At 52.6% G+C, this 57,671-nt stretch carries 48 protein-coding genes and 1 tRNA gene (1 of these 49 running past the window's edge); 24 read left to right on the plus strand and 25 right to left on the minus strand.

Annotated features, from left to right (window positions below; genetic code table 11):
• The first annotated feature begins 249 nt into the window (after positions 1-249).
• A tRNA-Phe gene (locus tag ACQY8X_RS05615) sits at positions 250-325 on the plus strand.
• Positions 326-518: 193 nt separating this feature from the next.
• On the opposite strand, the gene ACQY8X_RS05620 is transcribed toward ACQY8X_RS05615, so the two are convergent.
• The 3 genes from ACQY8X_RS05620 to ACQY8X_RS05630 all read right to left on the minus strand — a co-directional run bounded on the left by ACQY8X_RS05620 (position 519) and on the right by ACQY8X_RS05630 (position 6,409).
• Positions 519-2,339: an amidohydrolase gene (locus ACQY8X_RS05620; protein ID WP_428034169.1), complete on the minus strand. Its 1,821-nt coding sequence runs from the start codon at positions 2,337-2,339 to the stop codon at positions 519-521.
• A gap of 323 nt (positions 2,340-2,662) precedes the next feature.
• On the minus strand, positions 2,663-3,844 hold the full coding sequence (locus ACQY8X_RS05625; RefSeq protein ID WP_428034170.1) for an iron-containing alcohol dehydrogenase: 1,182 nt from the start codon (positions 3,842-3,844) through the stop codon (positions 2,663-2,665).
• A gap of 51 nt (positions 3,845-3,895) precedes the next feature.
• On the minus strand, positions 3,896-6,409 hold the full coding sequence (locus ACQY8X_RS05630; protein ID WP_428034171.1) for a CoA transferase: 2,514 nt from the start codon (positions 6,407-6,409) through the stop codon (positions 3,896-3,898).
• A 523-nt stretch (positions 6,410-6,932) separates the two neighbouring features.
• Between ACQY8X_RS05630 and ACQY8X_RS05635 the strand changes: the two genes are divergently transcribed.
• The 5 genes from ACQY8X_RS05635 (at position 6,933) to gcvA (ending at position 12,872) form a co-directional block, all read left to right on the plus strand.
• Complete coding sequence (locus ACQY8X_RS05635) at positions 6,933-7,382, plus strand: universal stress protein (RefSeq protein ID WP_428034172.1); 450 nt, start codon at positions 6,933-6,935, stop codon at positions 7,380-7,382.
• Positions 7,379-9,007, plus strand: coding sequence for a BCCT family transporter (locus ACQY8X_RS05640; protein WP_428034173.1), 1,629 nt, complete (start codon positions 7,379-7,381; stop codon positions 9,005-9,007). Before ACQY8X_RS05635 ends, ACQY8X_RS05640 begins: the two co-directional genes overlap by 4 nt.
• 102 nt (positions 9,008-9,109) lie before the next feature.
• A complete protein-coding gene (locus tag ACQY8X_RS05645) occupies positions 9,110-10,267 on the plus strand; it encodes an iron-containing alcohol dehydrogenase (protein ID WP_428034174.1) in 1,158 nt (385 codons plus the stop codon).
• A 77-nt stretch (positions 10,268-10,344) separates the two neighbouring features.
• Positions 10,345-11,841 carry a CoA-acylating methylmalonate-semialdehyde dehydrogenase gene (locus ACQY8X_RS05650; protein ID WP_428034175.1) on the plus strand — a complete coding sequence of 499 codons (1,497 nt, stop codon included), beginning with the start codon at positions 10,345-10,347 and terminating at the stop codon, positions 11,839-11,841.
• 110 nt (positions 11,842-11,951) lie between these two features.
• Entirely contained in the window at positions 11,952-12,872 is a 921-nt protein-coding gene (gcvA, locus tag ACQY8X_RS05655; protein WP_428034176.1) for a transcriptional regulator GcvA, read from the plus strand.
• 122 nt (positions 12,873-12,994) lie between these two features.
• Here the strand turns inward: gcvA and ACQY8X_RS05660 are convergent, their stop codons facing one another.
• Positions 12,995-13,825, minus strand: a complete 831-nt coding sequence (locus ACQY8X_RS05660) for a phytanoyl-CoA dioxygenase family protein (RefSeq protein WP_428034177.1) — start codon at positions 13,823-13,825, stop codon at positions 12,995-12,997.
• Positions 13,826-13,908: 83 nt separating this feature from the next.
• Between ACQY8X_RS05660 and ACQY8X_RS05665 the strand changes: the two genes are divergently transcribed.
• Positions 13,909-14,820, plus strand: coding sequence for a LysR family transcriptional regulator (locus tag ACQY8X_RS05665; RefSeq protein ID WP_428034178.1), 912 nt, complete (start codon positions 13,909-13,911; stop codon positions 14,818-14,820).
• 191 nt (positions 14,821-15,011) lie between these two features.
• Here ACQY8X_RS05665 and ACQY8X_RS05670 read toward each other — a convergent pair whose 3' ends face one another.
• From ACQY8X_RS05670 to ACQY8X_RS05715, 10 genes are all read right to left on the minus strand, one after another.
• Positions 15,012-15,701, minus strand: a complete 690-nt coding sequence (locus tag ACQY8X_RS05670; RefSeq protein WP_428034179.1) for a hypothetical protein — start codon at positions 15,699-15,701, stop codon at positions 15,012-15,014.
• Positions 15,691-16,251 carry a cyclin-dependent kinase inhibitor 3 family protein gene (locus tag ACQY8X_RS05675; RefSeq protein WP_428034180.1) on the minus strand — a complete coding sequence of 187 codons (561 nt, stop codon included), beginning with the start codon at positions 16,249-16,251 and terminating at the stop codon, positions 15,691-15,693. Before ACQY8X_RS05675 ends, ACQY8X_RS05670 begins: the two co-directional genes overlap by 11 nt.
• Before the next feature lie 56 nt (positions 16,252-16,307).
• Positions 16,308-16,817, minus strand: coding sequence for a hypothetical protein (locus ACQY8X_RS05680; protein WP_428034181.1), 510 nt, complete (start codon positions 16,815-16,817; stop codon positions 16,308-16,310).
• A gap of 199 nt (positions 16,818-17,016) precedes the next feature.
• A complete protein-coding gene (locus tag ACQY8X_RS05685) occupies positions 17,017-17,595 on the minus strand; it encodes a dimethylsulfonioproprionate lyase family protein (RefSeq protein ID WP_428034182.1) in 579 nt (192 codons plus the stop codon).
• Positions 17,596-17,610: 15 nt separating this feature from the next.
• Positions 17,611-17,820 carry a hypothetical protein gene (locus tag ACQY8X_RS05690; protein ID WP_428034183.1) on the minus strand — a complete coding sequence of 70 codons (210 nt, stop codon included), beginning with the start codon at positions 17,818-17,820 and terminating at the stop codon, positions 17,611-17,613.
• 203 nt (positions 17,821-18,023) lie between these two features.
• Positions 18,024-19,514: an aldehyde dehydrogenase gene (locus ACQY8X_RS05695; RefSeq protein ID WP_428034184.1), complete on the minus strand. Its 1,491-nt coding sequence runs from the start codon at positions 19,512-19,514 to the stop codon at positions 18,024-18,026.
• Positions 19,515-19,533: 19 nt separating this feature from the next.
• A complete protein-coding gene (locus ACQY8X_RS05700; RefSeq protein ID WP_428034185.1) occupies positions 19,534-20,568 on the minus strand; it encodes an LLM class flavin-dependent oxidoreductase in 1,035 nt (344 codons plus the stop codon).
• 19 nt (positions 20,569-20,587) lie between these two features.
• A complete protein-coding gene (locus ACQY8X_RS05705) occupies positions 20,588-21,496 on the minus strand; it encodes a flavin reductase family protein (RefSeq protein ID WP_428034186.1) in 909 nt (302 codons plus the stop codon).
• A complete protein-coding gene (locus tag ACQY8X_RS05710) occupies positions 21,493-22,323 on the minus strand; it encodes an alpha/beta fold hydrolase (protein ID WP_428034187.1) in 831 nt (276 codons plus the stop codon). Before ACQY8X_RS05710 ends, ACQY8X_RS05705 begins: the two co-directional genes overlap by 4 nt.
• Positions 22,295-22,894, minus strand: a complete 600-nt coding sequence (locus ACQY8X_RS05715; RefSeq protein ID WP_428034188.1) for an amino acid synthesis family protein — start codon at positions 22,892-22,894, stop codon at positions 22,295-22,297. The genes ACQY8X_RS05710 and ACQY8X_RS05715 overlap by 29 nt, the downstream gene beginning before the upstream one ends.
• Before the next feature lie 166 nt (positions 22,895-23,060).
• On the opposite strand from ACQY8X_RS05715, the gene ACQY8X_RS05720 reads away from it, so the two are divergent.
• The 5 genes from ACQY8X_RS05720 (at position 23,061) to ribBA (ending at position 29,248) form a co-directional block, all read left to right on the plus strand.
• Positions 23,061-23,708: a GntR family transcriptional regulator gene (locus ACQY8X_RS05720; protein ID WP_428034189.1), complete on the plus strand. Its 648-nt coding sequence runs from the start codon at positions 23,061-23,063 to the stop codon at positions 23,706-23,708.
• Positions 23,709-23,721: 13 nt separating this feature from the next.
• Positions 23,722-24,102: a carboxymuconolactone decarboxylase family protein gene (locus tag ACQY8X_RS05725; RefSeq protein ID WP_428034190.1), complete on the plus strand. Its 381-nt coding sequence runs from the start codon at positions 23,722-23,724 to the stop codon at positions 24,100-24,102.
• Between the two features lie 215 nt (positions 24,103-24,317).
• Positions 24,318-25,781, plus strand: a complete 1,464-nt coding sequence (locus ACQY8X_RS05730) for an NAD-dependent succinate-semialdehyde dehydrogenase (protein WP_428034191.1) — start codon at positions 24,318-24,320, stop codon at positions 25,779-25,781.
• A gap of 528 nt (positions 25,782-26,309) precedes the next feature.
• Complete coding sequence (locus ACQY8X_RS05735; protein ID WP_428034192.1) at positions 26,310-27,932, plus strand: BCCT family transporter; 1,623 nt, start codon at positions 26,310-26,312, stop codon at positions 27,930-27,932.
• A 209-nt stretch (positions 27,933-28,141) separates the two neighbouring features.
• Positions 28,142-29,248: a bifunctional 3,4-dihydroxy-2-butanone-4-phosphate synthase/GTP cyclohydrolase II gene (gene ribBA / locus ACQY8X_RS05740; protein WP_428034193.1), complete on the plus strand. Its 1,107-nt coding sequence runs from the start codon at positions 28,142-28,144 to the stop codon at positions 29,246-29,248.
• A 57-nt stretch (positions 29,249-29,305) separates the two neighbouring features.
• Here the strand turns inward: ribBA and ACQY8X_RS05745 are convergent, their stop codons facing one another.
• Positions 29,306-30,088, minus strand: a complete 783-nt coding sequence (locus ACQY8X_RS05745) for an AraC family transcriptional regulator (RefSeq protein ID WP_428034194.1) — start codon at positions 30,086-30,088, stop codon at positions 29,306-29,308.
• 104 nt (positions 30,089-30,192) lie between these two features.
• On the opposite strand from ACQY8X_RS05745, the gene ACQY8X_RS05750 reads away from it, so the two are divergent.
• From ACQY8X_RS05750 to ACQY8X_RS05760, 3 genes are all read left to right on the plus strand, one after another.
• Positions 30,193-31,386, plus strand: a complete 1,194-nt coding sequence (locus tag ACQY8X_RS05750; RefSeq protein WP_428034195.1) for a YbfB/YjiJ family MFS transporter — start codon at positions 30,193-30,195, stop codon at positions 31,384-31,386.
• A gap of 67 nt (positions 31,387-31,453) precedes the next feature.
• Positions 31,454-33,133 carry a formate--tetrahydrofolate ligase gene (locus ACQY8X_RS05755; protein WP_428034196.1) on the plus strand — a complete coding sequence of 560 codons (1,680 nt, stop codon included), beginning with the start codon at positions 31,454-31,456 and terminating at the stop codon, positions 33,131-33,133.
• A gap of 123 nt (positions 33,134-33,256) precedes the next feature.
• Positions 33,257-34,864: an NAD(P)/FAD-dependent oxidoreductase gene (locus ACQY8X_RS05760; RefSeq protein WP_428034197.1), complete on the plus strand. Its 1,608-nt coding sequence runs from the start codon at positions 33,257-33,259 to the stop codon at positions 34,862-34,864.
• Positions 34,865-34,883: 19 nt separating this feature from the next.
• Here ACQY8X_RS05760 and ACQY8X_RS05765 read toward each other — a convergent pair whose 3' ends face one another.
• Genes ACQY8X_RS05765 through ACQY8X_RS05775 form a run of 3 tightly spaced genes read right to left on the minus strand, consistent with a single transcriptional unit; the run spans position 34,884 to position 39,220 of the window.
• A complete protein-coding gene (locus ACQY8X_RS05765) occupies positions 34,884-36,101 on the minus strand; it encodes an efflux RND transporter periplasmic adaptor subunit (RefSeq protein WP_428034198.1) in 1,218 nt (405 codons plus the stop codon).
• Between the two features lie 7 nt (positions 36,102-36,108).
• A complete protein-coding gene (locus tag ACQY8X_RS05770) occupies positions 36,109-38,490 on the minus strand; it encodes an ABC transporter permease (RefSeq protein ID WP_428034199.1) in 2,382 nt (793 codons plus the stop codon).
• Positions 38,491-38,500: 10 nt separating this feature from the next.
• Positions 38,501-39,220, minus strand: coding sequence for an ABC transporter ATP-binding protein (locus ACQY8X_RS05775; protein WP_428034200.1), 720 nt, complete (start codon positions 39,218-39,220; stop codon positions 38,501-38,503).
• 249 nt (positions 39,221-39,469) lie between these two features.
• On the opposite strand from ACQY8X_RS05775, the gene ACQY8X_RS05780 reads away from it, so the two are divergent.
• From ACQY8X_RS05780 to cydX, 6 genes are all read left to right on the plus strand, one after another.
• Complete coding sequence (locus ACQY8X_RS05780; protein WP_428034201.1) at positions 39,470-41,443, plus strand: TonB-dependent receptor plug domain-containing protein; 1,974 nt, start codon at positions 39,470-39,472, stop codon at positions 41,441-41,443.
• Positions 41,444-41,451: 8 nt separating this feature from the next.
• Complete coding sequence (locus tag ACQY8X_RS05785; RefSeq protein WP_428034202.1) at positions 41,452-42,021, plus strand: YfiR family protein; 570 nt, start codon at positions 41,452-41,454, stop codon at positions 42,019-42,021.
• Positions 42,022-42,026: 5 nt separating this feature from the next.
• A complete protein-coding gene (locus ACQY8X_RS05790; protein WP_428034203.1) occupies positions 42,027-44,105 on the plus strand; it encodes an EAL domain-containing protein in 2,079 nt (692 codons plus the stop codon).
• 475 nt (positions 44,106-44,580) lie between these two features.
• Complete coding sequence (locus tag ACQY8X_RS05795; protein ID WP_428034204.1) at positions 44,581-46,149, plus strand: cytochrome ubiquinol oxidase subunit I; 1,569 nt, start codon at positions 44,581-44,583, stop codon at positions 46,147-46,149.
• The gene (gene cydB, locus ACQY8X_RS05800; protein ID WP_428034205.1) at positions 46,142-47,278 is read left to right on the plus strand and encodes a cytochrome d ubiquinol oxidase subunit II; all 1,137 of its coding nucleotides are present in this window, start codon (positions 46,142-46,144) and stop codon (positions 47,276-47,278) included. The genes ACQY8X_RS05795 and cydB overlap by 8 nt, the downstream gene beginning before the upstream one ends.
• Positions 47,279-47,358: 80 nt before the next feature.
• Positions 47,359-47,457 (plus strand): cytochrome bd-I oxidase subunit CydX, encoded by a 99-nt coding sequence (gene cydX / locus ACQY8X_RS05805; protein ID WP_299195023.1) that lies wholly within the window; start codon positions 47,359-47,361, stop codon positions 47,455-47,457.
• 30 nt (positions 47,458-47,487) lie between these two features.
• On the opposite strand, the gene ACQY8X_RS05810 is transcribed toward cydX, so the two are convergent.
• Positions 47,488-48,804 carry a sigma-54 interaction domain-containing protein gene (locus ACQY8X_RS05810; RefSeq protein ID WP_428034206.1) on the minus strand — a complete coding sequence of 439 codons (1,317 nt, stop codon included), beginning with the start codon at positions 48,802-48,804 and terminating at the stop codon, positions 47,488-47,490.
• Positions 48,805-48,901: 97 nt separating this feature from the next.
• Here ACQY8X_RS05810 and cydD point away from each other — a divergent pair, with 97 nt between their 5' ends.
• Both cydD and ACQY8X_RS05820 read left to right on the plus strand, forming a co-directional pair.
• Positions 48,902-50,635, plus strand: a complete 1,734-nt coding sequence (gene cydD / locus ACQY8X_RS05815) for a thiol reductant ABC exporter subunit CydD (RefSeq protein ID WP_428034207.1) — start codon at positions 48,902-48,904, stop codon at positions 50,633-50,635.
• The gene (locus ACQY8X_RS05820; protein ID WP_428034208.1) at positions 50,628-52,247 is read left to right on the plus strand and encodes an amino acid ABC transporter ATP-binding/permease protein; all 1,620 of its coding nucleotides are present in this window, start codon (positions 50,628-50,630) and stop codon (positions 52,245-52,247) included. The genes cydD and ACQY8X_RS05820 overlap by 8 nt, the downstream gene beginning before the upstream one ends.
• Before the next feature lie 244 nt (positions 52,248-52,491).
• Here ACQY8X_RS05820 and fusA read toward each other — a convergent pair whose 3' ends face one another.
• The 6 genes from fusA to ACQY8X_RS05850 all read right to left on the minus strand — a co-directional run bounded on the left by fusA (position 52,492) and on the right by ACQY8X_RS05850 (position 57,302).
• Positions 52,492-54,576 (minus strand): elongation factor G, encoded by a 2,085-nt coding sequence (gene fusA, locus ACQY8X_RS05825; RefSeq protein ID WP_428034209.1) that lies wholly within the window; start codon positions 54,574-54,576, stop codon positions 52,492-52,494.
• Between the two features lie 155 nt (positions 54,577-54,731).
• A complete protein-coding gene (locus tag ACQY8X_RS05830; protein ID WP_428034210.1) occupies positions 54,732-55,295 on the minus strand; it encodes a phosphoribosyltransferase in 564 nt (187 codons plus the stop codon).
• A 250-nt stretch (positions 55,296-55,545) separates the two neighbouring features.
• Positions 55,546-55,968 (minus strand): c-type cytochrome, encoded by a 423-nt coding sequence (locus ACQY8X_RS05835; protein WP_428034211.1) that lies wholly within the window; start codon positions 55,966-55,968, stop codon positions 55,546-55,548.
• 1 nt (position 55,969) lies between these two features.
• The gene (locus tag ACQY8X_RS05840; protein WP_428034212.1) at positions 55,970-56,449 is read right to left on the minus strand and encodes a DUF411 domain-containing protein; all 480 of its coding nucleotides are present in this window, start codon (positions 56,447-56,449) and stop codon (positions 55,970-55,972) included.
• A 4-nt stretch (positions 56,450-56,453) separates the two neighbouring features.
• Positions 56,454-56,867 carry a Cu(I)-responsive transcriptional regulator gene (gene cueR / locus ACQY8X_RS05845; RefSeq protein WP_428034213.1) on the minus strand — a complete coding sequence of 138 codons (414 nt, stop codon included), beginning with the start codon at positions 56,865-56,867 and terminating at the stop codon, positions 56,454-56,456.
• A gap of 48 nt (positions 56,868-56,915) precedes the next feature.
• Positions 56,916-57,302 (minus strand): hypothetical protein, encoded by a 387-nt coding sequence (locus ACQY8X_RS05850; RefSeq protein ID WP_428034214.1) that lies wholly within the window; start codon positions 57,300-57,302, stop codon positions 56,916-56,918.
• Positions 57,303-57,408: 106 nt separating this feature from the next.
• On the opposite strand from ACQY8X_RS05850, the gene ACQY8X_RS05855 reads away from it, so the two are divergent.
• Positions 57,409-57,671: the beginning of a heavy metal translocating P-type ATPase gene (locus ACQY8X_RS05855; RefSeq protein WP_428034215.1), read on the plus strand. 1,951 nt of this gene lie beyond the right edge of the window; the window shows 263 of its 2,214 coding nt (coding positions 1-263); it begins with the start codon at positions 57,409-57,411; its stop codon lies beyond the right edge, outside the window.

Here is a 57,671-nt window from a genome sequence, read left to right on the forward strand (position 1 = left end):
CCCGCGAATTTTTGCAGCAGGAGATGCAGAAATTTATGGATGGCGAAGACTATGAAAAAGCCGAAGGGTACGTACCTCCTTCAAAGTAAGTTGTTTCAGCCTGGATAAAGCGTGTGAGAACAGCATCTCCCACATTTTTAACCGCAATTCAGGGGCACAAAAGGGTCAGGCCTGGAAGAATATTAAAAAAAAGCGGACAGCTGTATTGACAGCGCAGGCTGAAATCAGTTTAATACGCACCTCCTGTTTGCCCGGATAGCTCAGTCGGTAGAGCAGAGGATTGAAAATCCTCGTGTCCTTGGTTCGATTCCGAGTCCGGGCACCATTCAGGAATAAATCAGCCTCACAGCATCGCTAGTGGGGCTTTTTTATGCCTGCAAGACCGCTACGAAGCACCAAGCGGTTCGATTATCTGCGTTCGCTACTTACACTTAGGGCCACATAGCGCCATTCAACCTTATGTAAACAAAAACCGCAGGTTAAAAGCCTGCGGTTTTCGTATTGGCACTTTTCAGTAGTTACATTGGCGCGGTATACACTTCCCGGCCACCCAGATAGGTTTTCAGCACTTTCGTTTCACTGACTTGATCTGATGGGGTGTTTAATAGATCCCTGTCAATGATGATCATGTCAGCAAACTTACCCACCTCTAATGAACCGACTTTATCGTCCATATTTAATGAGTAAGCCGCATTGATGGTAAACGCGCGAAGAACGGTTTGAATATCGAGGCCGGGATCATCCCCTAAACGTCCCTGGTATTTTGGTTCCGTTGCATTTTCATTCATGCGAGTTAAGGCGACTTCCATCGCAAACCATTCATTCAGAGCATCTACTGGCCAGTCACTGCCATAGACAATTTTTGCGTCTGCTTGTGCGAACTTGCCTGCTGTTTCAACGTAATTAAAGCGCTCTTCACCCATGTAGTCTTTTACCGTATCAATCGTATCTTGTGCAGGTTTGCCCCACTGAAACGAAATAACAGGCAAAGCGTTTAACTCAGCAAAACGCTCATAATCTTCAGGCACCATAACTTCACAATGCGCTAATGCCGGACGCAGGGTCGAGTCGGGGCGGTTCTTTTTTAAGGTCTCCAGAGAGTTCAGGGCGGTGTGTACCGCTCTGTCACCATCGGTGTGCATGTGAACATTGAACCCTGCATCAGAAAAAGCGAGCATGGCGTTAGACAGGGTTTCCTCACTGACATAAAGCTCACCGTGGTTATCGCTGGCACTCCAGGATGGGTTGCTGCTGGTTCCGCTGTTATGAAGGTAAGGGGCCATCATTGCGCCCGTTTGTGCCGGCGCCTGAATCACACCGTCCATAAAGACTTTGACGGTATTTACTTGAATGCCCGGCTGTGTTGCCGTGTTTTGCAAATTAAATGTATCAGCCAAACCTTTTACTTCGGCAACGATGCTTTCAGGGGTTTGTAAGCGCTCGGGACCGAAGTTAGGCGCTAAATTAGCACGAACGGTTAATTGGCCTTGTTGAGCTAAGTGTCTGAATGCCGCAATGGTGGACTCATTGGCGGCGGCGTCCAGAATACTTGTGACACCTTGTGATGAAATCGCTTTAACTGCCATTCCCATATCGTTAAGGTTTTTCTGCTTTTCCTCTGCTTCTGGTAATGGCGGTACATGTGCTGCCAGTGCCCACATGGCACTGTCTAAAAATATACCTGTTGGGTTACCGTTGGCGTCTTTTTCAATGAGGCCACCCTCTGGTGACGGCGTTGAACGATCAATTCCAGCGGCTTTTAACGCGGCCGTATTGGTGACCAAAGAGTGAAAATCACTACCAAAAACGTAGATAGGACGGTCTGTTGGAATTCTGTCTAGTATCTCTGCGCTTAAATCGGCGCCTGCTGGCGTCATTGCCTGACGATACCAGCCACCCACTTTTAACCAGCGTGTTGGGTCTTGCTCACTGCTTTCTTCGACACAGGCTGTAATTTTTGCAACGGCCTGATCGACAGACAGAGGGGCGTAATTCAGAGAACAGGTATTGAGTTGTTCACCACCCGCCATTGGATGCATATGCGCATCCACTAAGCCGGGCATTAATGTTTTGCCATCCAAATCGACAATGCTGGTGTGAGAGTCGATCAGCTGGGTTAATTCTTGTTTAGAGCCAACCCCAATAATGGCCCCATTTTTAATGGCCAACGCTTCGACAACCCGGTTCGTTTTATCCAGCGTATAAATGGGGCCGCCCATAAACACAGTATCGGCCGTTTGGCCTGTGTCGGACTGACCCAGTGAGCTACACCCGGCGATAAGCAGTATGCTGCTCATTAATGCGACCGAGATCGCTAATTGCTTTCGAGCAAATGCCATTAATATGTTCCTTTTGTATAGTGACTAACCCTGCCAGTGTAGGGAGAATGAAAAACATAGATAAATACCTCTTTCAGGGTATCAAGAAACATTCTGCCAATCGGAATTTGCACCACAGAGGGCACAGAGAACACTGAGGGGATCAGTTATCTGAGGAAGATGGGCAGTGTAAAAATCACATCTGGACACCACTACTGGCCTGACCTAAAGGCTTTAGCAGGAATAGAACTCAGGGAAGACCGCATTATCACCTGGCTACTTTGCGCAGCCAGGTTTGCCTTTTCCGGATTCAACGCCGAAGCGTGAGGTTCCCCGGTGCAGGCTTATTCCTGATGCCAAAGCTGTTGATAGATCAGGGTTATCTCTTCCCGGGAGGGAATACGTGGATGATTGTAAATCAGGCTGGATGTGATGACCTGTTCGACCATCTGTTCGAGATGGGTTTGGAAATACGCTTGATTCACGCCGTAAGCTGACAGGCTCGGAAGTTTTAGCTCCTGGTATAGGGTTTCCAGCGCAGCAATAAGTTTTTTTATGGCCGCCTGATCGCTGTCTTTATCGGTCGCTATACCCATGGTTCTGGCGCAGTTAGCGTACCGTTCCGGCGTAGAAGAGGCGGAAAATGCTGTGATGCCGGGTAACAGCATCGCATTAGTAAGATTATGAGGCAGGCGACAAAAGCTTTGCAGCGTGTTGCTCATGCTCTGCAACAGCGCGCCAGAGGTGATAGAAAAAGCGGTACCCGCCAGGTTGGCTCCCAGCATGACCGCTTGTCGCGCAGTGGTATTATTTTTCTGCACCGCCGCCGGACGCAGGTTTTGACTGATCAGGCGGATGGCTGCTAATGCCTGCTGATCGCTATAAGGCGTCGCTTTGCGACTGACGAACGATTCGAGTCCCCGGGCTAATGCTGCCAGCCCGGAAGCGGCGATCATTCGCGGGGAGAGGCTGCGATTCAGTTCGGAATCGACGATCACGGCAACCGGACTGAAGCTCAGGTCGGTGCAGGTTATCTGTGATTCTGCATTGTTATCCTTAATAAAACTGTATTTGGACGTTGCCGATCCGTTGATAGCGGTCGGTATTGCGATAATGGGCAGACCGTCAGTTAATGAAGTGTGATAGCGGGTATCCAGAGACCTGAATCCGGATTCTGCTACCCTGCCGATCACTTTAGCGGTGTCGATTGTGCTGCCGCCACCCAGGGCGATGATGCAATCAAAAGGCTCGGGGTAAAGGTCGTTATTGCCGGCCAGCACTTTGGTGACCCCCGCGGTTATTGCAGTGATGGTTGGTTCTGTCTGAATGTCCTGAAAAATTTCATGGCTGATACGATAAGTATCCAGCAGTTGAGAGACGCGGTTGGCAATACCCAGGCCAGCGATGGTTATATCGGTCACAAGCATCGGGGTACGATAACCCAGTGAGCGAAGAATATGCGGTAGCTCTGAGATCGCACCGTCACCTATCTGCATAATACGTGGGGATACAATACGATAAGACATGCAACCCTCCTGAAAAGTAACAGGCGGGGGAGCCCCGCCTGTTTGGCGCAATTAACTTGGCAGGTACTCTTTACCCCAGGCCAGGCCCGCAATCTTGCGTTCAATCATCGACTCGATTTCCGCCTCGCTGTAACCCACCGAGCGGAGTATTTCACGGGTGGAATGACCGAAACTTTCTGCGGGCGACACCGCTTTGATTCTGGCCTCAACCGGCCGGATGGCGTAATGATCAATCTGCGTCAGACAGTGGCCGCTGGGATGATCAGGATGGATCGAGAAGGCATAGCTGCCCCGGTCGATACCCACACAGCCATCGGCCATACGGCTGTACTGCTCGCGCAGGGTTTCGATTGAGTTAGGTACCGCCGCTGCGATATCGGCACTGTGCAAAACATCGATCCAGTATGCGCTAGCGGCCTGTTTAAAGGCTGTTGTCAGGTAGTCGGAGATGCTCTCCGCATGTGCGATCTGCTCCAGCCCCTCGATAGCGCTAAGTTTATTGAGTTCAGAGATCTCTGAATCGAGGAATATCCAGCCATCGCGGGTCTCATAGAAGTGGGACAGCTCGTGATTTCCCTGTACATTACGACCGGAGGGTTCATCGAACGGTGCCCGGCCTTCATAGTCGAACGCAAAGGGAATCTGGGCCAGGTTGGCGGCTGCTGACAACGACGTTCTGACACGGGATGCGCTGCCGGTTTTGAGTTTGTGATAGATCGCCACGGCCATCCCCAGGCCGGCAGCAAAACCACAGTTTACATCCAGTGTCCCCAGGTGGGCGTGCTCCTCCGGGGTGTCCGGACCGCCAAAGCGACTCATAATGCCGCTGTTAGCCTGAATGATATCGTCGTAACCGATATAGTTGGTTTTGGGTCCCGGACGTGGGCCGCCAAGACAGTCGAGGCGGCAGAACAGCACACCCGGATTGATGGCCTGCAGGCTGTCATGGTCCAGGCCCAGAGGTATTATCTGTCGGCTCGGCGCGTTGATCAGCACCAGATCGACTGAACGAACCAGACGGTTGAACGCTTCGCGGCCCTCAGTCGTCATGATATCAACCAGGGCTTTTTTCTTGCCCATGTCGGTCTGGAAGCTGAACAGCGTGCCAATCAAGGGATCATACAGTGGCGTAACCGGATCAAGCTTGATCACTTCGGCACCAAAACGGCTCAGGAAGGCACCGGAGTGCGGGCCGGCAATCACATTGGTCAGATCCAGAACCCGAAAACCGTCCAGCCAGCCTTTGCCCGATGCCGGCTGAATAGCATTACCTACAGGGCGGGTGACCCTGTCTGCCTGAGCAACGGACGTCAGCTCTGCCAATGCCTCATCAAAGCTGACTGTTTTGCGTGGCCGTGGTGTCAGCATCTGCCCGGCATTATGTTCAAACCAGGTAAACGGACCCGGTTGTTTCATCAATCCGTATTCCGGATCATCAACCTCAACGATCAGGCCAGCGGCATTGGTGTGTTCATCGTTAACCCATTCCTGAGTGGTGCGATGCGGTGCCCCCGGAATCTGACCTTCGCCAAAGGCGACACCCCACTCTTCAGAGGTCTTGGTCAGAAAAGCCTTTTTCATTTTTGCAGAGATAATGTCGGCCCACTTTTTCGGCAGTGGATAAACACCAATTGAGGTTTCCCCCTCCCATTCGGCAATCGGCAGGTGCAGGTCTTTTACATCGGGCAGGCCTTCGGCGAGCAGCTCATCATAGATTCCCAGCACCTGCAAAGCCCGTTTGGCATGATTACGGTGGGATGGACAAACACAGTAGAACTGGCGACCATCGGCACACTCATAAGTGCGATAGAAAGGATCCAGATACTCCTGCAGATCATCATAGGAGAGATCCATCTTAATGTTGTTCGCTTTGCGGTATTCGATCTCGTGCTCACGCATGGTTTTATAGCGATCTGGCAGCCCTTCAACAACATAGGAGTTGTAAGACAGACCCTCCATCAGGGCAGCACTTACCGGAACTTCGATACTATCTCCACGGCCGGTTTTTTCCCGCTCCAGCAGCGCCAGCACAACAGAACTGGCGGCCAGCGTAGTGGCGTAGGACGACCCCAGCGGCAGAGGTGAGAAGCTGGGTTCAATACCCATCAGCACCCGGTTAAAACCCATATCGGTGAAAGCGCCAGAGGTGGCAGCCACCACCGCTTCAGTAGCTTTCCATTCACGCCGCAGCTCATCATTGCTGGCAAAACCAGGTACAGATAGGGTGATCAACTCCGGGCGTTCAGCGCGTAGCTGCCCGAAATCGATACCCAAACGCTGCATGACTCCCGGACGAAAACTTTCGATAACGATATCGGCCTGTTCGATCAGTGACAGTGCTTGCTGCAGACCGCTGCGGGTCTTCAGATCCAGGCTCAGACAGCGTTTGTTACGGTTAAGAATGGCATTGGCCGGATGGTTCCATTGAGGCCCCTGAGGTGGGTCGATATGTATCACAGTGGCACCGAGATCTGCCAGTGTCATGGCAGCCGCTGGCCCAGCAATCTGCTGGCCAAAGTCCACTACGCGAACACCGGCCAGAGGTAATTGGTTGTTATTGTTCATCTCAATTTTCTTCCTAATCAGAAGCTGTTCCTGCCTGTAGCAACGCTAATCAAGGTGCGGAACGATCGGTTTCTACTATTACATCCGGAAATGCCGGTTTGTATTCAAAGCGATCATGGACTCGGTCACCTGAGACGACACCAGCCTGATCGCTGATAACCTCCCTCTGCCGACGGGACTGTTCGGCATGGGAGGGCTATCGATTGAGAATGTTAGGAGTGAACCAGGAGCGGAACCAGCAATAAAAAAAACCTCTTAGACGTCATTTTTTTTATGACTTTCCCGTCAGGATGAAATGTACACCATCTATCTATTTGTTTTTATTATTATTTATATTTAAAACACAGGAAGCACTCACCTATGCATAAATATTTTATGGCCTAAGGGTGCTATTTTTTTGCTTTTCAGCTCTGAGGCGATTCATAACAATGACTGCCGAATTGCTTCTGCAGCCGGTCTGAAGAAGTGATCAATGCCACCGGGCTCGATTCAAAAAACTGAACCCTAAGCAAAGAGACGAACAATGAATAATAAATACAACAACATCGTCATACCGGTAGATCTGCACCACGAAAGCTCGTGGCGCTCAGCTCTGCCGGATGCAATCGAACAGGCGCGCAGCAACGGAGCAACATTGCATGTTGTGACGGTTGTTCCTAATGCCGATATTCCCGCTATCGCGGCTCATCTGCCGGATGGCATTGATGAGCATATCCGACAGGAGGGCCTCGAATCACTCAAGCAGTTGATTACACAGCAGGTTCCGCAAAGCATTACCGTTAATCCAATGGTTGGTCAGGGGAATATTTACAAAGAGATTCTTCGTTTGGCGACCGCTGTGGATGCGGATCTCATCGTCATGGCATCTCATCGTCCGGAACTGAAAGACTACCTGATTGGCGCCAATGCTGCCCATGTCATGCGTCATGCTGATTGTTCCGTGATGGTAATACGCGAAAGGAGTGCGTCATGAATTATAAAGCGATGATACCTGAAACGGGCCTGTTTGCCGGTACTCACCCCATTATGGCGGTCGGTTCAGGCTTGCTGGTAATGGCCTTTGTGTTATTTACCGTTATCGATCCGGAATATGCCAATTCGATCTACAGCGCTGCTAAAGCGTATATTGCGTCAGACCTTGGCTGGTACTATGTGGGAATCATGAGTGCCTTTCTGTTTCTCGCCGTATGGCTGGTATTTAGCCGTTATGGTGATATCCGCCTGGGAAAAGAGGACGAAAAGCCTGAGTTTAGCCGTTTTTCATGGTTTTCCATGCTGTTTGGCGCCGGTATCGGAATAGGCATCCTGTTCTGGAGTATTGCTGAGCCCATCTATCACTTTCAGAGCAACCCGTTTATCGCAGACGGACAGGCGAAGACGGTAGAAGCGGCTCAGGTTGCGATGCGCATCGCTATTTTCCATTGGGGTTTGCATGGCTGGGGACTATTTGCAGTCATCGGTCTGGCACTTGCCTACTTCTCGTATCGTAAGGGCTTACCCCTGTCTATCCGTTCGAGCCTGTACCCCATCTTTGGTGACAAGATTTACGGGCCTATTGGGCATGCAGCGGATCTGCTGGCAGTCTTTGGTACCGTCTTTGGTATTGCCACCTCGCTGGGCCTTGGGGCGCAGCAGATGAATGCGGGCCTGAATTACCTGCTCGGCCTGGAAGTGTCTGTCACCAATCAGATTATTCTGATTGCCGTTATCTCGGTCATTGCTACCGCCTCCGTTCTTTCCGGGGTGAATAAGGGAATCCGGATTCTCAGTGAGCTGAACATGCAACTGACGATCGTGATTCTGCTGCTGTTTGTCATCTTTGGACCGACCGCTTACTTACTCGGCTCCTTCTTCACCAATACCGGTGACTACCTGTTCCATGCAGTAGAGCTGGGTTTGTGGGTTAATCCTGACCCTGAGAGTCAGTGGCAGGGCTGGTGGACTATTTTCTACTGGGGCTGGTGGATCGCCTGGGCACCTTTCTGTGGCATGTTTATCGCCCGTATTTCCAAAGGCCGCACCATTCGTGAGTTTGTCCTGGGTGTGCTGCTGGCGCCGACGATGCTGGCAGCCTTATGGATCACCATCTTCGGTAATACCGCGATGTTTATTGAGTTATTCGGCAGCGGCGGCGTGACTGAAGCAGTTAACGAAGACCTGACGATGGCGCTGTTTAAAACGATCGAGCTGATGGGCAATGGTCAGCTGGTGACCATGCTGATGGCGGGCATCTGTACCGTACTGCTGGTGACTTATTTTGTAACCTCAGCTGATTCAGCGACGCTGGTTATCTGTACGCTGATCTCTATGGGTGATGAGCACCCGCCAGCACGATATCGGGTCTTCTGGGGCATGGCTATCGGTGCGGTGGCTGCGGTATTGCTGTTTGCTGGTGGGCTTAAAGCCTTGCAGACCGCGTCAATTGTGGCTGCATTACCGTTCTCGATTGTGGTCATTCTCGCGGCTTTTGGCTTGTGTAAATCTCTGCGTGAAGAGCCGCTTCCGGGAACGCTGCCAGGCTCGTCAAAGAACCGTGCAAGCGCTGTGCTGACGTCCTCCGTCAGTGAAAAAGATGTTGCTGTAACCGTTAACACATAGCCTGACCGGGCACCATAGCCCTCTGGTTAGGGTGCCCGAACAGCGCTTATTTATTGGATTGCCAGCCGGATAATGCTGGGATCTCAGAAAAGTGGAGTTCTTATGTCTACTCAGATAATTCTTCCCCGTGTCATGCAGGTTGGTGAAGGTGCAAGTCAGGAAATTCCGACTATCCTCACCAGCCTGGGTTGCTCCCGGCCGTTGATTATTACCGACAAGATGATGGTCCAGCTGGGTTATGCAGATAGCATTCAAACCCGGCTGGCGGCAGAGTCCATCACCGCCGAGGTCTTTGATGACACGGTACCAGAGCCGACTGTCAGCTCTATTCAGGCGGGTGTAGATACCGTACGTCATGGTAACTACGACAGTATTATCGCCCTGGGTGGCGGTAGTCCGATCGACAGTGCCAAGGCGATCAGTATTCTGGGTAAGTTCGGCGGCACGATGCGGGATTACAAATTCCCCCGTATCGTCAATGAGGAAGGACTGCCGATTATAGCGGTGCCAACCACCGCGGGCACCGGATCCGAAGTGACGCGTTTTACCATCATTACGGATGAAACCACTGACGAGAAGATGCTCTGTGTCGGTATCGGTTTTATGCCGGTCGCTGCACTGGTGGATTTCAGTCTGACCCTGAGCCTGCCAGCGCGGATTACTGCGGACACCGGTATTGATGCGCTGACCCATGCGATGGAAGCCTATGTCAGTAAAAAGGCCAGCCCATACAGTGATAGCCAGGCACTTTCGGCGATGCGCCTGATCGGCCCCAATCTGCGTCGGGTGTTCCACGATGGCACTGATAAAGCCGCCCGGGAAGCGATGATGCTGGGCTCAACGCTGGCGGGGATCGCTTTTTCCAACGCCTCGGTCGCGCTGGTGCATGGCATGAGTCGGCCAATTGGTGCCGCTTTCCACGTGCCCCATGGCTTGTCGAATGCGATGCTGCTGCCAGCGGTCACTGAGTTCTCTATCCCTGAAGCGGCAGAGCGCTATGCGGACTGTGCCCGGGCGATGGGTGTTGCCACCGAGCAGGACAGCACCGACGTGGCCAACAGTAAACTGATGGATGAGTTGCGGGCTCTGAATGATGAGCTGCAGGTGCCGACACCGGAGCAGTTCGGCATTGCTCGTCAGGATTTCTTTGACCTGATGCCGACCATGGCTGAACAAGCGCTGGCGTCAGGTTCACCGAATAATAACCCCCGTGTTCCCAGTGCTGAACAGATTGTCGCGATCTACAAACAGCTCTGGTAACGCCGAATTTAATCATTGTCTCCCTACGCTATACCGGCAGGCGAAGTTCTGCCTGATTTTACTTTGAGGAAAATTACATGAACACAGTTGGACATCTGATCAACGGTCAAATTGTCACCGACGCAGCACGGGTTCAGGATATATATAATCCTGCCACCGGTACTGCATCCAAGCAGGTCGCACTGGCATCTAAAGCCACCGTCGAAGACGCTATCGCTGCGGCTCAGGCGGCGTTTCCTGAATGGCGTAACACGCCGGCCATTAAGCGTGCCCGGGTCATGTTCCGCTTTAAGGAACTGCTGGAACAGAATGCTGACCGCATCTGTGAGATGATCGGTGAAGAGCACGGTAAAATCAGCCATGATGCGGCGGGTGAGCTGCAGCGAGGTATTGAAAACGTTGAGTTTGCCTGTGGTATTCCAGAACTGCTGAAAGGTGAATACAGCAAGAATGTCGGTCCGAATATCGATTCCTGGAGCGAATTTCAGCCACTGGGTGTGGTCGCCGGTATTACACCGTTCAACTTTCCGGCGATGGTACCGATGTGGATGTTCCCGCTGGCGATTGCCTGTGGCAACACCTTCATTCTGAAGCCATCTGAGCGTGATCCAAGCTCCACACTGTTTATCGCCCAGCTGTTGCAGGAAGCAGGCTTGCCGGATGGCGTACTGAACGTGGTCAACGGTGATAAGGAAGCGGTCGATGTGCTGCTGACTGATCAGCGTATCAAAGCCGTCAGCTTTGTGGGTTCTACACCGATTGCTGAGTATATCTACTCCACCGCGAATGCCAACGGTAAGCGTTGCCAGGCGCTGGGTGGTGCGAAGAACCACGCGATTATCATGCCTGATGCCGACATGGATAATGCGGTAAACCAACTGCTGGGGGCTGCGTTTGGTTCATCCGGTGAGCGCTGTATGGCGCTGTCTGTTGCGGTTGCTGTCGGTGATGCCGCTGCCGATGCACTGGTCGCTAAAATGAGCGAAGCGATGCAGACCCTGAAAGTGGGGGCTTATAGCGATAGCAGCAACGACTTCGGCCCTGTAATCACTCGTCAGCATCAACAGAAAGTGGTGGGCTATATCGACAGTGCGGAAGCTGATGGTGCGCGGGTCGTGATCGATGGCCGTCACCCTCAGGTCGCCGGTTATGAGGAGGGCTTTTTCGTCGGTGCCACCCTGATTGATGGCGTTACCCCAGCCATGCAGAGTTACCAGGAAGAGATCTTCGGGCCGGTGCTGCAGGTTGTGCGCGTCAGCAGCATGGATGAAGCGATGCAACTGATTGACGATCATGAATACGGTAACGGTACCTGTATCTTTACCCGTGATGGCGAAGCGGCGCGTTATTTCTCCGATCACATCCAGGTTGGTATGGTGGGTATCAATGTGCCGCTGCCGGTACCTGTGGCTTACCACAGTTTCGGTGGCTGGAAGCGCTCTCTGTTTGGTGATCTGCATGCCTATGGTCCGGATGGTGTGCGCTTCTATACCAAACGTAAGACGATTACTCAGCGCTGGCCTTCTGCCGGGGTGCGTGAAGGTGTTGAGTTCTCGATGCCAACCATGAAGTAACTTAAAGTCACCGTATTGGCCACATATCCAGCGACGGGTATGTGGCCTTTTTTGCGTTATTCTTATATACAATAGACCCTCTTGGGATATCTGTTTTTATAGGTAACACATTGAAAAAAAGATTACCGCCCCTTAACTGGCTACGCTCGTTTGAAGTGTCAGCCAGGCATTTGAATTTTACCCAGGCCGCTACTGAGTTGAATATGACTCAGGCGGCTATCAGTCAGCAGATTAAAGGACTCGAATCGCAACTGGGGGTAACCCTGTTTAAGCGTTTACCCCGCGGGCTGGAAATGACGGAGGCAGGTATGGCCTATCTGCCCGCAGTGCATGAATCAATCCAACGTCTGGCCGTCGCGACCGATGAGATTTTCGGCCAGGGACGCACCCGCTTATTGACGGTCAGAACTAATCTGGTTTTCTTTACCACCTGGCTGGCGCCCAAGTTGGGGAAATTTCGTAAACTGCATCCCGATGTTAATTTGCGCTTCAGCAGTAATATCTGGCCCGATGAGCGGGGAAAGGATACGGATCTGGAGATCCGCTACGGTAAAGGTAACTGGCGCGGTTTCAGGTCTGACCGTTTATCCTGGGATGAGCTGATCCCGGTCTGTAGTCCTGTGCTGGATAGTGGCAATGCACTACCGGATACCCCGGCGGCACTGGCGGAGCATGACCTGCTGCATGTGGTGGGCTATGAAGAGGGTTGGGGATACTGGCTCAGTCAGACAGGTCATGATGATGTTAAATCTGATCAGGGTTTACAGTTTGATACACTGATAACCGCACTGGAAATGGCTGCTTGCGGGCAAGGTATCGCGCTGGGACGTTCGGCGCTGGTCGCGGGCATGATTGAATCGGGCCGTCTGGTTGCTCCGCTGAAAGAGCGGGTACCTACATCGGAAGCCTTCTATCTGGTCTCTCCCGATAATCAGTATGAGCATCCCCATGCAGAAACATTCCGTACCTGGGTCATTAGCGAGGCCGAGCTGGTAAGAAAGCAGGGCACAGACCTGTTTTCTATCCCTTAGGACGCTTAAGAAATAGATCGGCCCCTTCTTTTTCTGGCAAGTAAAACGAAGTTTTACGTCTGGCAGCGAGCTAGCCGTAAAACGGCGGTCTGGCCATTTTCCTTATCTCTGGTTTCTCTCATCTAAGCCCTATAAAACGCCGGAAAGATCGCATTATCGCCTGGATGGCTGCCGGGGCTAACACGTACCTCTGCCGGATTGACGCTGGGATCGGTGCCGGGCCTTGGGTCCCAGATGGCATCGTCGCCCAGCCAGCGGGTTGAGAAGGCCATCCGGTCCTGAGTGGCTGACTGGTTGCCGGGCGAGCCATGCAGCGTCCAGGCGGAGAACAGCAGGGCGTCTCCGGGTTGCAGATCGAAACCGATGATATCGAAGTTTTTGCGGTCGGCTTCAATATCGGGGCAGGGGATGCCCTCACCGGTGCCGGTCCAGCTATTGGCTTTTTCACCTGAGGTACCAAAGGCTTCTGGCAGGTAGAAAACATCATCACGGTGAGAGCCCCGGACAAACTCCAGACCACTGCCCGCCACTGTCACCGGGGTGAGGGCCAGCCATATGGAGGCGATCTGTTTACCTCTGAACGGCCAGTAGGGCACGTCCTGATGCCAGGGGGTTGGCGTCGTGGTTTCCGCTTTTTTAATCAGCAGATGATCAAAATAGAAGCGTGCGGTCTGACTCTGCATCGCCTGGGCGGCCAGGCGGGCGCAGCCGGACTCCTTTGCGTACTGATACACCAGATCATTGGATCGCCAGAGGTAGCGGTCGGTGAACATACGACCTTTCTCTGCGCCGGGGTTCCCGTCGTTGCAGAGTTCACCCGGGTGATCAAGCTGGTACTGGCCAAACGCAATCAGCTTTTCAACCCACTCAGGGTCAACCGCGTTGCGCAGACAAACAACGCCATCTTGCTGATACTGCTGAATCTCATCCGCTGTCAGATCTCGCTGAGTCATACCGCTCTCCTGTTATATTTATTGTTGATCCGACTATAGCGCTATCATTAATATTGATTAAGTCGATAATTTTGATATCTGTTATGGAAAAATTAGATTATAGCGCGCTAAGTTTTAAAAGCCTGAAGACCCTCAAACAGATCTATGAGCAGGGTTCCCTGACGGCGGCGGCGATTCAACTGGGGCAGAATCAGCCCAGCGTCAGCTATACGCTGGAACAGATGCGTGAAGCACTGCACGATCCTCTGTTTGTGCGCTCGGGCCGGGGCGTTGCGCCCACCAGCCGCTGTCGCCAGATTATGCCGGAGATTGAGAACCTGCTTCGGGGGATGTCTGAGCTGCTACAACCCGAGGTGTTCGAGCCGGCCAATGCCTCCCTGGATATGACGATCTCCTGTAACCAGTATGAACTGCAGGTAATCGTGCCGCAACTGCTAGACAGGTTAAACCGGTTGGCCCCCAATATCCGTATGACCTTTATTCAGTCACACCTCAGTGGTCACCAACAGCTGCAACGGGGCCAGTGCGACCTGTTGCTGTCGCCTGTGATGGGGGATTATGAAGCACTCTATCAACGCCCCCTGTTTCAGGATCGCTATGTGTGTCTGATCTCCGCAGAACATCCGCTGGCGGATAAACAGATCGGACGGGATGACTATATTCAGGCCCGGCATCTGGAGATCTACTATGAAGGCGGCTGGAAGCCGCTCTATCTGAACAGCCCGGCGCTTCAGGGAGTCAACCTGAATGTCGGACTGCGGCTGCCGAGTGTGTCTAACTTTATTCCGACCATTGCAAACACCGATCTGATGATCACGCTGCCAGAACGTTTAGCCCGGCTGATAGGCGAGCCGATGCTGATTAAAGATCCACCCTTCAACAGCCGTTTTGAACTCTGCCTTTACTGGAACAAGATGACCCACCAGTCAAAAGCGCATCAATGGTTGCGTCAGCAGATTATCGAGGTCTGTGGTGAACTGGATGGCACTGCGTAAACTGACAGAGAGTAATTAAAAGATCAGCGAGCCCTATTTGCCTTACAAATAGATCACAGCATAACAACCGCACACTATTTACCTGACAAATTAACTTTTTAGAGAAGACAACCAATTCTATTAGCCTGACAAATTAACAATTAATCAGTAATAAACCAGTAGCAAGCGGGTGCAGTGATAGATCGTAACACCTACCCCAGCCAGTCCCGCATATACGCTTGACGGGCAATCATTTTATCGACCAGTTTCTGACTACCGCCGCTGTTGAGGATAACCTGGCGGATCTGTTCGCCCGGAATCCGCGTGACCACGCTGATCGCCTCTTCGATATCTTCCTCTGTCATATTGGAGAACAACTTAAGAGCGTGGGGATTGTTTCTATCGCTGCGCAATACGCTGAGCTCCTCTACTTGTATGCCAAACGCTTTGCCTTTGGGATCACCGTGGGCGCGAAAGGCCAGCGCCCCACCGACATCCAGAGTTATGACTTTACCATCGACCACGCCCTGATTATCACCGTCGAAACCGGCGGCATCCCAGTTTGCGGTCCAGGCATGTACACCGAACCATTGCTGCGCCTGTTTGCATTCGCTCGCATTAAAGTGGGCGATATGCTTTTTATCGAGGGTTAACCACTCAGTGACGATCTGGTAAGGGTCGACACTGTTGTGATAGGTCAGGGTTGGTGCGCCGGCCAGTTGATAGAGTCTTGCGGCGATCAATTCATTACGGGCATGCATCGGCGATTCCAGCGATTTTACATAGTAGCGCTGGCCGTTGTGGTCCTGAAATATCCCGGCCGGGTTGCTGCCGATCTGGCCGCCTACCCGCTGCATTGTCTGAGTATCAATCACAACACAGCCGGCCCCATCACAACTCATCGGAAATAGCCTGAGTTTGCCGCACAAGAGTCAGTTGCGAGGGTGTTTCTATAGCCCCTTTGCGCGCCCGGCGCACCGTTTTAATCGCCACTTTAGGGTTCATACCCAACTCAACCAGCAGCCGTGCAGCGATCATCCCGGCCCGGCCAAGGCCGCCCTTACAGTGCACCAGTATATCCTCACCCTTGCGCAACCTGTTGCGGATCTCCCGCCCCTGAGAGACCCACTGCTGCTCAAACATCTCATTGGGAACCGAGTAATCCTCTATCGGCAGATGGAGCCAACCGATCCCTCTGCGCTGGGTGGCGGCCCCAAGATCAGGGACTTTCAACTGTCTGAGTTCAAAGGTTTCCACCAGAGAGATAACCAGCGTTGCCCCCCAGTCAGCAATCACGTCGAGATCGGCATCCAGATCCCGCGCCCAGGCACCGGTAATCGCAAACGGGTCATGTTTACCCGGACAGAAAGTGATGCCGATGCGGCCAAAAGAGTCAGCCGCACGAACCTCTGCTATCTGCAGGGGGTGAGACTGACTGGTGCGGGTTACCATTTCACGCTCTCCCGGTATTGATACAGAATGTCAGCGGCAGACTTAACACAGACAGACTATTCACCCGCCATCTCCTCTTCAATAAAACGTTCAGCGATATGCAGAAAGTTGCTGCCGCCGATCTCATCGGTGGGGTCAAGTTCCAGCAGTTTACTCAGCACCTGCTGCGCCCGCAGCACTTTTGCCTGGCGCAGACGGATCACACCAAGCGCCTTAAGACTGAACAGATAGAGCCGGGCAACGGACTTGTCTTCCAGCCAGGGAGCACTGTCCTTTAATAACAAACGGTAGTTACGCCTGAAACCACCCTGACGGGCAGCTTCGGTCAGCGTCAGCCAGACCTGGCGTTCGGCATCTTCATACCGGGCGGTGCGAAAGTAGAGCTTGTAGAGGGCGATATAAGTATCCAGCGCCTCAGGCCAGCGCTGCATCGCGTCCAGCAGAATGCTTTCCTTTGCTAGAGGATCACTCTGATTGGCGGCCTGATAGAGCACCAACCCCAGCTCATCCGACAAATTGTCGGAAAAGTAACGTTGCTTACCTTCCAGTATCGCTATATTTTCCATCGCATTCCTGCCTTCATTACACTTCAGACCTCTCCCCAGACAGCGTCAGATATAGGCTCAGGAGCATTCAGGGTAAAGCTAATGAATCAACCATCCTGCTGATGACTGAAAAGAAGCTCCTGGATAGGAGAGGATTTGCAAGAAGTGTGCAAGGTTCCGGAAATCAGAATTAACGCACAGTACGAATGGAACAGGCCTTTTATAGTTTCAGGCACCACAGAGCAAACAGCGGTGACTCAACCGATCTCATTGAATGAACAATGTCAGCCGGGTTATAGACATACCCGCCGGGGCCCGGCGAACTCCAGCGGTTATCATTTTGTCGCCACAGGCCTTCGCTCAGAACAATATAGAGCTCTTCAGGTGGATGCTGGTGATCCGGATAGGTTATCCCGGGTCGCATCAGGGTAACACCAACTACCAGATCATCCCGCCGCTCCAGCCCTCGGGGGCCGATAATCTCGGCGTTTGCGTGGCCCGCCATAAAATCCGGCATATCGGGGGCCGGCCTTTTGTGCCATGCCAGATAGTCTGCGATATTGAAGAAAGACCCGACTAGCGGATGCAACCCGACAGGCAGAGATTGATAGTTTCCTTTCACCTGCAACAGGATGTCACTCAAAGGGTTGCTCTGTACCGTTCGCGGGGATAGATCGCCTTCCCGCTCAAGGCACTGGCTCATCGCTGTTACCATGCCGCAGGCCTCTGACGACACCCCATCAGCGTCGTTTAGTGTTCTGAGTAACTGCAGCCGGAAATCATCAAATCGACTATCCATAAAGTACCTTTAAACTTACTTATCGCCTGATGCTTGCATCTTATCGATATACGCCTGCATTGAGGCCAGATTAAGCTGATCAACCTGGCTCTGAATCTGAAACTTAACGTTCGCCTTTGCCTCTGCGGAATAGAGGCGATAGAGGACAACGTTAACCCCCAGAGATAACACAAACAGCAGAGCAATAACGATCATCGCATCCAGATGTAACTCAAACTTTTTCAACGCTCAATTCCTCTGTGGAGAATGCTTAAACCCAATGGCTAAACAGTAACACAGGGGGATATAGTGGTTCAGGGGATTTTAAGCATATGCCAGGAAATAAGTGTTACAGAACGGATTGATAAACTTTCTTTACCACAAAGAAACGACCCTGTTATTCGGGTCGTTTTATTAATCGCTCGTTGGCAGTTAAAGCCCTAAGAGGATTATCTCATCACGAAAGGATTACTCATCGGCTCAGATGAAGTATTAATCCAGGTGGTTTTGGTGCGGATATAATCCAATACGGCTTGTACACCCGCTTCCCGGCCATAACCAGACTGATTAATACCACCGAAAGGCGCGATAGGTGAAGTAACACGATAGGTATTTACCCAGCAGATGCCTGCGCGAATTTTGCTCGATACCCGATGCGCTCTGGCAATGTTCTGAGTGAAGACTCCAGAACCTAGACCATAGATACTGTTGTTGGCCATAACGATCGCTTCCTCTTCAGTATCAAAAGCAACAATCGACATAACCGGACCAAACATCTCTGTTTTCAGGGTTTCAATCTGATCGTTTGGACACTCAACCATGGTCGGTTCAAAATAATGTTCGGAACCATATTGTGGCGCACGCTTGCCGCCAAAGCGGATACTTGCACCCTGTTCTATCGCTTTAGTCAGCGTCGCTTCAATACACTCTACCTGGGCCAGTGTACATAAAGGCCCGATATGCGTGTCGCTGGATTGGGGATCGCCAATAATGATGTGTCGGGCTTTTTCTTCAATCTTAGCCTTCAGTTCTTCCAGAACAGATCGCTGAATATAGGCCCGTGAGCCCGCCACACAGGATTGCCCCGATGCGCCAAAGTTGCCGGCAATAAGGCCATTAGCTGCGCTTTCCAGATCAGCATCTTCAAAAACGATAATCGGAGACTTCCCCCCCAACTCCAACGATGTTACGGCGAAGTTTTCAGCGGTATTACGAATAACATGCTTAGCGGTTTCCGGGCCTCCGGTGAACGCAAGACGATCAATATCAGGATGGGAGGTCAGGGGAATAGCGCAATTGGCCGCATCACCCGTGATAACCGATACCACACCATCGGGGAAACCCGCTGCCTGAATCAGCTTACCGAGCTCAAACATTGGAGCAGGCGCTAATTCAGATGCTTTTAGCACTACTGTACAGCCTGCAGCTAATGCTGGGCCCAGCTTGGAGGCGGTAAGAAACATCTGTGCATTCCACGGCACCACAGCGGCCACCACACCAATAGGAACCGGAGTGGTAAAGACATGCATATCTGGCTTATCAATGGGTAACGTCGCCCCTTCAATTTTGTCAGCCAAACCGGCATAGTAACGATAATAACTGGCGACATAACGCGACTGGCTAACGGTTTCTGCAGCCAGTTTTCCGCTATCGGTGGTTTCAACTTCCCCTAGTGCCTGCGCATTTTGCTCAACCAGATCCGCTAAGCGATACAGTAACGCTCCCCGCTGCGTGGCATTCATGCTCGCCCAGGGGCCGCTATTCAGATTACGTCTGGCGGCTTTAACCGCACGATCAACATCAGCTGTGTTGGCACAGGCAAACGTTGCCCATTCGGTACCGTTAGCAGGATTAGTGCTATGCATAACCTGTTTATCTGCACCTTCAACCCAGGCTCCGTCAATCAGCAACTGGTAATGAGGCAGGTCATCATTTCTCATTATTTTTCTCACCTATTCGTTAGCTAAATGCAGGCATTACTTCATCAATAAAGCGCGCGAGCGACGTTTCTTTTTCCGTCCGGCTCATGCCAGAATCAGACCAGTATGAGAACTCGTCATAGCCCAGATCCTGATAATATTTTAAGCGATCGATTATCTGCTTCGACGTACCTATCATCAGATCTTTGCGTATCTGCTCAGCGGAATAAAAAGGATGTGCATCGATCTCTTCCTGACTCAGCCGTTGAATCAGCCCTTGGTCAATGACGCGTTCATTCTTGAACCAGGCGCCAAAATAGCAGTAAAACTCATTAAACTGTTTAGCAGCACGGGCCAGCTCAGCCTCATCTTTACCAACATAAGCATGCTGCAAAATCATGATTTTAGGACGCTTATCGAATGTTTCGCAGGCCTGATTGAATTTACGGATCAGGCTTTCAACCTCTTCCAGTCCCTGCCACAACGGTGTGACCTGGACGTTACAATCGTTTTCAACGGCAAACTCATGACTATTAATATCGCGTGCCGCAACCCAGATAGGAGGGCCTTTCTCGGATAAAGGCTTCGGCGATGAGGTGGTTTTAGGAAAGTTATAATACTTACTTTCCTGAGTGTGATTGCCTTTCCATAAGCCTTTGATGGCCGGAATCATCTCCCGCAAACGCTCGCCCGCTTCCCACGCATCCATCCCCCCGGACATCATCCGCTCATACTCGAATGAGTATGCGCCGCGCGCAATGCCAAGCTCTAAACGCCCCTGGGTGATGATATCCGTCATCGCGGCTTCGCCAGCCAGTTTAATCGGGTTCCAGAAAGGAGCAACAACGGTGCCTGTACCCAGGCGAACATTCTTCGTCCGGTGTGCTAAATCAACCAGGTTCAGGAACGGATTCGGCGCTATGGTAAAGTCCATACCATGATGTTCACCGGTCCAGATGGTACACATGCCGCCGCTATCGGCCATCTCACTCAGAGACAGAAACTCTTCGTAAAGGTCACTCTGGGTCTGTTGATCATTAACTCTTTCCATATGTGCAAACAGAGAAAACTTCATCACATACCTCCTGATCTATTTAGTGGATATTACCGGTAGTGTTGTCGCCGACATACAAACGGAAGACGCCGTTTTGCTTCTCAAGAACAAAGCGTTGCAACATGCTTTGTATATCAGATGAAACAAAATCGAGATCTGCAATTTGACCAATATCGACATACTCTCCCAGCGTATTGGTCTGATCATTGTTGGCATTAACGCGGTAATAAGTAGTGAATTTTTGTGCAGTCAGATTTTCATAGACGGAGTAAACAGAACCGACTTCGCAATCCATCCCCTGAGCGCCCAAAAATTCGCGAAGGCTCTGTTGCGAGCCCTGATCGGAACTGATATCGATGTGCGGCAGGGTGTAACCCTGCTCGGTTGGCGTGAGTAATACTTTATTACCGAATTCGATGATACTGCCCACCACACCACTGAGAGAGTGGGTTAGTTCTTCAGCACGATGCTCCATACCTAAGCTGAAGTAACCACCTTTAGCATACCCCAACCCCAGTTTTTCATTCGTGTTGAACTGGTTAACCTGGCCCACCAGCAGAATATGATCGCCCGCAGGAATATTGTTATAGGTCGAGCAGGAAAAATGCGCGACGGAACCTTCGATGATGGGGCAACCATTCTCATCACTATGCCAGCTAATAGCTTCAAAACGGTCGCCTTTAGCACTGGCAAAGGTGTTTGAAATATCCTGCTGATCTTCTGCAAGAATATTCACCGCAAAGTGTTTACAGCGATTAAAAATATCGAAGCTTGAAAGTTTATTAGAAGGGCACACTAATAATAGCGGAGGCTCCACAGAAACCGACGTAAATGAGTTAGCGGTAAACCCAACCTTCTCTCCAGAGTCGCTGACCGCCGTCACCACAGTGACGCCAGTCATGAACGACCCAAACGCATTACGTAGCTCTCGGGTATCAATAGTAGTCATGCTTGGCTCCTTATGTGTGTGCCGCATTGCTGAACAAATTCGGCGAGTAACTGATTAACTTCATCAGGGTGGGTCATCTGTACCATATGACGTGAATTCTCAATCACGGCATAACGACCATTCGGGCAAAGTTCCGCCATGCATTGCGACATATGCCCGGACGAATTGGCATCGCCGTCCCCGGTAATGAAGATGGCTGGCATTTCCAGCCCCTTTAATGCGTCATCCTCAGGGCCATCATTCTGGCTGAAGATCTGATAAGCCCGGGCATAACCGGTTGCTGGAGCGGCCAGCAACCACTGCTCGCACAGATCGGCCATCTGCTTTTCAAATCCGCGCGGATGTTTGCTAAACCAGCGAAGAATCGGGGTGGTCACATTATCCACAGCGGTATTGCTGACCATCTCGAGGGCACGCTGCTGTACCGCCTGCTTTGCCTGGAATGTTCTGCGATAGACTGAATTAAGCGCAGCAACCCCGCTACAGATGTGGCTGTACCGAATAGCAAAATTAAGCGCAATCATCGATCCCATCGAGTGCCCCATCATAATAACGGGCGCGTTTATCTCATTTTTTATCCAAGTGGCTATCGCATCTACATACTCATCTAAACCTGCATCACGGTTCGCCAACAGGTCGCTTTCGCCATGACCGGGCATGTCAACGGCATACACCGTATGCTGCTGACTAAGCAGAGGCACCTGATTGAGCCAGGCTTCAGCGCGAAGCCCTACTCCATGTATCAATACGATCGGTGAGCCGGAACCAGACTTAATATAGGCCAGTCCGTTATCTGACTTATACCGCTGCCGGGTTTTCAATATCATGTCCTAACTCCTTAAGCTCCTGGTACCGGTCACCGATGCGATGATGTGGACGGCCACCTGTTGCCCCCCCCAAAACGATGACGACTTCATCAGGGCCCGGCGCATCCGAGATATTGAACTGCAGCGTAAGGTAATGGGATCGACGACCACCGTCGTTTTTATCCATCATCGGAATCATGATCGGCGTGTTCGCGGGCCCGCGGGTATTAGTAAAAGATAAGAAAGACTTCGCCTCTACAGCTTCACGGTAAGCATTTCCAAAGTGAAGGGTATGAATTAACGCTGATGCGTGCTCTATTTCACCGTTCTGCCCAACCACTGCAGCCTTACCAAACGCCTCGATATTGGTTGCACCACCCGCCATCTCACTAATCTTATCGGTCAGGATCCGGCCTAAAACAGGACCGTACGCCAGGATCTCCGGGCGAAGGTTTTCTACATATCGTCCTGCCCAGGGATTTTTAATCACTGCGGCGACAGCAAACATACGTACAGGGGTTTGCACTTCTTTAAAACCTTCAATAAAGGTTTCTTCTTCAAAACTGACTATTTTTCTGATTTCAGGCTTCATTTCATGCTCTCTTAAAGAAACAAGATCGTTTATTGTATTATGGTATACAATCATATAACCTTACTGCATGCAACAAAACATTCGAAAATATAGTAATCTTGATTCCTTAGCGCTCACCCTTATATAGAGAGCCTTTATCAGTTTAAACAACGGAATCATGAGCCATATGTTAAAGGTAGATAGACCCAAAACACTGAAAGAAAATGCGTTGGAGTCATTGCGGGATGCGATTACCAATGATCTATTCAAACCAGGTGAGCGGTTGGTAGAGCGTAACCTATGCGAAAGTATGGGCGTTAGCCGTACCGTTGTACGTGAATGCATCAGACACCTGGAAAGTGAGCGACTGATTGTCGGTATCCCTAATGCAGGGTTTATGGTCGCTAAGATCAGCAGTGACGAAATAAAAGAGATCTATGATATTCGCACCATGCTGGAGTGCTCCGCGGTTCGAAGCTGTGCGCTCAATGCTGATGAAACAGTGATTAAAGAACTACATCAGTTACGTGAAAAAATAGCAGACTGTCTGCAAAACGAAGAGGTGATGCAGGCACTAAAGCTGACCACTGCGTTTTATAAACTAATATTCACCACCGGTGGCAAACATGTCGCCTGGGATTTAGTAGAACGACTCAATGCCCGTATTTCCAGATTGCGGGCACTGACCCTAAGCTCAACAGGCCGAAAAACCAAAGGGCCTGATAACTTATTAAACATTATCAATGCGATCGAGCAGAAAGATACTGATCTTGCTGAAGCAATTTGCAAAAAGCATCTTACTGAGGCAGCTGAAATCGCATCTAAGCTAACATAACGGAAGGTATGTGATGGACAAAGCACTGTTTGAATTAGGTCTGAGTAAACGTAAAGCCACCTTAGGTGATGACTATGTCACTCATAATCTGGCTAAGGCCGATGCGTTTAATTTACCTTTTCAGGAAGCCATGACCGAATGGTGCTGGGGATTTGGTTGGGGCGACGAGACCATCGACATGAAAACCCGATCACTGATGAATCTCACCATGATTGCGGCACTCGGTAAGATGCATGAGTGGGAGTTACACCTCCGGGGAGCCATCACTAACGGCGTCTCTGTTGACGAGATCCGCTCCGCCATACACGCTATCGCTATTTATTGTGGCGTGCCTCAAGGCGTTGAGTGCTTCAGAATCGCCAGAACAGTTCTGGAAGAACTCGAACGTATATAAGACTTAGCTGTTAATGGCCCGACCTGCCTTATCAGGACCAACCAGAGCCTGATCCAACAGCATCAATCGTTAGCAAAGCAGACAGAGGCAGACCTGTGTACGCCTCGCGGCTTTGTGTCGCCTGAAATAAATGGAATAAGCGAGTTCAAGGCTTGGTTACCCCATAAATAGACGGCCCTTTATCTCAATCAATTGTCAGCGAGCAGGTGAAAACCATGTCCATTTCAAATTTAAAAGATCCCTCATTGCTAAGAAATCAGTCCTATATCAATGGTCTCTGGCTAGATGCGGACTCAGGCAAGACGTTCCCCGTGATCGACCCGGCAAACAATCAGACCATCACTCAAGTAGCCGAGATGGGCGCAGCAGAAACCGGCAGGGCAATTGCAGCGGCAGAGCTGGCGATGCAGTCCTGGAAAAATACCACCGCAAAAGAACGCTCGGTTTTATTACGTCGATGGTTTGATTTAATCATGGCTAATCAAGACGATTTGGCCATGATTATGACGGCGGAACAGGGCAAGGTATTAGAAGAGTCTAAAGGTGAAATAGCCTATGGCGCATCATTCGTTGAATGGTTCGCCGAAGAAGCTAAGCGTATCTACGGTGACGTTATTCCCAGCACCTCCAGAGATCGCCGTTCTATCGTTATAAAGCAACCCATCGGGGTAGTCGCTGCGGTAACCCCCTGGAACTTCCCTAATGCAATGATTACCCGTAAAGCGGCACCCGCATTAGCGGCAGGCTGTGCCATCGTCATAAAGCCAGCAGCTGAAACGCCGCTCTCTGCGCTGGCGTTAGCAGAGTTAGCTGACAGAGCAGGTATTCCTGCAGGTTTGATTAATGTGGTGGTTGGTACCGCGGCGCCTGAGATTGGTTCTGAGCTGACCTCAAACCCTATGGTAAAGAAGTTCACCTTTACCGGCTCAACACCGGTCGGCAAGCTACTGATGCAGCAATGCGCTCAAACCGTTAAACGAACCTCTATGGAGTTAGGTGGCAACGCTCCTGTACTGGTATTCGCCGATGCTGATTTAGATAAAGCGGTGGCTGGGGCTATTGCAGCTAAATACCGTAACGCGGGGCAAACCTGTATTTGTGCCAATCGCATCATCGTGCAGGACACCATTTACGATGCATTCGTAGAGAAGTTTACCGCAAAAGTGAAAGCGTTCAGATTAGGTAATGGTTTTGAGCAAACGACCACACTAGGCCCCCTGATCACGGCTAAAGCCGCCGAAAATGTACATTCGCTGGTTGTTGATGCGCAAGCTAAAGGTGCGCGTGTGACGACAGGAGGAGAGATTGATCCACTGGGTGATGCCTTCTATCAACCAACGGTTTTATCTAACCTGAGCAATGATATGCGTATTGCCAAAGAAGAAATATTTGGCCCTGTTGCCGCTATCTATAAATTCAGTACCGAAGCAGAAGCGATAGCAATGGCCAACGATACAGAGTTCGGGCTGGCTTCCTACCTCTTTACCAAAGACGCCTCACGGGTATGGCGCGTTTCTGAAGCAATTGACTATGGCATGGTCGGGGTCAATGAGGTCGCAATCAGCTCTGAAGTCATCCCTTTCGGAGGCGTAAAGGAGTCAGGTCAGGGACGCGAAGGATCTAAATACGGAATGGATGACTATCTGGAGATTAAATATATCTGTATGGGTGATATATGACGCTTATCGATCGGGCTGTTTCAACCTGAAACAGCCCGTCAATTTCACAGGGATCATTGCCCTTCTGAGGCCGGTTAGAGTCCATATCATTAGATGCCCTATTGACTGCGTCTGGTGGCTCCTCTGACGCGGCTTGCCACACTCACGCTGACAACACATCATCCGATAAAAAACTCTCGCCCTGACGTCCCGCACCGTCATCTGCTGACATGATCCGTCTTTTAGAGCTTCTTCATGCATTACCACCGCAGTCAGAAAAGCTGACCGACGGTCTGGCTGCGTTATTTCAAACACCCTCTTTAAAAACAATAAATTAACTAAAAATCATAGATTAAAAATCGATATATCCCTGTTTTCCCCCTGCACAATCCATCATTTTCTCGTTAAGAATATTATTTGATCGCTTATTTGTATTATGGTATACCATATTACAGAAAGGAGAGATTACACGGGTTTGCTTCTGTTTTCCCCGAATAAACGGGGCAGTCGATAAACATCTATTAATAAATAATAAAGGGGATATGCGCGATGCAGCCCAAGAAAATAATAGCGAGTAAGGGGTTTTTCTTTGGGGTCCACCCCGGGATGGGGATAGCGTCCAAAGCAATGGTTTTAGCCTTTGTTCTTTTCACGGTAATGAATGTAGATTTCGCTAACGGAATATATAGCGATATAAAAACCTGGATTCAAACAACCCTGAACTGGTACTACGTTACCGTCGTCAGCCTGGTTTTATTCTTCTCTATCTGGATGGCTTTCAGTCGTTTCGGCAATTTGCGTCTGGGTAAAGACGATGAAAAACCGGAATTTGGCTTCATGACCTGGTTTTCTATGCTTTTCAGCTGTGCCATTGGTACCGGCATTCTCTTCTGGAGTATAGCGGAACCCATTTTCCACTTTCAGGGCAACCCATTTATCGAAATGGCGGGCATAGCGCCGGGTACCGCTGAAGCAGCTCAGATGGCCATGCGAATCACCCTGTTTCACTGGGGCTTGCATGGCTGGGCTATCTATATAATTGTTGGCCTGACACTGGCTTATTTCACCTATCGCCGGGGTTTGCCGCTCACCATTCGCTCAGCTCTCTATCCGCTTCTGGGTGAGCGGATATATGGACCTATCGGTCACGCTGTAGACCTGCTGGCTATATTCAGTACGCTGTTTGGCACTGCAACAACACTGGGCCTGGGTGTGTCTCAGATGAACGCAGGTTTGAACTACCTGTTCGGTATGGAAATATCGACAACCACTCAGGTGATTCTGATTGCCACCATCTCTGTTATCGGGACATTATCGGCAGTATCGGGTGTTGAAAAAGGGATTAAGTTCCTCAGTATCTGGAACATCCGCATCAGTGCGATTCTGATTCTGTTCTTCCTCCTGGCCGGGCCAACTGTATTCCTGTTAGGTATGTTTGTTACCAGTGTTGGCGATTACATGTGGAATCTGATTCCGATGGGACTGTGGACCGATCCAAACCCCAAAGGTCAGTGGCAGGGATGGTGGACTATATTCTACTGGGGATGGTGGTTATCCTGGGGCCCGCTGGTGGGCATGTTCATCGCGCGTATCTCCCGTGGCCGGACTATCCGTCAGTTCTTATTATCAGCATTAATTATTCCGCCATTGGGTGGTTTCCTGTGGATCGTAATCTTCGGCGGTACGGCACTGCATATGGAGCTATACGGAGCCGGCGGTATCGTTGAAGCGGTTAATAGCGACATGACAACCGCACTTTATAAGACAATTGAAGCCCTTGGGGTAGATTGGCTAACCTGGCCAATGTCGGCACTGGCCACCTTTATGATCATCACCTGGTTTGTCACTTCAGCTGATTCCGGGACGTTAGTTATCTGTACCATCCTCTCTGTGGGCGACAAAAACCCACCGCAACGCTTTCGAATTATCTGGGGCATGGGCCTGGGGGCAGTTGCTGCAGTGTTACTACTGGCAGGCGGCCTGAAAGCCCTGCAAACAGCATCAATTGCGGCGGCACTACCCTTTTCTGTCGTCCTTCTGTTTATGTGTGTTGCGCTGGTGAAAGGACTCAATGATGAGGCCAATGGTGTGGTTTACAACACCACACCGCAACAGCCTGAGACCGGAGAAAAGGATGCGCTGTTGCCGGCAGAAGCGAAGGTCTCAACCTGATCTAAATCCGCATGAGCAGCTCCATGCAACAGATGGAGCTGTTCAACATTCAGGAGGCCTCTCCTGAGTCACCTTTAGCGGTCATAACGACCGCTTTTTTACAGATAAAACGTGAAGCCAAAACCGATTAATCCTTACAAAAAAGGTTCGTTCGGATGATCAATCAGGCTCCACCTTTTGGCTGAGCAATTTTCAAACACGCAGGTACTATGCAATTTAACAGTAGCGAAGAGATCATCGCAGAGATCAGCAAGGGTCGGATGGTGATTCTGGTGGATGATGAGGACAGAGAAAATGAAGGAGATCTGGTCATGGCGGCGGAAGCCGTTACCCCGGAAGCCATCAACTTCATGGCAACTCATGCCCGGGGCCTTATCTGTTTAACACTTGATGAAGCCCGCTGTGATCAGTTGGGTCTGCCCATGATGGTGCCGGAAAATGGCTGTGCTTACGGTACTGCTTTTACACTGTCTATCGATGCAGCGCACAATGTAACGACTGGTATTTCAGCTGCAGATCGCGCAGAAACGGTACGTGCAGCAGTTGCAACAACCGCCAGGCCAGACGACCTCGTTCAGCCGGGACATATTTTCCCATTGCGAGCCCGGAAAGGTGGCGTATTGACCCGCGCTGGGCATACTGAGGCGGGTTGTGATCTCGCATCGCTGGCCGGATATATCCCTTCAGCTGTGATTGTGGAAATAATGAATGATGACGGCACGATGGCACGCCGACCTGATCTGGAAACGTTTGCCGCCAAGCATGAGCTCAAAATTGGCTCCATTGCGGATCTGATCCAGTACCGTCTGGCAACAGAAACAACCATCACCCGCATTGGTGAACAGTCGTTACCGACGGTGCATGGTGAATTTAATATGATCACGTTTGAGGACAAACTCGATGATACAGTACATATCGCCCTGGTCATGGGTGAAGTGACTGAACAAGAAGCGCTACTGGTGCGGGTTCATGTAATTGACCCACTACGTGATCTGATTGGTGCTGAGTACCATGACCCACAGAATTGGAGTTTATGGGCCGCACTGGAAGAAGTTGCCAGCGAGGGCCGAGGCGTGGTGATTGCCCTGGGTAACAGTGATACGGCTGCCAGCTTGCTACAGCGGGCTCCTCAACGGGTAAGGGAACCACAAGATATGCTTAAAAAAACCTTTGCAGATGTGGGTACCGGCGCGCAGATTCTGAAGAATCTTGGTGTCCGTAAAATTCGTCATCTGGGCCCGCCCTGGCGTTTCACCGGACTGGAAAGCTATGATCTTGAGGTTGTTGAAACCATTCCTTTTGCGCAGCAAGCCTGACCAGGCCGTCTGGAAAGCCTCTCTGAAGATTTAATCGCGTTGCAACGACGCCAGAGACTATCTCTGCTTTCGATACTGCGCCGGACTGACGCCAAACTGCTCCCGAAACATATAGATAAAGGGCGAAGGTGAGCTATAACCAAGCTCCAGGGCGATTGCAGTGATACTCTGACCGGTATTAAGCAGCTCTATCGCCTGCATCAGGCGTAGCTGCAAGCGCCACTGTTTCAGGGACATGCCGGTTTCCCGGCGAAAACGGCGATCCAGAGTTCGTAATGAAACCGCCAGCCCGGCGGCCAGTTGTTCCGATGTTTCACTACTGTCAGACTGCTCATAGAGCCGGTTACACAGGCTAATCAGATCTTCGCTGACCGGCCAGGGCAGATATCGGTCATTCCGTTCGAGACGCTCCAGGGTCCGCAACAGCAGCTGAACCAGATCATTTTCATAGCCTTGTATCGGATATTCGACCGAAAACCCCGCGGCCGTCAGTATCAATTCACGGAACAGCGGTGTCACCTGCAACACAACAGCCGTTTCTGACGTCAGCCCCTGATAACCCGCGTCAAGATAGAGACTTTTCAGCTCCGCGCCATACTCGGTGTAAACACGGTGCTGACAGCCCCGGGGGAGCCAGATCGCCTGCTCCGGCGGAATAAAATAGCGTTCACCAATGAGGTCCACCACCAGCACCCCGGATACCGCATAGAGCAGCTGATGCCAGTCATGCCGGTGCGGCGGAAAAAAGTGCCCGGCAGGCATCGTCTCCTGACGCACGTACAGCTCCCGGGGCAGGGATTGCATGGTTAAAAGACTCAGTTCGTGTGAAACATCCAACATTATCTTCCAGCTGTCCTGTTCTATACACATTCTGTCATTTTATAGAAAGATAACAGAGACCGTATCCGGTAGCCTACCCCTATTTATACTGTCGGGAATTAACCATGCCAGAGATCAGTAAATTCCGCATGCTGCTCACCTGTGTTTTAGGTGTAGTTGCCACTATAGGCATCGCCCGTTTTGCCTATACCCCGATGATTCCGGAGATGGCCCGGGGGGTCGGTCTGAGCGAATCGGTGGCGGGCTATCTGGCGGCGGCCAACTATGCCGGTTATCTCAGCGGCGCGCTGCTGATCTCATTTATCCACAGCCTGGCACTGAAAGCCCGGCTGTATAAAATCGGCCTGCTCAGCGCAGTGCTGACCAGCATGGCGATGGCCCTGACAACGTCCGAACCGGTCTGGTATCTGCTGCGCTATCTGTCAGGTCTTAGCAGCTCAGCCGGGATGTTGCTGGGAGGGGGCTTACTGATGCACTGGTTGATGAAGCGCAATCACAAAGCAGAACTGGGTATCTTCTTTTCCGGGCTGGGTATCGGCATCGTGATCACGGCTATTCTCGCGGTTATCATTAAAGATATATTCACCTGGGAGCAACAGTGGCTGATCTATGGCGGCGTCACCCTGTTACTGATTCTGCCTGTCTGGCTGTGGTTACCGGACTTCAGTGCTGAGCAATCACTGCCTAAACACCATACCCGGCAGATCCCGATGCCCTCCTCTTTTATGCCGGTTCTGCAACTGGCCTATTTCTGTGCCGGTGCCGGTTATGTGATCTCAGCCACATTTCTCATCACCATTGCAGAAAGTATTGATGCCCTGGCAGGACAGGGCTGGATGATCTGGCTGGTTGCCGGGTTGAGTTGCGCCCCGGCCAGCGCATTATGGGATAAAGTGATCAATATTACTGGCCAGTGGCAGGCCCTGTTTGCCGCTTACCTGCTCAATGCCCTGAGCATTCTGATTCTGTTACTCAGCCATCAACTGATGGCGGTGATCATCAGCGCCCTGATCTATGGCGCCAGTTTTATCGGTATCGTCGGTATGATGCTGTCGATGGTCGGGCGGCTGTTTCCGGATAATCCCTCCAGACCGATGAGCCGGCTCACCTTCAGTTACGGTATTGCCCAGGTCATCGCCCCGGCTATCGTAGGCCTGATGGCCGAGTATTATGGCAATTTCAATAACGGCCTGATACTGACACTGATCGTAATGTTGAGTGGCAGCGTCGCGCTGTTAATCGCACAACGAATCGAGCAGCAAGCAGAACTATCAGCAGCGATAAACAACAGCGTTTAGTGATATCTCCCCCTGAATAAATTGACGCCAGTCGGTTTTATCTCCATGTTTAGTGAAGTGGATGATAATGAAGGAGCCAGTTATGCCCACCGATGTCGAGATCGCGCTACAGTTCACAGCCCACCCCATCTCTGAGATCGCAGAGAAACTGGGAATCGGGGAACATTATCTGAACCATTATGGCCGGGATATCGCCAAGGTCGATCTGCGGGCGCTGACAGAGAACGGTCGTAAGCCGGGCAAGCTGATTCTGGTGTCTGCCACCACCCCGACGCCCTCCGGCGAAGGTAAAACCACCACGACCATTGGTCTGGCACAGGCGTTTTCACAACTAAACGAATCGGTGTGTATGGCCCTGCGGGAGCCATCACTGGGGCCCTGCCTGGGAATGAAAGGCGGTGCCACCGGTGGTGGTTACAGCCAGATCATGCCCGCCGACCGCATCAATCTGCACTTTACCGGCGATTTCCATGCGATCACCAGCGCCAATAACCTGCTTTCAGCAGCGCTGGATAACCATATCTATCACGGTAATGAACTGGGTATTGATCCCCGGCAGATTGTCTGGCGGCGGGTGATGGATATGAATGACCGCAGTCTGCGAAAGATCGTTCTTGGACTGGGCGGCAAGCTGCAGGGCACGCCCAGGGAGGGCGGCTTCGATATTACCGCCGCCTCTGAGGTGATGGCGATGCTCTGCCTGGCGGAAGATGCCGAAGACCTGCAACAACGCCTTGACCGCACGCTGATCGGCTTTACCTATGCCAATGAGCCGGTGTATGCAAAGCAGCTTGAGATCACCGGGGCGATGATGGCATTGCTGCGGGATGCCCTGCAGCCGAATCTGGTACAAAGCCTTGAGGGCACCCCGGCGTTTGTTCACGGTGGTCCCTTTGCCAATATCGCCCACGGCTGCAACAGTGTTATCGCCACCCGGATGGCGATGCAATATGCCGACTGGGCGATCACCGAAGCGGGCTTTGGCTTCGATCTGGGGGCGGAAAAGTTCTTCGATATTAAGTGCAGAATTGCCAATTTAGATCCAGATGCAGTGGTGCTGGTGACCACGGTGCGGGCGCTGAAGATGCATGGCGGCAAACAGAAAAACGCGCTGGAAGCGGAAGATCTCAGCGCTGTGAAGCTCGGCCTCGGCAATCTGGATAAGCATATTGAAAGTGTCATGCTGTTTAATAAGCAACCGGTGGTGGCACTCAACCGTTTTGCCACCGACACCGATGCCGAAGTCGCGATTATTCGTCAACGCTGCCTTGAGCTGGGAGTGGCATTTGCTGAAACCACCCATCATGCCGATGGCGGCAAAGGGGCCATTGAACTGGCCCAGGCGGTAATAGACTCAGTCACCCAGAACCAGCCATTTAAACCGCTCTATGAGCCGGACATGCCCGTGCTGGAAAAAGTACGGGCGGTGTGCAAACAGATGTATGGTGCCGACGATGTCGCCTTTACCAAAGAGGCCGCCCGTGATCTCAAGCTGGTCGAGCAACTGGGGCTGACCCAGCTGCCTGTCTGTATCGCCAAAGCACCCAGCTCACTGTCGGATGACCCGTTACTGCATGGCCGGCCCAGAGACTTTGAGGTCACCGTGCGGGCGATTCAGATCAATGCCGGTGCCGGTTTTCTGGTGATTCTTACCGGCGACATCCTGCGCATGCCCGGCCTGCCGAAACAACCTGCGGCCAACAAGATGCGTTTACTCAACAGCGGCGTGATTGAAGGGCTGGAATAGAAAATCTGCACGGCTTAAACATTTCAGCAACCGACGCATAAATACAGTAAAATGCCGCCTTTACTATAACCAAGTAACGTCAGAGCCGTGCTTATTGCCGCTCGCCTATTGCGGATTTTTCAGATGATACGTGTTTCTAATATTAAACTGCCACTTGATCATGATGATCAGGCGCTCACCGATGCTATTTTAACCACTCTCGGCATTACCGCTGAGCAGTTAACGGCGGTTAACATATGCCGCCGGGGTTATGATGCACGGAAAAAGAACACCATCTTTCTGATCTATACCCTCGATGTCGACACCACTATTAACGAACAGCTGCTGCAAAAGCATGTGGGTAATCAGTCGATTCGCCCAACCCCGGATATGGAGTACAAGTTTGTTGCTCAGGCTCCGGCCGATCTGCAGGAGCGCCCGCTGGTGATCGGTTTTGGCCCCTGCGGCATCCTCGCCGGTCTGGTACTGGCACAGATGGGCTATAAGCCGCTGATTATCGAACGGGGTAAAGAGGTGCGTCAGCGCACTAAAGATACCTTTGGCTTCTGGCGGCAGAAAAAACTCAACACCGAGTCCAACGTACAGTTTGGCGAGGGCGGTGCCGGAACGTTCTCCGACGGCAAGCTCTACACTCAGGTCAAAGACCCGCATCATTACAGCCGCAAAGTGCTGACCGAATTTGTCGACGCCGGTGCGCCGGAAGAGATTATGTATGTCAGCAAGCCTCATATCGGCACCTTCCGGCTGGTGTCGATGGTGGAAAAGATCCGCGCAAAGATTATCGAACTGGGCGGCGAGATCCGCTTCAGTGCCCGGGTAGATGACCTGCTGATCGAAGCGGGACAGGTCACCGGTATCACCCTCTCCAGCGGTGAAACGATCCGCTCAGAACATATCGCCCTGGCGATCGGCCACAGCGCCCGGGATACCTTCCAGATGCTCTATGACAAGGGCGTCTATATGGAAGCGAAACCGTTCTCGGTGGGCTTTCGGATTGAACACGAACAATCCCTGATTGATGACGCCCGCTTTGGCAAAAATGCCGGACATCCGATTCTCGGCGCTGCCGATTATAAACTGGTGCACCACTGTAAAAGTGGCCGCTCGGTATACAGTTTCTGTATGTGTCCGGGAGGCACCGTAGTGGCCGCCTCTTCCGAAGAGGGCCGGGTGGTTACCAACGGCATGAGCCAGTACTCCCGTCAGGAACGCAACGCCAACAGCGCTATCGTGGTCGGTATCGACCCTTCAGACTATCCCGGCCATCCTCTGGCAGGTGTGGAGTTTCAACGCCAACTGGAGAGCAACGCCTACCTGATGGGGGGTGAAAATTATGATGCTCCGGCACAGAAAGTCGGCGATTTCCTGAAAGGCTCGACCTCAGAAGAACTCGGCAGCGTACAACCATCATTCAAGCCGGGGATTAAGTTAACCGACCTGTCCAAAGCCCTGCCGGACTTCTGTATCGAAGCGATTCGTGAAGCCATTCCCGAGTTTAATAAGAAGATCAGAGGCTTTGCCAAGGATGATGCGCTGCTAACCGGCGTTGAAACCCGCACCTCTTCGCCGGTTTCAATCAAGCGCGGCTATGATATGCAGAGCATCAACACCCGCGGACTCTACCCTGCAGGTGAAGGTGCCGGTTACGCTGGAGGGATTATGTCCGCTGCGATCGATGGTATTAAGATTGCTGAAGCGATTGCGATGAGCATAAATGAGCAGCAAAGCTAAGTCATAAGCCAACAATGAATCAGAGCCGGGGTTTAACCCGGCCGCCGTCACTCAGCTCTGCTGGGGGATAAAGCACCACCTGGTCGCCCACCTTCAGGCCGTTGGTCACCTCTGCACTGATGCCGTTGTTATGCCCCACCTGCACGATTTTTTGCCTCGCCTTACCTGACTCAACCCGATAGACCGCCCAGTGGCTTCCTGCCCTGAGTAGTGCGCTGGATGGCACGATCAGCGCATCTGTGGTTTCCCAGACGACGATGCGGGCTTCAACGCGAAAGCCATGCCCAAGACTGGCCCGCTGGGTTTTATCACTGACAAAACGGATGGTGGTTTTCACCCGCTGCTCTTCAACCCCCAGAGCGGAGTACTTGGTAAAGCCCCAGGGTTCAACTTTCTCGACGCGCCCCTCCAGTGTCTGTGGTCCTCCCCAGTTTTCGATCATGACCCGGTTGCCGGGTTTAACCCTGACGGCATCCGTTGAGAGCAGCTCAACCACTACCTCCAGCTCTTCGTTGATATCGCCGATTTCGAGAATCGCCTGACCGGCTGGCAGCGTGGTTTCGCTCTCCTGTAAGACCCGTAAAATACTGCCGGAATGGGGTGCGACGATATTGATCACCCCGGACTGCGCATCGCGGTTATCAACCTGCCCCGGCACAAAGGTGATCAGCTGTGCGCGGGCACTGGCCAGATCCGCCTGACGCATTGAGATGGAAGCCTTCGCCATATCCAGCTGAGCACTGGCCGAGCGCCACACCTGTTTCGCGTTATCCAGCGCGGCATCACTGACCGCGCCCCGCTGCTGCAGCTCGGTCATCCGCTGCAGTTCGGTGCGGCTCAGGTCGGCATCAGCCCGCGCTTTGTTCAGCTCAGCCTGCGCCAGTCGCACAGCCGCTTCGGCGGAGGCCACCGCGGCGCGCGCCTGTTCACGACTGCGACTATCCAGGGCGACAGGGTTGGCAGGCAGCATTCGCGCCACCACGGTCTCATCCTGAAGCACCGGATCGCCCGGTTCTACCTCGATACGCAGCAAGCGTCCGGTCACCGGCGTCGAGACCACATAGGCATCACGCACCCGGGTTTTGCCTTCATCGTCAATGGTTTCCAGCATGGCTGCGCGCTGTACTGTGCCAATATCCACCAGCAACGGCCGGGGCATAAACGCCCACACCAGCAGCAACAGCACCACGACGACACTGCCCAGTAATATCCAGCGACCCGACCGTTTTGATCCCATAACACTGTTACTCCCTTATTTTTAATGCCGAGACCAGGTCGATGCGGTCAATATCCCGCTTTACCAACCAGCCCGACAGCAGCGCGGCAATAATCACCGCCAGCGCCGCGATGCCATAGCTCTGAGGCACAAAGACCGCAGCAACCCGATAGAGATCGGTACTGAAGCCCTCCGCTATGGCATACACCAGAAAATAGCCAAGCAGCCCTCCGAGCGGCAGCGCCAGCAGGGTAATAATACCCAGCTCTGCCAGCAGTACAAATGCCGCCTCCCCTCGGGTAAAACCGATCACCCGGAGACTGGCAAGGTCCCGGGCGCGGTCGGCAAAGGCGATCCGCGCACTGTTATAGACTATCCCAAAGGTGATCACTGCGGCTATCGCCGCCATCAGATAGCGCACCGCGCCAGCACTGCTATCGATCAGCCGCTGAAACGCTTCACGGGCGTCCTGTTTCAGACTGACAGCGGCAATCCCCGGCAACCCCTTAATCCGCTTGTAGATAGCCTCCTGCCGGGCGCTATCGATACGCAGATAAGCACCGGATACCCGGTTGGGTTCGCCCAGAGCCCGATTAAGGCTATCCAGCGCCATATAGGCGGGTGAGCCGATCAGGGTATCCGCCACCCCGGTTACCGGTATCTGCAACTGTGGCTGACGGCCCTCGCGCACATCGATATCCAGAAGATCGCCGGTTTTCACCTGAAGGATATCCGCCAGCGCGCTGCCCAACACCACCCCGCGGGGCTGCATCGGGATGACCCGTTGCTGACTATCCAGCGCGCGGTTAAGCCGGGCGTTAGCCGGTAATCCGATAATCGCACCACGATAGTTGTGCTGACCATTGCGGAATCTGACCGCCACAGTACGCTGCGCCTCAACCTCGATAACCCCATCAATACTCTGCAGCTCAAAGACCACTTTGTCAGCCAGAGGTTCGACAAAACTCACCGCCAGATCGCTGCGGTCGATCAGGTTAAAACTTAAGGCCAGGGTCTGATCAAATGCGCTCATGACATTCAGCATTGCCACCGCCAGAGACATCCCTGCGGCGATGCCAACTATGCCGCCAGCGGCCCGGCCGGGCTGACGCAACAAGCGTCGGGCAACCATCCGTCCGGGCTGATCCAGCCGGCGTTTTATAAATCCGGTCAGCGCCCGCGAACGGCTGTAATCAGCCGGTGTGGGGGGTTGCATCGCCACCGCAGGGCTAAGGCGAAACACCGACCTCAGCACCAGCATCCCTCCGGCAGCTGCGGCCAGAATGCTCACCAGAATACCAATCACAAAGGTCATGGGGTCGATCTGAAACAGCAGAAATGGAAACTTGTAATAGCTCTGATACAGCTGTGCCAGACTGCGCCCCGACATCACCCCCAGAAAACAGCCCAGCAGGGCACCGCTGACGGCGATCACAATAACAAACTTAAGGTAGTGCAGGGTGATCTCAATATCCCGGTAGCCAAACGCTTTCAGCAGCCCGATCTGGCTGCGCTCGGCCTGAATCATCCGGGAGATAACGATATTGAGGAGAAAAGCCGCCACTGCCAGAAATACCGGCGGTACGGTGCGGCTGGAGACTCGCAGCCCGCTGATTTCCTCCTCAATAAAGCGATTGGAAACGTGATCCGCCAGGCCATATGCCCCTACACCACCATAAGGCTGTAGCAAGGCATCGACCCGGTCAAGAATCGCCGGAAGTGAACTCTCTGCCCGGGTGCCCAGTAACAGCTGATTAAAGGCCCCCTTCATATCGTACACCGCGGCCAGTGCGGTCTGACTCATCCAGATCACGGCAAACCGGGCATCATCTGGAACAAATTCACCCGGCGCGGCGGCATAGAGAAACTCTGGAGCCTGCGCCAGACCAACAATACGAAAGGTTCGGCGGGCACCATGCATCGTTGCTGACAGGGGATCACCCAGCTGCAAGCCATGGGCTTTAGCAAAGTCCTGTAGCAGGATAATCTCATCCTCATGGGTCGGATCGGGTCGGCGTCCCGCACTGAGATAGAGATCATTTAACCGGGCTTCCCCCTGATCCGGCAACGAGACCGCCTGAGCACTCAGCGGCAGCCGCTGACCGGGCAGATTGATCAGCGCGCTGCCGGTTACCCGGCCCACCGCCACCGAGACGCCCTCAATAGCTGCCACCCGGGATAGCAGGGATTGCGGTGCCCGCTGCAGCGGCGCAAACACCTGCGCCAGCCGGTGGCGTTCATAATAGGCACTACGGGTATCCTCCAGTGAGCGAACCAGGCCGTTCATCATCACCAGCATCAATACCCCCAGGGCAATCACCAGCGCAATCGCCAGCGCCTGACCTTTCATGCGCCACAGGTCCCGCAGCAGTTTACGGCCAAGGGGGGAGAGCCATGTCAGCAGCGCCATTATGCCGCCCTCACCAGACCAGATCCCGGGCCAGCGATTTCTCACTATTCAGCACTGTCTCGCGTATCTGGCCATCGGCAAAGTGGATCACCCGGTCGGCCATACCCGCGATTGTCGCCGCATGGGTAATAATGACCACTGTCGTACCCAGGGTCTGATTCACCTGCTGCAACACCTCCATCACCTGTCTGCCACTGGTGCTATCCAGCGCGCCGGTGGGTTCATCACAGAATAGCACCCGGGGCTGTTTTGCCACCGCCCGGGCAATCGCTACCCGCTGCTGCTCACCTCCGGAAAGTTGCGCAGGAAAGTGATCCATCCGCTCTGCCAGCCCCACCAGCGCCAGAGCCTCTGCGGCGGTTAAGGGGTTATCGGCGATCTCCGTCACCAGCTCAACATTCTCCCGGGCGGTCAGACTGGGCATCAGATTATAAAACTGGAAGACAAAGCCAACATGGTCACGGCGATAGAGGGTCAGCGCGCTGTCATCCATGCGGCTTAGCCTGTGGTCGAAAAACTGTACCTCGCCTGCGGTTGGCTGATCCAGCCCCCCCAGAATATTAAGCAGGGTCGATTTACCACTGCCAGAAGCCCCTAACAGCACCACCAACTCCCCCTCAGGAATCAGCAGATCGACGCCCCGCAACGCGTGTACTGCGGCGCTACCCTGACCATACACCTTGGTCAGTCCCCGGGTACGATAAGCAATACGGCTATTGTCTGAGTCCATCGGCGGCACTTCTGTGTTGATTACAGTTAACGGTAAGGGTACATAGAGAAACGCGAGCGTGCACAGAATTTCCTGCAGAACGACTATTTGTGTAGTGTTTAGTCACAGAATAGTTTCTCCCTGTTGGGTTTTCTGTATCATGGGGAAAGCTTAACGCTTTTTTAGAGAAAGGAGTCTCACACTAGCAAATAACGTTATCTAATAAATATTGCCATTGATGCAAATCTGGCTCCTGCTCCGGAAAAACGCATGTCGAGAAACAGTGTCATACCACTGCTTGTTTACTCAGCTTTCTTTATCTCCAACAGCCCCCGGGCTGCCGAGCAGGATTTCAGTGATCTCTCCCTGAAAGAGTTAGTGGCGATGGACGTCTTTACGTCGGCCTCATTGGTGCCCACGCAGGTCAACAAAGCCCCGGGAACGGTCTACACCTTCAGCCGTGACGACTTTAATCGCTATGGTGTGAGGCGGCTGGATGACCTGCTGCAGTTTGTCCCCGGCCTGCAGTTGAATCAATACCGTAAACGGCACCGCTCAATCTGGGCCAGAGGCGTGCTTGACCGTTCCAACGACAAGATGGTGCTGATGGTTGACGGCGTGCGGGTACGCCAGCTCTACTACAACCATTTCAGCCTTGGGGACAACCTGCCGCTGGAGTTGATCGAAACTGTTGAGGTTATTCTCGGTCCTGCATCCAGCCTCTATGGAGCCAACGCCTTTGCCGGAATCATCTCCGTCACCACCCGCAGCTTCAGTCATACGGAGCAGCTGGAGATGGGCCTGGAAGCGGGCAGCAACCAGCGGACCAAAGGCACAGCCCTCTACAACAGTGACAAGCTGCAGCTATTTGCCAGCCACCTTGAGCAGGATGCCCCCTTCCGTTCTGACCGCAAGAGCTTTATCGGCGGCGAGTCACTGCAACCGCTGGATGAGGACTACAGCTATCTTCATTTTAAAGCGCAGCCACTGCCACGACTGACACTGCAACTGGATTACAACCGAAGCGAGACCCCTTTTCTCTTCATCCCCGCCACTCAGGATGCCTATATCGACAGTGATTTTCTCAATCTATCGGCACATTATGAGACGGGGTCCATCGATGCAGGACAACTGGAAAGCACCTTCTACTATCAGAAAGATAATACCCGGGAATATGAGCGGGAGCAGATCACGCAGGCATCAGGCTATGAGGAACATCAGAACGGTATTATGGCAGGAGCCTCGCTAACCCTGCTGAAACAGTTTCAGGAGCACACCCTGGCGAGCGGTATCAGCTGGACCTATGAAAAAGCGAAACGCAGTGACTATACCCGCAACTACCATTACTCCCGCGGTTTTCTTACCCCGTCCGAAACCGGTAATCTGCTCTCTGAGCCCGGCATAACCAACAATGACTATGCGGCATTTGCTCAGGACATCTGGCAACTTCGCCCGGACCTGAGTCTCACCATTGGTGGCCGGTATGACTACTTTGAACAGTTTGGCGGCTACTTTAACCATCGGGAAGCCCTGATATACACCCCGGATAATCAACAAACCTGGAAGTTGCAGCATGGTACCGCGATCCGCACCCCCGACTTCAGGGAGTACCTGAAAGTACTGGAGGGCACCAATTTCCAGCCACCACATGTGAATGCGGAACAGCTAACGATGACCGAGCTGGGCTATCTGTACCAGTGGGATGAGGCCAGCGTGAATATCAATCTGTTCAAAAGCCAGATTGATGATTTTATTCAGGAGGTTCCCACTCCCGGACTGGTCAGTAGCGATGAATACTTTGCCAATAGCGATCAGGTTTATCATTTGCATGGGGCCGAACTGTTATTAAACCTGCGGAGCACGCAAAAACTTCACTCCCGATTCGGCATCAGCTATCTTCAGACCGACTCAGATGAAGGCTCTCTGCCCTATCTGGCAGCCTGGACAGGTAGCCTGCAAAGCGATTACCAGATCAGTCACAATCATCTGCTCGGTGTCAGCCTGATCTATAGCAGCAGCCGCACCGATACCAACAGCTATGATGATGCCGCTGAGTCATTTACCACGGTAAACCTGTTTGGCGCAGGTCAGCTAACACGGGAACTGGACTATTCGTTTGGCATCGATAACCTGTTTGATAAGCGGGTGATGGACCCTGCCGCCGACTTTGGCAAGCAGTACAATAATGAACGCAGTGAAAGAGAGCTCTGGTTCCGGCTGCAATGGAATCATGATCTGCTATGAGGAGAGCTGTGCCGCGTTTTTCATTCAATTCTTACCGGCATTGGCTGGCACTGCTATCCCTGCTGGTGTGCCTTTATCCGCTCAACCTTAACGCGGAGCCCTATGAGCAAAAACTACAGCAGGTAAAAGCGGCGATTTTGTTTAACATCGCCAAATTTGTCCGCTGGCCTGAACCGGCTATAGCGAACAACCCCACTAACCTGACTCTCTGTTATTACCGTGAAAACCCGCTGCGGCAGGCGTTTCAATCCATCGCCGGGAAGAGCGCACAGAGCCGGGTCGTCGATGGTCTGCTGATTGACTCTCTGGCTGAAGCGGAGCCCTGTGCTATGCTACTCATTCCACTGAGTCAGCTCCGAAACTTCTCTGATGATCTGGCGCACCATGGCCCCTTGCCAGTGTTAACCGTAGCGGATCTGACACAAAGTCACTCTATCGGGCCTGCAGATTCCCGGGCGGCAGTTAACCTTATCCGTCAGGGTTCGCGTATAGGGCTGGATATCTACCTGCCCGAAGTCACCCGTAACGGACTGACCATCAGTTCCGAACTACTCAAGTTAGCCACGATCAGGAGGTGAAACAGATGTCCATTTTTAAACGCCTCCCGCTGCGACGCAAACTGATGTCACTGCTACTGCTGATAAGCAGTACCGTATTGGCGCTGGCCACCGCCGGTTTTGCCCTGCATGACTGGTACGATTCAAAACTGCAGGTGACCGAAACCCTTCGTTCCCAGGCCGATATCATCAGTACCAACTCAATTGCCGCACTCACCTTTGGCGATGCCGAATCGGCCCGGATAACCCTTGAATCACTGGATAATGTCCAGAATATTATCCTGGCGGTGCTCTATGATGCCGACCGCCAGCTATTTGCAAAATACTCGCCCTATCATATTCCAATACCTGAGCTACCGGTCAACAGCGAGGGCGTGATAGATAATGCGCTCTATGTGATACGCCCGGTAACCATCGATCATGACGTCATCGGCTATACACTGCTGCTCTCTGATCTCAGCAGTCTGAAAGCACGACAGGTGGATCAGATAGGCATCGCGTTTATCGTGTTTCTGCTGTCACTGATTGTTGCCCTGCTGCTCTCCAGCGTCGCGCAACGCATCATTACTCAGCCGATCTCTGAGCTGGCAAGTACTGCACGAAAAATCACCCGCACCCGCAACTACCAATTACGGGTACGCAATCGTTCAAAAGATGAGATAGGCAGTCTGGCAACCGACTTCAACCAGATGATCGGACAGATTCAGGCCAGGGACAACGAACTGGAGAAAGCCCGCCAGCTATTGGAAGAGAAAGTAAAAGACCGCACTGCTGAACTACTGCTGCTGACACAGCAACTGGAGCACCAGGCGTTCCATGACAGCCTGACCGGGCTACCCAATCGCGCCACATTTGATAACAACCTCAGCACAGCAATCAATTATGCTGAGCAGCGCGACGAACAACTGGCGATCATGTTTCTGGATCTCGACCGCTTCAAGGATATCAACGACACTCTGGGCCATGATATGGGCGATCGACTGCTGGTAGAGCTCTCATCCCGCCTGAGCAGATGTCTGCGCAGCAGTGATACTCTGGCCCGCCTCGGTGGCGATGAGTTTGCCGTGCTGGCGGTCAACACCTCTCAGGATCAGGCCGCTGATATTGCTGCAAAACTGATCAGGGCGATCCAGAATCCGATTGTGATTCATGAGTTTAATTTGCAGGTGACCACCAGTATTGGCATCAGCATCTATCCGCTTGATGGCAGTGACGCCACCACCCTGGTGAAACACGCCGATACCGCAATGTATTGCTCTAAAGCTGCCGGGCGCAACCAGTTCAGCTTCTTTGCCCGACAGATGAATATTCGCTCAGAACGACGTATCTTCCTGGCACAAAAGCTAAGACAGGCGATCGATCAACAGCTTTTCCAAGTCTACTATCAGCCAAAGTGGTGTATCCATCGCCAGCAGATTGTCGGCGTAGAAGCGCTGATTCGCTGGTTTGATCCTCAGGAGGGGGCGATCCCTCCGGACGAGTTTATTCCGCTGGCAGAGGATCAGGGGCTGATCGGGGTGGTCGATCAGTGGGTTATCCGCCAGGCGTGCCAGGATATACTCAAAGTTCGCCAGCAGTTTGGCGATCATATCCAGCTTTCGGTTAACTTCTCACCGGCACACTTTATCCGCCGGGATCTCTACAAACGGATTGCTGAAATACTGACAGATACCGGATTTCCGGGTACCGCCCTGGAGCTGGAAATCACCGAAACCTTTATGGCCACGGAGAATGAATTACTGCTGGAACAGCTCAATGAGATTCGCGGCCTGGGAGTGGAGATCTCCATTGACGACTTCGGCATCGCCTATTCATCACTCAGTCGTCTGAAACGTCTGCCGCTGAATACCCTGAAGATCGACCGCTCCTTCATTCGCGATATCGGCAGCGACCATGACGATGAAGTCATCGTCAAAACCATCATCGATATGGCCCATAACCTTAACCTGAAAGTGGTTGCCGAAGGGGTTGAAACAGAGGAGCAGCTGGCCTTTGTGCGGATGTATGACTGCGATCAGGTCCAGGGCTATCTGTTCAGCCCGCCAGTTCCACTGCTGCAGTTGATCCAGCTGATAGAGGAGCAAAATTCAACATTGGTGATGTAACACCACAACCACATCCCCCGACAGATAATGCGACAAAACTGTCATAAATGTTGTCACAAGCATCTCCACTCAGGCCCGCCCTCACATCCTTTGCCGTAAACTCACGCTACATAATGTCGCAGGTCCGATTTATGGCAGAGAATATGCTTCAGAAAAGCCTCGGCAGTATTTCTGACCGACACTTAACGTTCAGATTGCGCGCCATTCTTGTCTTAATCCGACGTGTGGCTATTTGCCACAGCCCTTTTTGACATTTTTTGCGTCATAATGGCATAGTTTGTTGCTAAAGCCCTCTTGAAAAAAGAGGCCCCTCATAATAAAAACATATAAAACAAAAAGTTAAATTGTTTTACATGATTGGTACAGTCCGTGCTGGGATGACATAATAGGATTTATCAATAAGCTATCCCTCTGTGCTCTGCACGATTGTTGCTCTCTTCGGTCTGCAAGCAGAATCAATGAAGGTATTTGAACTATGGTTTCTGAAACGGTTGTCGAGCTATCGCGGTGGCAATTTGCCCTGACCGCGATGTATCACTTTCTGTTTGTGCCCCTGACGCTGGGGCTGTCATTTATGCTGGCGATCATGGAGTCAGTCTATGTAATGACAGGCAAGCAGGTTTATAAAGATATGACCCGCTTCTGGGGCAAGTTGTTTGGTATCAACTTTGCTCTCGGAGTCACCACCGGACTCACCATGGAGTTTCAGTTCGGCACTAACTGGGCTTATTACTCCCATTACGTAGGTGATATATTCGGCGCGCCGCTGGCGATAGAAGGCCTGATGGCGTTCTTCCTGGAATCCACCTTTGTCGGTCTGTTTTTCTTCGGCTGGGACCGGCTCACCCGGGTGCAACACCTGAGTGTTACCTGGCTGGTTGCCATCGGTTCAAACTTTTCCGCGCTGTGGATTCTGATCGCGAACGGCTGGATGCAGAATCCGGTTGGGGCTTACTTTAACTTCGAAACCATGCGCATGGAGATGGACAGTTTTGCCGATGTCATTTTCAACCCGGTAGCTCAGGTTAAATTTGTGCATACTGTTTCCGCCGGGTATGTCACCGGTGCCATCTTTGTGCTCTCAATCAGTGCTCTCTACCTGCTGCGCAATCGGGATGTCGGCTTTGCCCGCCGTTCATTTGCTATCGCCTCTGCGTTTGGTCTGGCATCGGTGCTGTCGGTTATTTTGCTGGGTGACGAAAGTGGTTATGAGATCGGTGATGTGCAGAAGGTTAAACTGGCCGCCATCGAAGGCGAGTGGGAAACCCACCCGGCTCCTGCGCCATTTACCCTTGTCGGTCTGCCCAACCAGGAACAGCAAGTCACCGACTATGCCGTGCGTATTCCCTGGGTGCTCGGTCTGATCGCCACCCGTTCGGTGGATGAAGAGATTACCGGCATTAAAGACCTTATCGCGATGAATGAGGTGCGTATCCGTAACGGCATGGTCGCCTACGACCTGCTACAGCAACTGCGCAAGGGCAACGATACGCCGGCCAACCGGGAAGCCTTCAATGCGGTGAGCGGCGATCTGGGATATGGGCTGTTGCTCACCCGTTTTACCCCCAATGTCTCTGATGCGACTGATGCACAGATCAAGGCAGCAGCTAAGGATACCATTCCCACCGTTGCACCGATGTTCTGGACCTTCCGCATCATGGTGGCAACCAGCGTGATCATGCTATTCACCTTTGCTGCCGCGTTCTATTACACGGCCCGGCGTCGAGAGTATAAAACCCGCTGGCTGCTGAAACTGGCGGTGCTCTGCCTGCCGCTGCCCTGGATTGCCGTAGAAACCGGTTGGTTTATTGCGGAGTTTGGTCGTCAGCCCTGGGCGATTGGTGAAATTCTGCCAACCTATGTTGCCACCTCGACCCTGACTGCAACCGATCTGTGGCTGAGCATCGCAGGATTTGCCGCGCTCTATACCACGTTCCTTTGTATTGAAATTTTCCTGATGGTCAAATATATCCGCAAAGGCCCCAGCGCCCTGGAAACCGGCCGCTATCACGATGAAGCACTAGGAGAAACTCAGCATGTTTGATTATGAAACTTTGCGCCTGGTCTGGTGGCTACTGGTTGGTGTCCTGCTCATTGGCTTTGCCATTACCGATGGCTTTGACCTGGGTGTGGCTATTCTGTTGCCGCTGCTGGGCAAAAACGATACTGAACGTCGGGTTATTATCAACACTATCGGTCCGCACTGGGACGGCAACCAGGTCTGGCTGATCACTGCGGGCGGGGCTATTTTTGCCGCCTGGCCACTGGTCTATGCCACCGCTTTCTCAGGCTTATACTGGGCCATGCTACTGGTACTCTTTGCCCTGTTTTTCCGTCCGATCGGCTTTGAATACCGCAGTAAAATGCCGGGACAACGCTGGCGTAGTAACTGGGATCTGGCTCTTTGCCTGGGGTCCTTTGTACCGGCGCTGGTGTTTGGGGTGGCGTTCGGCAACCTGTTCCAGGGCCTGCCCTTCAGTTTTGATGAACTGACCCGTTCGACCTATACCGGCTCCTTCTGGGCACTACTTAATCCATTTGCGATTGTCTGTGGTCTGGTCAGCGTACTGATGCTGGTATTGCATGGCGCAGTCTGGTTACAGATGCGGGCGGGCGGTGCAATTCAGCAGCGTAGCCGCAATACCGCAGGCCTGACCGGCCTGTTGCTCAGCATCCTGTTAGTGGTTGCGGGGCTGTGGTTATACACCAGTATTCCTGGCTATAGCATCAGCAGCAACGTTATTACCGATGCCAGCTCAAACCCGCTGAACAAGAGCGTGGTTCAGACTGCGGACTGGTTTGGTAATTTTGCCCTCTATCCAATGCTCTGGTTGCTGCCATTAGCAGCGGTAGTGCTGCCACTGCTGACCAGCCTGCTCGCCTGGGCCGGACGTTATGGCCTGGCGTTTTTAACCAGTAGTCTGGCGATCAGCAGTATCATTCTGCTGGCTGGGGTCACGCTGTTCCCGTTCGTCATGCCATCCTCAACCGACATGGCCAGTAGTCTGACCCTGTGGGATGCAACTTCCAGCCAACTGACGCTGGAGATCATGCTCTGGGTTGCGGTGGTTTTCGTGCCGATCATCCTGCTGTACACCATCTGGTGTTATGTGAAGATGTGGCGCCGCATCGAGCCGGATTTTATTGAGCAGAACAATGTATCCAACTATTAAATTCTGACTATGCGCGAGTCTGGAGTGTCTCTGTATAAACCCAGACCGCGATCAACGCGTTAACTATTGAGGGGAATAATATGTGGTATTTCGCATGGATACTCGGCGTTCTTCTGGCTTGCAGCTTCGGCATCATCAATGCCATGTGGCTGGAAAATCAGATGGATGACGCAGAGTAACGCTCTGACTAACAGGGCTGGAGCAGTCGGTCACTGCTCCAGCTTGCGATACAGGGTACGCAGGCTACACCCGGCAATCTCAGCAGCACGACCTTTATCCGGGCAGGTATGCATCAGCGCCTCGAGATAACGCTGTTCTACCTGTTCCAGTGTCAGCTCCTGCTCTGCCAGTTGCCGTAAACCATCGGCAGGTTCATTACTAACGGATGAAACGGGCATCAGATTAAGGCTGCGCTGAATAACATCAACCCCGATCAGATCATCATGACGCAGCACCACCGCACGTTCGAGAATATTTTTCAGCTCCCGCACATTACCCCGGAATGACTGTTGCGACAGCAACTGCAACGCCGCCTCGGTAAGTTGCAAGGGAGCCTTACCTTCGATGCGCAGCAAAATACTCTCCACCAGCAACGGCAGATCATCACGACGTTCCGCCAGCGATGGCAGACGAATTGGAAAAGTACTGATACGATGAAACAGATCGACGCGGAACTCGCCCCGTTCAACCATAGCGGGCAGATCTTTGTGGGTGGCACAGATCAAACGGAAGTCGGCCGCCACGGTTTTACTATCACCCACCGGACGGAAGGTTTTGGTTTCGATCAGACGCAGCAATTTAACCTGCAGGTGCAGCGGTACATCCCCTACTTCATCAAGAAACAGCGAACCACCATGGGCCGACTGAACCAGACCGGTACGGGAGTTAATCGCCCCCGTAAACGCGCCTTTTGTGTGGCCGAACAGTTCACTCTCAAACAGCGTGTCGGTGAGGCCGGAGCACTCCACGGTAACAAAAGGCTTACTTGCCCGGGGGCTGGCAGAATGAATCGCCTGCGCAGCCAGCTCTTTACCGGCACCAGAAGAGCCCATCAGCAATACATTGATATCGGTTCTGCCAACCCGTTGAATCAGGTCGACCAGCTCATTGAAGGGCCTGCTGCGGCCAATCATTTTGTTGGCAATCGGCTCAGCACTGACCTCACGAATCGGCTTCATCACCTCGATAAAATAGGGCCGCTCCTCATCGTCACTGATGGGAATGGTATCGATACCCACATGCTCTTTGCCCTGAGGCGTATTGTGGATATGCAGCACACTGGCGCGACGGCCACTGTCCCGGGCTTCCTGCATCGGACAGGTTTCACCTTCAAGATCACAGGGGCGCTGGTAGCCATGGGAGAGAAAGAAGCATTTCGCCGAACTACGACCATTCAGACCGCCAAAACGAAAATCGTAACTGTTATTGGTGGTAACAACGTTATAATCAGCATCAATCAGCACCGCCGGATCAGCGTAGCTCTCCAGCACATTACGCATCGTTCTCAACCAGCTTACTTTGGTCATGGCTCCGTTTCTATTCCGTCAGTTATGTCTAAAGTGTGCCAATAGTGTCAAGTTGCCGAAAATATTACCAGTTCATTACCGAGAGAGGCTGTCATTGATGAGCCAGATCAATATTTCCACACTGCAGCACTGCGCCAATGGTCAGCAACTGCTGCGTCAGGCGGGTAAAATAAGCCGCCGCGAAAATCTCTGGCTGACACTAACCGGCGCGCTGCAAACCGCCACTACCATCGCTATCACCGCTCTGGTCGCCCTGCTGATCAACAGCGCCGTCTATGAACCAGCCACCGCCCCCATGCTGTGGCAACAACACTTATGGTGGCTGCTGTTGGCCGCGCTGCTAACGCTGCGAGCGCTGTTGCCGTTGTGGCAAACCCGCCTGGCGGATCGGGCCAGCATCAGAGTCCGCAATCGTTTGCGTGCCATCGTGCTGCAGCATTGCGCCACCCTGCAACTGAGCTTAGAGTCACAGTTCAGCAGTGCAGAGCTGAGCAACCTGCTCAGCGGAGAGATCGACAGCACCCGGGATTATTTTGCTGAATTTTTACCACAACAGCGGCTGGCGATGCTGGCCCCACTGATGATCATCGCCGCCAGTCTCTGGAGCGGCTGGCTGGTTCCCCTGCTGCTAGCACTCTCAGCACCGCTGGTGCCGCTGTTTATGATCATCGCCGGACACAAGGCTGCCGCCGCCAGTAAGCGCAACCTGACCGAACTGACACGGCTGGGCAACCTGCTCTCTGACCGCATCAAAGGGATCGCAGCACTACAACTGGCGGATAGTTGCGACACAGAGCAACAGCAGCTGTTCCGTCAGTCAGAACAGTTCCGTCACTCCACTATGCAGGTGCTGCGACTGGCGTTTCTGTCCGGTACCCTGCTGGAGTTTTTCAGCGCGATCAGCATCGCCATGGTAGCGGTGTACCTGGGGCTGCTCTATCTGGATAAGTATCAGATTGGCATGTGGCAGACGCAGCTCAGCCTGAGCCACGGGATCTTCCTGCTGATGCTGGCACCAGAGTTTTACCTGCCGCTACGCCGCCTCGGAGCGCTCTATCACGCCCGTGCCGATGCCAGCAGCGTTGCCGAGCACCTGCTCAGACTAATACAGCTAGCACCGCCCTGCGCGACCACCGGTGGCGACCAGTTGCTGCCAGACAGTGCGCCGGTCACGCAGATAGCACTGCAACAGTTGCAAACCGGCTATGGTACTACTGCGATCGGCAACCCCCATACCTTCACCCTGTTGCCGGGTCAGAGGGTTCTGTTACAAGGTCCCTCCGGGGCAGGCAAAAGCACGCTGCTGGACACTCTCGCCGGACTACAACCCGCCCTCAGCGGAACGCTGCTTCTCAATGGAACCAGCATCGCTGTTTATAACAATCATCCCTGGCAGCAACGCATCGGCTATATGACCCAGCAACCAGAACTGCTGTTTGACACACTGCGCAACAACCTCTGCCTGGGGCGCCCATTCACCGATACCGAACTCTTTGCCGCCCTGAAACTGGCCCATGCCGATGCGCTGGTAGAGGGCTTACCCGGACAGCTGGATTACCGTATCAGCGACTCCGGCGGTTTTCTTTCCGGTGGCCAGGCCCAGCGTATCGCTCTGGCACGGGTGTTTCTGCATCAGCCCGCCCTGCTGTTGCTTGACGAACCCACCGCCAATCTCGATCAGGATACCGCGCAGCAGTTTATGGCGAGCCTTAAACAGTTTAGCGCCGCGGGCGGCATCGTTCTGCTCAGCAGCCACCGGGATAGTGCTGAGCAATTCGACCAGGTTATTGTACTGTCAGCCCTGAAAACAGAGGAGAGCCGCCATGCCTGAACTGCTAAAACGCTATTTCCAGCTGCTCTGGCAACAACGGGGGATAGCAGCACTGGGCTTGCTCCTGGCGACGATCACCGCCCTCTCCGGTATCGCCCTGCTGGCAGTATCCGGCTGGTTTATCAGCGCGACGGCACTGGCCGGGCTGTCGCTGGTGGCCGCCCATGGATTTAACTACTTTGCCCCCGGCGCCGTTGTCAGAGGGCTATCGGTCGCCCGCACCTTCGGGCGTTATGGTGAAAGACTGGCAACCCATGAAGCCACCTTCCGGGTGATCTCTCACCTGCGTAGCGACATGTTCGGCACACTGGCACGCCATAACTGGCAAGAACAGCCGCTTAACAGCCATGCAGCCAGCAGCCAGCTGCTGGAGGATATTCGCCATGCGGAAGCACTCTATCTCTCTGCACTGGTACCGGGTCTGGTAATGCTGCTCAGCACCCTGCTTTATCTGGCAACAGTGACGCTATTTCTGCCCCAGTTGGCCCTGTGGTTGCTGCTACCGCTACTGATCTCGGTAGCGGTACTGCCCGCGCTCTATCTGCGCCGGGTGTTGCAGCCCCAGAACACCCTGCATCAGCAACGCAGCCAGCAATGGAGCGACGCCCACTCACTGTTCAGCAATCTGCGCACCCTGATCCTGTTTGACCGTTTACCCCAGCAAAGCGACAGACTCTGTCAGAGCGCCGCGGTTGCTGATCAGACCGAACAGCAAGCCAGCAATGCCCGTCAGGGTGTTAACGCGCTCAATCAACTGGTGCAGGCGTTGATGGTGCTACTGGTTTTATGGCAGGGTATTGAGGGAGTGGTCAGCGGTCAGCTGCAGGGGGCACTACTGTTTATGTTGCTCCTCCTGACACTGGGACTCCAGGAGGTGCTGACCACCGGCAGCAGCGCTCTGGCGGCCTTTGCCCTGGGATACCGGGCCCTGGAACGGATCGGCCAGTTAAGCCCGGCGCAACCACAGCCCGATCAGCGGCGATTTATCGATACCAACAGCCCCACGCTCAGCATCGCCATTGAGCAGCTTAGCTATCGCTATCCCAGCCGCCCGGAAGCAATCATCGACCGGCTCAATGTTCAGCTTCAAGGAGCCAGCTGGTGCTGGCTGACCAACCCTAGCGGCAGGGGTAAAACCACCCTGCTGCAGCTGCTGGCCGGTCAGTTGCAGCCGCAGCAGGGGCAGATAACGGTTTCGGGTGCCGGGATCAAACAGATCGGGATGATGCCGCAACAGATCAGTTTACTGCAGGGCAGCCTGCGTTTTAACCTCTGCCTGCATCAGCAGTATAGCGATGCAGAGCTTTGGCAGGTGCTGAAAACCGTAGAGCTGGATCAGTGGGCCAGCGGACTGCCAGAGCAACTCGACAGCTGGCTGGGAAAAGGCTCACTCCTGCCATCCGGAGGAGAGATGAAGCGCCTGGGACTGGCGAGGTTAATTCTGCAGGATCGCAAGGTGCTGCTACTGGATGAACCAACCGCCGGTATTGATGCAGAACGCAGCCTGCGGATTTTGCAGCGGTTGCGCCAGCAATGGCATAACCGTCTGGTGATAATCAGCAGCCACGAGTCCGGCCTGATCGGTAAAAACGATATTAAACTGCAGCTTTAAGTGTCTGTTTTCCGCGGCTATTGAAACAGTCCCCGCTATAAGGTTAAGCAGACCCAAGGGTAGCGTATCAGGGGGCCCCTCAGAGCGTTATCACCTTTATCACTGCGCAGGGCGGCTTTGAGATTCCCTGTTCGTGGGAACAGGCTACCTGCTGGAAACGCAGTTAAAGCACGCGACGCAGTCGCTGGCAGACACAAAAAAGCCCGCACAAAGCGGGCTTTTTTATACAGCAGTAAAGCAACAATTACTTGTTAGCTTTACGCTCTTTCTCTTCAGCGATAACTTTCTCAGAGACTGTTGCAGGGCATGCAGAGTAGTGAGAGAACTCCATTGAGAACTGACCACGACCAGAGGTCATAGTACGCAGGTGTCCGATATAACCGAACATCTCAGACAGAGGCACGTCAGCTTTAACACGAACGCCTGAACCAGCAGCTTCCTGACCAGAGATCATGCCACGACGACGGTTAAGGTCACCGATAACATCACCTACGTGATCTTCTGGAGTAAACACGTCAACCTTCATGATCGGCTCCAGCAGCTGTGGACCCGCTTTAGGCATGGACTGACGGAAAGCACCTTTAGCAGCGATTTCAAAGGCAATCGCAGAGGAGTCAACCGCGTGGTAACCACCATCATACAGCTCAATCTCAACGTCCAGCACAGGGAAGCCAGCCAGAGGACCGGTCTCCATCATGCTCTTGAAGCCCTTCTCGATAGCCGGGAAGAATTCCTTAGGAACGTTACCACCCACAACGGTAGAGGTGAAAGTGAAACCAGTGTTCTGCTCACCCGGCTTGATGCGGTAATCGATCTTACCGTACTGACCTGAACCACCAGACTGCTTCTTGTGAGTGTAGCTGTCTTCGATTGCCTGAGTGATAGTCTCGCGGTAAGCAACCTGTGGCTGACCCACAATCAGTTCAACACCGTAAGTACGCTTGAGGATGTCGACTTTGATATCCAGGTGCAGCTCACCCATACCTTTCAGAATGGTTTCGCCAGAGTCTTCATCGGTTTCAACAATGAAGGTTGGGTCTTCTGCAACCATCTTACCGATAGCAATACCCATCTTCTCAGCACCACCTTTATCTTTAGGTGTTACCGCAATGGAGATTACTGGCTCAGGGAATACCATCGCTTCCAGAGTACATTCGTGCTTAGGATCACACAGAGTGTGACCGGTCTGAACGTTCTTCATACCTACGATTGCGATGATGTCACCCGCCTGCGCAGAATCAAGTTCTTTACGCTGGTCAGCTTCCATCTCACACATACGGCCGATACGTTCAGTTTTACCGGTGAACGAGTTCAGGACGGTGTCGCCTTTCTTCAATTTACCTGAGTAAATACGAATAAAGGTCAGGGCGCCGAAACGGTCATCCATGATCTTGAATGCCAGTGCGCGGAAAGGCTCATCAACGGAAACAGTCGCAACTTCACCGGTTGGCTCACCCAGCTCATCGGTCAGATCCTGAGGGATAACATCAGTCGGGCTTGGCAGGTAATCAACAACCGCATCCAGCACCAGCTGAATACCTTTGTTTTTGAATGCAGAACCACAGTAAGTCGGGAAGAATGTCAGTTCACGGGTACCCGTACGGATACAACGCTTGATGTCTTCCATAGCAGGCTCTTCGCCTTCCATGTAAGCCATCATCAGATCATCATCCATCTCAACAGCAGTTTCGATCAGTTGCTCACGGTACATCTCAACGTCGTCTACCATATCGGCAGGGACTTCCTGGATGCTGTAGTTTTCAGGCTGACCGGAGTCATCCCAAACGTAAGCCTGACGAGTCAGCAGGTCAACTACACCAACGAAGTCTTCTTCGCGGCCAATTGGAAGAACCATAACCAATGGCTTAGCAGCCAGCACATTTTCAACCTGGTTAACTACGCGGTTAAAGTCAGCACCCATACGGTCAAGCTTGTTGACGAAGATGATACGGGAAACACCGGATTCATCTGCATAACGCCAGTTAGTTTCAGATTGTGGCTCAACACCGCCTGAACCACAGAATACGCCGATGCCGCCATCCAGAACTTTCAGAGAACGGTATACTTCAACGGTGAAGTCAACGTGCCCCGGAGTATCGATGATGTTGAAACGGTGATCTTTCCAGAACGTGGTGATCGCCGCTGACTGGATAGTAATACCCCGCTCAGCTTCCTGCTCCATGAAGTCGGTAGTGGACTCACCATCGTGAACCTCACCTGTCTTATGGATTTTACCTGTCAGCTTCAGGATACGTTCGGTCGTGGTAGTTTTACCCGCGTCTACGTGGGCGAAAATACCGATATTACGGTAGTGTGATAAGTCAGACATTTCTTCACTCGAATGTTAGGGGCGTAAAATGCGCGGCATTATACCGCATTCATTGGCATTTGTAGATATTTTAAGCAAAGAAAAATCTTTGCCCTGATATCTCCGCACAGGGTTCATTTTATGGGAACAGGATACGCTGATATCACATCAGTGTGTCAGATTCCGTATTCCTCAAAAATCTGTTTCAGACCTGGCTTATTCGCCAACATCTCTTCCCGGTTCAACCCCTTGAGTTCATGGGGGAACACCAGCCAGTTATCCGACTTGTGCAGGTAGTAATCCGGCTCAAGATCGGTTCTGTTATTCACGGGTTTGAACCAGGGTGTAGCGATCCGGATATCATGGGGGGCATTGAGACGCGCTTTATCTTTCAGCGTATCAATCACCGCTTTGATGCTCAGACCTGTATCAAACACATCATCAACAATCAGTAGCGAGTCGGATTGATTAACATTGCGGATCAGATAATCAAGCCCATGCACCCGTACTTCCTTATCCCGGGTACCAATACCGGTATAGGATGATGTGCGGATAGCAATATGGTCCGTTTGCACACCCAGATTATCCAGCAGTTCCTGTACCGCAATACCCACCGGAGTACCTCCCCGCCAGACACCGACAATAAAGTCCGGGCGGAAACCGCTATTGAACACCTCCAGAGCCAGCCTGAACGAGTCTTCAAGCAGTTCCTGTGCATTCAGATATATCTTTTCAGTCATCTCTACACCTCACTCACCGGTCGTTGATCATGCCAGCTTTTCGGCAAGGTTCGCTACTGTACGTATTCTGATCAGGCCGCGCAACTGTCGGCGCTGCTTTATCTGCAAATTGCCACCATGATTCAGAAAAACGTTATATGAAGGTAGCCCAGATGAGATTTTTTGCCATGCTAAACCCTAAAATTATCGACATTGCGAAACTAAAAAAGCGCCGCTGAGTAGCGCCGCTTTTCATCCGTTGATCCCGCTTTTAGTTTAAACCGCCCCGGTCAAGCCAGGCCTGATAGGTTAGTGCGGGCCACTTACTTTGAAAATAGCTGATCACCGCGTCGGTATCCGCATCGGATAGCTTATCGGCAAAACCAGGCATCGTGCCGCCCATCGGCACACCGCCAAGTTGTACTGAGCGTTGCAGTCCTTTTAGCGGATGATGCCAGGCATGTGCTCTGCCGTTTAGCGGCGGTGGTGGGTAGGTACCATCCGCTTTGGGCGTATTCCAGTTTGCCGTCCCCTGCGCCGCCGCACCATGACATTCAGCACAGTTAGCCAGAAACAGCTTCTGGCCACTATCCACCTGGGTCTGAGTGTACCAGCGACCCTCAACTTTCGGTTCTGATTCACCACAGCCACTCAGTAAAACCACGCCGATCAGCATCATTAACGTCGATCTCATCTTAGTAATCCGCATACTGACTGAAGCTACCCACCCGGTTCTGACTATCCAGCGAATAGACCGTAAACGCATCCTTGCGGGCACCCGCATCATCCATTCCCGGACCGCCTGAGGGCATTCCCGGCACCGCCAGCAGCTGAATATCATTTGCAGTTGCCAGCAGGCGTTTAATATCCTGGGCAGGCACATGCCCCTCAATCACTTTGCCATTCACTTCCGCGGTATGACAGGACGCCGCCTGAGCAGGCACACCCAGACGCTGTTTATAGGGGTTCACATCATTCACCACCACATCGTTAACGCTGAAATTGTGATCTTTGAGATGGCTGATCCAGCCCTTACAGCAGCCACAGGAGGCACTGCGATATACGGTAATTTCATATTGCTGAGCGGTTTTGCCTTCCAGCCACACCGGATCAGCGGCAAAGCTTTGCAATGACAGAAGCCACAGGCCTGCCAAAACGAATATCATTTTTTTCATCTTTTTACTCCGGACTCTCACTACCGACAGTCACACCATTTAACTGGTCAAGGATCGGACATTCAGCACCAGCATCACCGCGACAATCGCGGGCAGCGCTTTCAAGCATTGCCCGCATCTGCTGTAATGCCGCTATCTGCTGATCGATCCGCTGAATCTGTTGTTCTGCTTTCTGTTTAACACTGGCGCTGGTGCGGGAGGGGTCCTGCGACAACTGCAACAATTCACGACTCTCATCCAGAGAGAACCCCAGATCCCGTGCCCGCTTAATGAAGCGCAGGATATCCAGTTGCTGTTCACTGTAAATCCGGTAACCATTTGCAGAGCGCGCGGCAGGCGGAATAACACCTTGCTGCTCGTAAAAGCGAATGGTTTTACTGGTCAGTCCTGTGGCAGTTGCAGCCTGAGAAATATTCATAATCGCCTCCGGCACCCCTTAACAAACAACGATTAACGCTTTAGCGTGTCAAACAGAGAGGGATATTGAACGGGGAGGGTGATAGACCGGTGCAGGTATGGCGGAAAGATAACCGCCTGGCGCCCAGCCGGGTGGCACGGGTGTCGATGACAGAAGATGAAAACCGCTCGGTATCATAAACAGCACCGCCGCAAGATGCAGACAACAATCGGGGAGTTCGGCATCACAACAGTCTGAGCTGTCCATATCTGCACCAGCCCTATCCGCACTGCCCATCCCACAGTGATCGTCATCACACGGCATCGGCGAATGTGCCGCGATAACGGGCACAGCAGCAGAGATCGCCGGATTAATGGCCATCACACTGAGCAGCAGGATTAACAGGGTGCGATACAACATCAATACAACCAGATTCTCGTCTGAGTTAACGTACACTGCATACAGATTCGCCTGTTGACGAAAAAAATGCAACTCCCGGTTGACCTTACAGCGACTGGAAGCTCTACCCTGTAGAGATGAAACAACTGTTATGAGGATTATCATGACTACCACACTGTTATTAGAAAACGTAAGCTGCGCGGGTTGCGTCAAAAAGATTGAAAAGGGGATCAATGGCTTGCCTGATGTTGATCAGGCAGTGGTCGACTTTCCTCAGCGACGACTCAATGTAGAAGGCAGAATCAGCGGCGATAGCCTGATCGAAGCACTGGCAGAGATCGGTTACCGTGGCCGCCTAGCGAGTAATGAATCGGAAGACCGGGCACGCCAGAAAGCCCAGCAGGCGGCGCAGTATAACCGCTATAT

Source organism: Amphritea sp., assembly GCF_050300915.1.
In the GTDB taxonomy this organism is placed as follows: domain Bacteria; phylum Pseudomonadota; class Gammaproteobacteria; order Pseudomonadales; family Balneatricaceae; genus Amphritea.

Excerpts from the sequence above, each read along its gene's own strand:
- ACQY8X_RS05620 (WP_428034169.1), bottom strand. The coding sequence starts at position 2,339 with ATGGCATTTGCTCGAAAGCAATTAGCGATCTCGGTCGCATTAATGAGC.
- ACQY8X_RS05625 (WP_428034170.1), bottom strand. The coding sequence starts at position 3,844 with ATGTCTTATCGTATTGTATCCCCACGTATTATGCAGATAGGTGACGGT.
- ACQY8X_RS05630 (WP_428034171.1), bottom strand. The coding sequence starts at position 6,409 with ATGAACAATAACAACCAATTACCTCTGGCCGGTGTTCGCGTAGTGGAC.
- ACQY8X_RS05635 (WP_428034172.1), top strand. The coding sequence starts at position 6,933 with ATGAATAATAAATACAACAACATCGTCATACCGGTAGATCTGCACCAC.
- ACQY8X_RS05640 (WP_428034173.1), top strand. The coding sequence starts at position 7,379 with ATGAATTATAAAGCGATGATACCTGAAACGGGCCTGTTTGCCGGTACT.
- ACQY8X_RS05645 (WP_428034174.1), top strand. The coding sequence starts at position 9,110 with ATGTCTACTCAGATAATTCTTCCCCGTGTCATGCAGGTTGGTGAAGGT.
- ACQY8X_RS05650 (WP_428034175.1), top strand. The coding sequence starts at position 10,345 with ATGAACACAGTTGGACATCTGATCAACGGTCAAATTGTCACCGACGCA.
- ACQY8X_RS05660 (WP_428034177.1), bottom strand. The coding sequence starts at position 13,825 with ATGACTCAGCGAGATCTGACAGCGGATGAGATTCAGCAGTATCAGCAA.
- ACQY8X_RS05665 (WP_428034178.1), top strand. The coding sequence starts at position 13,909 with ATGGAAAAATTAGATTATAGCGCGCTAAGTTTTAAAAGCCTGAAGACC.
- ACQY8X_RS05670 (WP_428034179.1), bottom strand. The coding sequence starts at position 15,701 with ATGAGTTGTGATGGGGCCGGCTGTGTTGTGATTGATACTCAGACAATG.
- ACQY8X_RS05675 (WP_428034180.1), bottom strand. The coding sequence starts at position 16,251 with ATGGTAACCCGCACCAGTCAGTCTCACCCCCTGCAGATAGCAGAGGTT.
- ACQY8X_RS05680 (WP_428034181.1), bottom strand. The coding sequence starts at position 16,817 with ATGGAAAATATAGCGATACTGGAAGGTAAGCAACGTTACTTTTCCGAC.
- ACQY8X_RS05685 (WP_428034182.1), bottom strand. The coding sequence starts at position 17,595 with ATGGATAGTCGATTTGATGATTTCCGGCTGCAGTTACTCAGAACACTA.
- ACQY8X_RS05695 (WP_428034184.1), bottom strand. The coding sequence starts at position 19,514 with ATGAGAAATGATGACCTGCCTCATTACCAGTTGCTGATTGACGGAGCC.
- ACQY8X_RS05700 (WP_428034185.1), bottom strand. The coding sequence starts at position 20,568 with ATGAAGTTTTCTCTGTTTGCACATATGGAAAGAGTTAATGATCAACAG.
- ACQY8X_RS05705 (WP_428034186.1), bottom strand. The coding sequence starts at position 21,496 with ATGACTACTATTGATACCCGAGAGCTACGTAATGCGTTTGGGTCGTTC.
- ACQY8X_RS05710 (WP_428034187.1), bottom strand. The coding sequence starts at position 22,323 with ATGATATTGAAAACCCGGCAGCGGTATAAGTCAGATAACGGACTGGCC.
- ACQY8X_RS05715 (WP_428034188.1), bottom strand. The coding sequence starts at position 22,894 with ATGAAGCCTGAAATCAGAAAAATAGTCAGTTTTGAAGAAGAAACCTTT.
- ACQY8X_RS05720 (WP_428034189.1), top strand. The coding sequence starts at position 23,061 with ATGTTAAAGGTAGATAGACCCAAAACACTGAAAGAAAATGCGTTGGAG.
- ACQY8X_RS05725 (WP_428034190.1), top strand. The coding sequence starts at position 23,722 with ATGGACAAAGCACTGTTTGAATTAGGTCTGAGTAAACGTAAAGCCACC.
- ACQY8X_RS05730 (WP_428034191.1), top strand. The coding sequence starts at position 24,318 with ATGTCCATTTCAAATTTAAAAGATCCCTCATTGCTAAGAAATCAGTCC.
- ACQY8X_RS05735 (WP_428034192.1), top strand. The coding sequence starts at position 26,310 with ATGCAGCCCAAGAAAATAATAGCGAGTAAGGGGTTTTTCTTTGGGGTC.
- ribBA (WP_428034193.1), top strand. The coding sequence starts at position 28,142 with ATGCAATTTAACAGTAGCGAAGAGATCATCGCAGAGATCAGCAAGGGT.
- ACQY8X_RS05745 (WP_428034194.1), bottom strand. The coding sequence starts at position 30,088 with ATGTTGGATGTTTCACACGAACTGAGTCTTTTAACCATGCAATCCCTG.
- ACQY8X_RS05750 (WP_428034195.1), top strand. The coding sequence starts at position 30,193 with ATGCCAGAGATCAGTAAATTCCGCATGCTGCTCACCTGTGTTTTAGGT.
- ACQY8X_RS05755 (WP_428034196.1), top strand. The coding sequence starts at position 31,454 with ATGAAGGAGCCAGTTATGCCCACCGATGTCGAGATCGCGCTACAGTTC.
- ACQY8X_RS05760 (WP_428034197.1), top strand. The coding sequence starts at position 33,257 with ATGATACGTGTTTCTAATATTAAACTGCCACTTGATCATGATGATCAG.
- ACQY8X_RS05765 (WP_428034198.1), bottom strand. The coding sequence starts at position 36,101 with ATGGGATCAAAACGGTCGGGTCGCTGGATATTACTGGGCAGTGTCGTC.
- ACQY8X_RS05770 (WP_428034199.1), bottom strand. The coding sequence starts at position 38,490 with ATGGCGCTGCTGACATGGCTCTCCCCCCTTGGCCGTAAACTGCTGCGG.
- ACQY8X_RS05775 (WP_428034200.1), bottom strand. The coding sequence starts at position 39,220 with ATGGACTCAGACAATAGCCGTATTGCTTATCGTACCCGGGGACTGACC.
- ACQY8X_RS05780 (WP_428034201.1), top strand. The coding sequence starts at position 39,470 with ATGTCGAGAAACAGTGTCATACCACTGCTTGTTTACTCAGCTTTCTTT.
- ACQY8X_RS05790 (WP_428034203.1), top strand. The coding sequence starts at position 42,027 with ATGTCCATTTTTAAACGCCTCCCGCTGCGACGCAAACTGATGTCACTG.
- ACQY8X_RS05795 (WP_428034204.1), top strand. The coding sequence starts at position 44,581 with ATGGTTTCTGAAACGGTTGTCGAGCTATCGCGGTGGCAATTTGCCCTG.
- cydB (WP_428034205.1), top strand. The coding sequence starts at position 46,142 with ATGTTTGATTATGAAACTTTGCGCCTGGTCTGGTGGCTACTGGTTGGT.
- cydX (WP_299195023.1), top strand. The coding sequence starts at position 47,359 with ATGTGGTATTTCGCATGGATACTCGGCGTTCTTCTGGCTTGCAGCTTC.
- ACQY8X_RS05810 (WP_428034206.1), bottom strand. The coding sequence starts at position 48,804 with ATGACCAAAGTAAGCTGGTTGAGAACGATGCGTAATGTGCTGGAGAGC.
- cydD (WP_428034207.1), top strand. The coding sequence starts at position 48,902 with ATGAGCCAGATCAATATTTCCACACTGCAGCACTGCGCCAATGGTCAG.
- ACQY8X_RS05820 (WP_428034208.1), top strand. The coding sequence starts at position 50,628 with ATGCCTGAACTGCTAAAACGCTATTTCCAGCTGCTCTGGCAACAACGG.
- fusA (WP_428034209.1), bottom strand. The coding sequence starts at position 54,576 with ATGTCTGACTTATCACACTACCGTAATATCGGTATTTTCGCCCACGTA.
- ACQY8X_RS05830 (WP_428034210.1), bottom strand. The coding sequence starts at position 55,295 with ATGACTGAAAAGATATATCTGAATGCACAGGAACTGCTTGAAGACTCG.
- ACQY8X_RS05835 (WP_428034211.1), bottom strand. The coding sequence starts at position 55,968 with ATGAGATCGACGTTAATGATGCTGATCGGCGTGGTTTTACTGAGTGGC.
- ACQY8X_RS05840 (WP_428034212.1), bottom strand. The coding sequence starts at position 56,449 with ATGAAAAAAATGATATTCGTTTTGGCAGGCCTGTGGCTTCTGTCATTG.
- cueR (WP_428034213.1), bottom strand. The coding sequence starts at position 56,867 with ATGAATATTTCTCAGGCTGCAACTGCCACAGGACTGACCAGTAAAACC.